Below are 54,321 nucleotides of genomic sequence, written 5' to 3'. Positions count from 1 at the left end.
CCGAAACCGAAGAGCTGACGGGAGTTTCGCGCGCTACGCGCCCATCGCCGCGCGGTACTTGTCCGCCAGTTCGCGCAGGAACTCCCGCGTTTCGTGCCGTTCCAGCGCGGCACCGCGGAGCCGGTCCCAGGCGTCCACAAAGATCTGGAAGTCCTTCTGGTCGTCCAGGTAGATGCCGCCCGCGGAGTGTTCGATGTAGACGAAGTCCCGGGTGCGGTCGGGAAACCGCATGATGGTGAAGTCGTTGGGCACGGCGGCCAGCCGTGCGTTGAGTCTGAGCACGTGGACGTACACCCGCTGTCTGCGGTCGAGTTCCAGCAGATGCTCGAGTTGGTCCAGCATCACCGCCGGCGCCTCGCCACCGGGTGCGCGCAGCAACGCGGCTTCGCTGAGGATGAACCGGTAGTACGGCGGCTGCGGCTGGTCGAAGACCGTCTTGCGGTCCAATCTGTTGCGCACCAACGAGGTCACGTCGGTGGCGCCGAACTCGGTGAACTGCTTGAGCATGTAGTGCTCGGACTGCAACGGACCAGGAATGCGCTCGCCGTGCCAGGTCATGATCTCGGCCGCGGCCGGTTCGAGGTCGGTGAAGGTACGGAACCAGTGCGGCACCACCGAGCGGTAACCGGACCAGTGTCCGCGCTGGCCGGCCGCGGCACGGGCCAGGTTCATCAGCGTTTCGGACTCGTCTCCGTTGACGCCGAAGGCTTCCAGCATCGCGCGGACGTCACCCAGCTTGACGCCGACCGCGCCGGATTCGATCTTGTTGACCTTGCCCTGGGTACAACCGAGCACCTCGGCGACCTGTTGCTGTGTCATCTTCGCCGCGATACGCGCGTGTCTGAGCTCGTTCCCCAGTTGCTTGCGGCGGGAGGTAACGGTGCTAGCCATTCCTGCCTCCCCGGGCCGCTCCCGGTCTCTCGTCCATGCTCACAAGTCGCCGACCACATTCGTGTTCACACACCGGATGGACATGGTAACCGGGGGAAGGATGTCAGGAAACCGGGTCCTTCGCCAGTCGGCATCGCACATCCAACCGGAGTTCGATGGGAGAGATAGGCTGACCGATGCGTCTCGCACCTATGGGCGGGGCTCTTGGTCGGACCGCGGCAGTCAGGGTGACCACCACGCGCGCGTCCCGAAGGCCCCGCTATCGGGGCGGCGGGGCGCCCCCGTCGAGGACGTGACGTGTTCTCGGATGGAGCGCCCTGTCGACACGATCGCGGTCGCGCGCAAACTCGCGAAGGAGCGAATACCTATGAGCAAGAAGGCGAGCATCGGCGTCACCGGGCTGGCGGTCATGGGCCGGAATCTGGCCCGGAACCTGGCCCGTCACGGGCACACCGTGGCGCTGCACAACCGCTCCCCGCAGCGGACCCGCGACCTCGTGGAGCAGTTCGGCGACGAGGGCGACTTCATCCCGGCGTACTCGGCCAAGGAGTTCGTGAACTCGCTGGAGCGTCCGCGCCAGGTGGTGATCATGGTCAAGGCGGGTGCGCCGACCGACGCGGTCATCGACGAATTCGCGCCGCTGCTGGAGAAAGGCGACGTGATCGTCGACGCGGGCAACGCGCACTTCGCGGACACCCGCCGGCGCGAAGCCGCGTTGCGGGAACAGGGTTTGCACTTCGTCGGCACCGGGGTGTCCGGCGGTGAGGAGGGCGCGCTGCACGGGCCGAGCATCATGCCCGGCGGCTCGACGGAGTCCTATGAGTCACTCGGGCCGCTGTTCGAGGACATCTCGGCCAAAGTGAACGGTGCGCCGTGCTGCACGCATGTCGGCCCGGACGGCGCCGGTCACTTCGTGAAGATGGTCCACAACGGCATCGAGTACTCGGACATGCAGTTGATCGCCGAGTCTTTCGACCTGTTGCGCGGTGCGCTCGGCTACGAGCCGGCGCAGATCGCGGAGATCTTCCGCACCTGGAACACCGGGCGGCTCGATTCCTACCTGATCGAGATCACCGCGGAGGTGCTCGCGCACACCGATCCCGCGACCGGCAAGCCGTTCGTGGACATCGTGACCGATCAGGCGGAGCAGAAGGGCACCGGCCGCTGGACCGTCCAGATCGGCCTGGATCTCGGCGTGCCGATCAGCGGCATTGCCGAGGCGGTGTTCGCACGCTCACTGTCCGGCCACGCGGATCTGCGCGCCGCGAGCCGCGGGCTGCCGGGTCCCGCGCGGACGCCGCTTTCCGGGGCGGCGGCGGAGACCTTCGCCGACGACGTGGAACGGGCGCTGTACGCGTCGAAGATCGTCGCCTACGCACAGGGGTTCAACCTGATCCAGGCAGGCGACACCGAGTACGACTGGGGTATCGACCTCGGCGCGCTCGCCTCGATCTGGCGCGGCGGCTGCATCATCCGCGCGAAGTTCCTCGATGACATCCGCGCGGCCTACGCCGCCGAGCCGGGGCTGCCGACGCTGCTCAACGCAGGCGAGTTCCGCAAGGCCGTCGAGGACGCGCAGGACTCCTGGCGGGCGGTGGTCGCCACCGCGACCCGCCTTGGCATTCCGACGCCGGGCTTTTCGACCGCGCTCGCCTACTACGACGGCCTGCGCGCCGACCGCCTGCCCGCCGCGTTGGTGCAGGGCCAGCGCGACTTCTTCGGCGCCCACACCTATCGCCGGGTCGACCGGGAGGGCTCGTTCCACACCGCCTGGGCCGCCGAGGGCCGTCCCGAGTCGATCGCGTGACTACTTGATGGTCGACAGGACGGCGAGGATCTCGGCCTCGACCGCGGCCTTGGTGACGCCAAGGTCGGTCAGCAGATCGAAGGCGGGTCCTTCGTGCTGCTCCAGCAGGCCGAGCAGGATGTGCTCGGTGCCGATGTAGTTGTGGCCCAGCCGCAAGGCTTCTCGAACCGTCAGTTCGAGAGCCTTGCGGCCGGCGGGGCTGAACGGAATGCGTTCGGGCATCGTCTCGACGCCCGGCGGCAGAATGGCCGCGACCCGCTTGCCCACCTCCGCCAACGGCCCCGCGAACTTCTCGATCGCCTTGGCGGCCAGCCCCAGCGGCTCGCTCAGCAGCCCGAGCAGCAAGTGCACCGGGTCGATCTGATCGTTCGCCACACCGCGCGCGGACCGCTCCGCGTGTTCGAGCACGTTCTTCGCGCGCAGGGTGAAGCGACTGAAGTCAGTGCCCTGCGATGAGACGAAGAATTCCTTGGGTACGAAGCGTTTCTGGGCGGCCTGCTTGGAGACCCCCATGCTCGTACCGATCTCGGTCCACGAGGCGCCCGAGCGCCGCGCCTGATCCACGAAATGACCGATCAGGTGGTCGGCCACCTCGCCGACCTGGTCGGCGACGAGCACGGCGTCGGACAGTTGCTGGAGGGGCCCGGACCCCGGGTTCTGGTTCTTCACGGACTCGATCAGGTCGTCGAGTCGAACTGGATTCGTCATACGTCAACCATAGGTTGACGATCTCCTTCCGTCAACTTGAGGTTGACGATCAAGCCACATGCCCACTCGGATGTTTCGCGCCCGCCTCGCGAGCAAGTGGAATCAGAATGTTGCTGACACCTGTGTCGGAAACATGGGTTAGGATGCTGACACCCGTGTCGGCATCTTTCGTGTCGACTCCGGCTCCCCCTCCTGTCGGAGGAGATTGGTGTGCAAGCGATGTATACGGTGATGAACCGCATTTCGGTTCCCCTGGCTGATGGGCCTGCGTTCGAGGAGCGTTTCGCGGCGAGCATGCGCGAGACACTGCCCGGGGTGGCCGGCCTGGTCGGCGCGCGGCTGCTGCGTCCCGCGCAGGAGGGGGCGCGTATGTGGCGCTGATGGACTTCACCACCCGTGACGCGTTCACGGAGTGGACCCGGTCACAGTCCTTCCACGCCGCCCACAGCTCCTCCACCCAGGGCATGGCCGGCGGCGTCGAGATGTTCGAGACCGTCGCCGCCGTCGGCGCCTGAGAACCGGACGGATCCATCCCATGTTTCTTGCTGTACGCGACCTGCGGTTCGCCCGCGGGCGCTTCGCACTCATCGGCGCGGTGGTCGCGATGATCGCCGTGCTCGGTGTCATCCTGTCCGGGCTGGCCAGCGGGCTGGCCGACTCCGGCATCTCCGGCCTGCGCGCTCTCCCGGTGACGCATTTGGCCTTCGACAAGTCCGCCGCCGGCGAACTGTTCTCCCGCTCCACCGTCACGAAGACCACCTGGCAGGCCTGGGCGTCCCAGCCCGGTGTGCGTAAGGCTGAGCCGTTCGGCCAGCAGCTCGTCCACGCGCAGCTGGCCGGTTCGGACGGCAAGCAGCTGAACCTGGCCGTGTTCGGGGTCGAACCCAGCGGATTTCTGGCCCCCGTACCGGTGTCGGGCAAGCCCCTGTCGGCCGACCCGAACGGCGTCCTGGTCAGCGAGGACATCGCCAAGGAGGGCGTGAAGATCGGCGACCGGCTCACCGCCGGGCAGGCGGGCACCGCGCTGACCGTGGTCGGCACGATCGGCCACGCCTCGTTCGGCCACGTCGGCGTGGTCTACGTGCCGCTTCCGCTGTGGCAGCAACTGCACTACGGCCTTCCCGGGCCTGTGCCCGCCGCAGCCGCCGACCAGGCGACCGCCGTCGCCGTGCAGCTCGCACCCGGCGCCGACCCGGCCGCGATCGACCACCGGCTCGGCACGCAGAGCGTCGACAAGACCGGCACCTACGCGGCATCCCCGGGCTATACCGCCGAGTCCAGCACCATGACCTTGATTCGCGGCTTCCTCTATGCCATTTCCGCCCTGGTCGTGGGCTCGTTCTTCACGGTGTGGACCATCCAGCGCCGTCAGGAGATCGCCCTGCTCAAGGCCATTGGCGCCGGCACCGGCTACATCCTGCGCGACGCGCTGACCCAGGTCGCCGCCGTCCTGCTCGCGGCTACCGCCGCCGGCACCGCCGTCGGACTCGCGCTCGGCGGAGCCATGAACGGATCCGCACCCTTCTCCCTCGAAACCGGCCAGGTGACCATGGCCGCGGCCCTGCTGATCGTCCTCGGCCTGGCCGGCGCCACCGTCGCGGTCCGCCGCATCACCAAGGTGCAGGCCCTCACCGCCCTCGGAGCCAACCGATGATCCCCACCACTCCCGCCACGTCCCCCAACGCCGGCAGCACGACACTTCCCGCCGCCCTGCGCCTGACCGGGGTCACCCTGCGCCTGGGAGACGAGACCCAGCAGGTCACCGCGGTCGACCGGGTCGACCTGGCCGTCGCACCCGGCGAGTTCCTCGCCGTCACCGGCCCGTCCGGCTCGGGCAAGTCCAGCCTTCTCGCCGTCGCCGGCGGACTACAGAGCCCCACCGAAGGAAGCGTCCACGTCGCCGGCGTCGACCTGACCACCCTCAAGGAACACCAGCGCACCGCCCACCGACGCAATCACATCGGCTACGTCTTCCAGCACGCCAACCTGCTCGCCTCCCTCACCGCCCGCGAACAGCTCCTCCTGCCTGCCCACATCGCAGGCCGACTGGACAACTCCGCCCGCCGACGCGCCGACGACCTGCTGGAGGCGGTCGGCATGAGCGCCCGCGCCGACCGGCGCCCCCACCAGCTGTCGGGAGGCGAGCGTCAGCGCGTCGGACTGGCCCGGGCCCTCCTCCTCGCCCCCGAGATCCTCCTCGTGGACGAACCGACCTCCGCGCTCGACCGCGCCCGGGCCCGCGACATCGTCGACCTGCTCGCCGAGCAGACCCGCGCCCAGAAGACGGCCACTGTCATGGTCACCCACGACACCGAGATACTGGACGCGGCCGACCACGTCCTGTTCCTGAGGGATGGCCGACTGACCTGACCCGAACCTCGAAGGGCGCACCCACGCCATGCCCAAGATCAACGCCGCCACCGTGGCCGAGCACCGCGCCCAGCAACGCGCCGCGTTGATCCAGGCAGCCGTTGACGTCCTGGTCGAGCAGGGCGCCGCCGCCGTCACCCCGGCGGCGGTCGGCGCCCGAGCAGGCCTGGCCCGTTCCAGCTTCTACCAGTACTTCCCCTCCGGCGCTGCCATCCTGGCGGCCATCGTCGAGGACACCTTCACCGCCGCCAACACCGCCCTCGACCAGGCCCTGCGCGGCATCGAAGGCCCGGCGGAACGCATCGACGCCTTTGTCAGAGCGGAACTGCGGCTGGCGGCCCAGGGCCTCCACCGCCCCGCTGCCGCCCTCATGCGCGCCGAACTGCCCCAGGAATGCCGCGACCGGGTCCACGAACTCCACCACCTGCACTACGCGCCCCTGCAGGCAGCGATCGCCGAACGCAACCCGACTGCCCCGCTGCTGACGGCCCAACTCGTCGGCGGCCTTCTCCAAGCAGCCATGACCGCCGTCGAACACGGCGCGGACCCGAACGAAGTCGCCGACCGGGCCCTGCACCTCATCCACCACGGGCTGCGTTGACCAGTGCGCGCGGGCGCGCCTCGCTTTTGCTGATGCGCTGAGAGATCACTCCCCACCCGAAGGCCGTTCGGCTGATGCGTCAGGAGTGGCACCGGTGTACATGGCGTGGATCCGGGCGGCAGCGGCCCGTGCTTCGGCCTCGTCGGTCCCGGCTTCGATGCTCGCCTGGCACCATTGTTCGCTGCTGAGCGCCATGAACCGCTTGCCATCCCCGGATTGGCTCCACGCCGCGCTTTCCGCCGGGTCAATGCCGCGTCCGGACTCCAGGTGCGTGGCCAGCCCGAGCAGCATCATGTCCCAGCCGATGCCGACGGCGCCGGGCCCGAACTCCGCCCACCGCTGGTCGTCGACGTGTGCGACGTGTTCCAACTCCAACCGGGTACGGTCGTCCGGCGTGGCGCTCAGCCGCACCTCGATCCAGCTGACCTCCCCGCCGAACTCCCAGGTAGCGGAGAACCTCTTCGGCGGGTCACAGCTTTCGATCGTCCCACCGGCATTTCCCTCCAGTTGGTAGCGGCCGCCGAGGCGCAGGTCGCCCGAAATCGGCATGAGCCACCGGGGAATGCGCTCGAGATTGGTGCAGGCGTCCCACACGTCGTCCACAGTGGAGTCGTAGGTCTGGCCGATGGTCAGGACCCTGGCTTCGCCGGCTTCGAGCACACGCTTGCCGATCCGCCGCTGGACGGCGCTGACCTGGTGAGTGACGTTGAACATGATGATCTCCTCGGATCGGATCAATCTTCGGGGTTACGGCGACGCCGCTCGCGCTTGCCGCGGGCCAGTTCCGTCTCCAGCGCCAGCAGATGCGGGGTCCAGAATCGACGGAACCGGTCAAGCCACGCGTCCACGTCCCGCAGCGGCTCGGGGTTCACCGCGTAGAGGCGGCGCGCCCCGTCCGGCCGTACCGTCGCGAAATTCGCGTCGCGAAGGACCTTGAGGTGCTGGGACACCGCCGGCTGAGAGATCCCGAACTCCTCGCGGATGACGGCGGTTACCGCGCCGGAGGTCAACTCGCTGTCCGCGAGCAGTTCCAGGATCCGGCGCCGGACCGGATCGCCGAGTACGTCGAACGCGTGCACGGCGGCCATAATGCCGGGCTTGACTTATATAAGTCAAGTCTAAAATTGTGCTGCTTGAGCCAAAGCGGATGATGGCTCGGGCGAAGGGGAGGCCAACGTGGTTCTCGGCGAGGCTCGTGGCGGCGACATGGGACGATCCGGTCGATTCGCTTGTGTCGCAAGAGTTCCACGAGGGCACGCGGAAGTGCCCGGTGTCCAGGCAAGGCGGCCGAACCCCGGAGACCTCAGACTCGACCGGCAAGCCCTTCGCCGCCATCAGGTCGGCCGCGGACATGCGCGAAGTGGGAGGCCCGGACCTACACGGCGATCAGGTCTCTTCGTCCAACATGAGTTTGGCCGTTCGCCGGTAGCGGACGTTGCGGCTGCGAGCGGCATCGCCGAGAAGCTCGACCGAGCCCTCAGCTCGGAGGGCCTTGAGCCATCTGGCGACCGTCTTGTCGGGCACACCGACAATGTCCGTCAACTCTTCGTCAAGCAAACCATCTCACCCCACATGCTCACTCACATGCTCACCTAGCGCAGTGAGCATGTGAGTGAGCATGTGGCGGTCAGGCGAAGGGGAGGCCCACGTAGTTCTCGGCGAGGCTCGTGGCGGCCGCGCGGGAAGACGCGGTGTACCGGAGTTGGGAAAGCTGGAGCCGGCGCCCGAACTCGTCGGCGCCCGGGTCGACGTGCAGCATCGACGTCATGTACCAGGAGAAGTGCTCGGCCCGCCACACCCGCCGCAGACAGATGTCCGAATAGGACTCGGCAAGCTCGCTTCGCTTGTGCCGCAACAGTTCCACCAGCGCCCGGGAGAGCATCCGGACATCGGCGACGGCCAGGTTCATGCCCTTGGCGCCGGTCGGCGGGACGATGTGCGCGGCGTCGCCGGCCAGGAAGAGCCGCCCGTACGACATCGGCTCGGCGACGAAGCTGCGCATCGGGGTGATGCCCTTGTCCAGGATCGGGCCCTCCCGCAGCGAGAAGTCCTGGTTGCTGGTCTCCAGGCGCAGCGACAGCTCCGACCAGATCCGGTCGTCGGACCAGCCCTCGATCTTTTCGTCGTGCGGAACCTGCAGGTACAGCCGGGTGATCTCCGGCGAGCGCATGCTGTGCAGCGCGAATCCGCGCTCGTGATGGGTGTAGATCAGCTCCTCGTGCGAGGGCGGGGTTCGCGCGAGTACCCCGAGCCAGGCGAACGGGTATTCCCGGTCGAAGAACCTGACTTCGCCGGCCGGGATGGCGGGGCGGCTGACGCCGTGGAAGCCGTCGCATCCGGCGATCACGTCACAGTCGAGCCGGCGCGTGGCACCGTCCTCGTCGCGGTAGGCGATCCACGGGTGCTCGGTGTCCAGGCCGTGGGGCCGGACCCCGGAGACCTCGAACTCGACCGGCCAGCCCTTCGCCTCGTGCGCGGCGATCAGGTCCTTGACGATCTCCTGCTGGCCGTAGACGGTGATCGCCTTCCCGGTCAGTTCGGTCAGTGCGATGCGGTGGTCCTCGCCGTCGAACCGGAGGGAGAGCCCGTGGTGCGGCAGTCCTTCGGCGTCCATCCGGGCGCCGACACCGATCTCCCGCAGCAACTGGGTGGTCGGGTGCTCGCACACGCCCGCGCGCACCCGCCGCTCCACATATTCGCGACTGCGTGTTTCGAGCACGACGGCCTCGATGCCTTCGGAGTGGAGCAGGTACGACAACAACAGACCCGCCGGTCCAGCACCGATGATCCCGACCTGCGTGCGCGCCACCGTCAAAGCCTCCAAACGAATCGTCTGTCCGGCCCTCAGCATGCGGCCCTGGCCTCCGATGCGACACGGACCCTTCCACTCACCGGAAGTTCAGCCCGACTGGTACGCGCCGAGCGAGCGTGAAATTCCCCTGGCCGCCGCGCGGACCGCGGGCACCAGCGTGCGCGGGTCGGTGCCATCGGCGGGCACCACGATGGAGATCGCAGCGACCACGTCGTCACCGGGGCCGTACACGGGCGCCGCCACCGACAGCGACACCATTTCGATCTGCCGGTCGCTGATCACGAACCCGTCCCGCCGCACGTCGGCCAGCACCCGCCGAAGCTGCTGAGGCGAAGTGACGGTCTTCGGCGTGTACGCCTTCAGCGGCTGGGACAGGACGTGTTCCTGCACGTCCACGGGTGCGTTGGCGAGCAGCACGAGGCCGACGCCGGTCGCATGCGCGGCCAAGCGCCCACCGACCCGGGATATCACGTTCACCGCGTTCCGGCCGGAAATCAGTTCCACGTAGACGACATCGGGCGCATCGAGCACGGCGAGCTGGACGTTCTCGTGGGTCGCCTCGTAGAGGTCTTCCAGGAACGGCATCGCGTTCTCGCGCAGGCCCACCCCGCGCGGCGAAAGCGAGGCGATCTCCCACAGCCACAGACCGACCCGGTACCGCCCGTCCTCCTGGCGTTCGAGCGCACCGCGCCGGGCAAGTTCGCCGACGATCCGGTGCGTGGTGGACAGCGGCAGCCGGGTGCGCCGGCTCAGCTCGGACAGGCTCAACGCCGACCGCTCCGGAGTGAACGCTCCCAGCACGTCCAGCACCCGGTCCACCACCGATGGCGCCTGCGCCGAAGTGTGCCGCATACGCCCAGGTTACGGGGTATCCGGTGATCTGTCGGCAAGTTCGTGCCGGTGCCGGACGCGGCAAATGTCGCACCGGCAGCCGGGGACGATCAGCCCCAGACCAGCGCGGCGGTCTCGACGATGCGCTCCAGCTTGGCCTTCTGCTCGGCTTCGGTGAGGTCGTTTCCTTCCTCCGTCGAGGAAAACCCGCACTGCGGCGACAGGCAGAGCTGTTCGATGTCCACGAACTTCGACGCCGCGTCGATCCGCTGCCGCAGCGAGTCGACACTCTCCAACTCCCCGCGCTTGGTGGTGACCAGGCCGAGCACGACGTACTTTCCCTTGGGCACGAACCGAAGCGGCTCGAACCCGCCGGACCGCTCGTCGTCGAACTCCAGGAAGTAACCGTCCACGTCGAGCTCGTTGAACAGCGCGTCCGCGACGAAGTCGTACCCGCCCTCGGCCACCCAGGAGGACCGGAAGTTCCCGCGGCACAGGTGCGTGGTGACGGTCAGCCCGGCGGGCTTGCCCGCGAGCGCCGCGTTCATCGTCTTGATGTTGCGCAGGTGCTGCTTGTCCGGGTCCCCGCCCATGCGCGCCACGAGTGCCCGCTGTTCCGGGTCGTTCAGGTACGCCAGGCTGGTGTCGTCGAGCTGGAGGTAGGTGCAGCCGGCCTCGGCCAGTCCGGCGACCTGCCGGGCGTAGGCCTTGGCGAGGTCGTCGTAGAACTCCTCCAGATCCGGGTACACCGTCTCGTCCACCGCCGCCCGGCCGCCACGGTAATAGACCATGCTGGGCGAGGGGATGGTCTGTTTCGGCGTGACCGAAGGTTCCACAATGGACTTCAGGAAGCCGAAGTGCTCGCCGAAGATGACGCGGTCGAGCCCGACCTTGTCGACGACCTTCAGCCCGGACGGGCTGAACTCGATATCACCGGCGGCGTTGTGGAATTTGACGTGCAGCCTCTCGTCGCTCTTTTCGATGCCGTGCAACTGGTAGATGAAGTCCATGTGCCAGGCCGAGCGGCGGAATTCGCCGTCGGTGGCCGACTTCAGCCCGGCCGAGCGCTGCATCTCGACGGCGCCGCGGATCGCGTCGTCCTCGACCGCGCGCAGTTCTTCGGCGCTGATCGCGCCCTTGGTGAACGACTCTCGAGCCTCGTGCAACGCGGGCGGACGGAGCAGGCTGCCCACGTGGTCGGCGCGGAATGGTGGTGCCGTACGCGGAGTCATGTTTCGATCCTGGACGAGGCCGCCGGGGGAAAGCAAGACCGTTCCCATTGCGCGGTATGGCGGGAACCGACTGGCCCGGGGTGTCACTCCTGATCGGCCGGGCGCGTCCGGAGCCAGTACGAGCGAGTGGCGACGGCCAGCGTGACTCCGTACACGCCAAACGCAATCATGCCGATCCAGCTGACCAGCAGCACGGTGGGGTCCAGGCCCGAGGACTCCAGGGTGAGCCAGCTCCCCGATGTCCCGTTGCGTTTGGAGACCGCGAGCACCTCCTCACCACGCACGCCGCTACCGGGCTCACCCAACGCGCCCATCCCTGCCGCGACGGGCTCCCAAGAGAACTGAACTCCCGTCCGCCTTCAGTGATCATGCTCCGATCTCACCCGGACCGCGGGAGCACAGCATGAATCGCGCGAACGAACTTCCTTCCTCCGCAGAGGAAAAAGGGGCTCCTCGCGTTTGTCAGGGAGAGGAGTCGTAGGTATGTGGGCTGTACCAGGCCAGGGCCGCACGAAGTTCACGCGCTTCTCTGCGGCGGCGCCGGAACGAGCCGCGGATCGGGTAGATGCGAAGCCCGCCGTGGTAGGGCCGGTACCTGCTCGGGTGCGGCTGGGCGGTTCCCGGGGTCAGCCAGACGACGACACTTGCCCGTGCGCCGCCGTTTACGCGGGTTCGCGCGATCGTCGACCAGGATGAAAACCCGCTGTGTCGGCCACGGGAGAATCTGAGGCCATCGGCGGCGACATCGAGGGTGTGTCGCGGACGCGCGGCCGCGCCGAACAGCAGTGCCGCGATGATCATGAGTGGTGTGAAGGTGTAGATGCCTCCGGTGGGGAATCCGAAGGGAAACAGGAGATAGCCCCCGCCACTGATCGTGAACGCGACGAGAGTGGTCACACATGCCCACAGCAGCGTGTGGGTCCGCGAAGTTCGGAACCGCGCCGCCTCCTGGGAAGCCGGTTTGGTTGCGGGTGCAGTTTGCTCGTCGTGAGTCCGGCCGAGTTGGCCGTCGGCTACCGTCGGCACGTCCAGTGCGGTGCGCAAGGCCGTCTGGTGTTGGTCGATGAGCGTGTGCACCGGCTGGGGCAGCCACCGGGCGGATGTCGAGGAGCCGTGACCGGTGAGATGGTCGAGCAGTTCCTGGGGGCTGGGTCGACGCCGGGGATCACGCTGCAGGCACATCGCGGCGATCTTGCGTGCAGCGTCGGGAACACCGCTGAGGTCGGGCTCGCTATGCACTGTGCGATATAGCAGGGTCGCCACGTCCCCTTCCCCGAAGGGACCGGTGGCGATGGTGGCGAAAACCAGTACGGCACCGAGAGCGAATATGTCGCTGGCCGGCCCCACCTGGGCGCCGCTGATCTGCTCGGGAGAGAGAAACCCGGGTGTGCCGAAGAAATCGCCCGGGGAGGTCAGTGCCGTGGCCTGAACCGCGTGCGCGATCCCGAAGTCGATCACGCGGGGGCCGTCGCGGTCGAGCAGCACGTTGGACGGCTTGAGGTCGCGGTGCACCAGTCCGGTCTTGTGGAGGGCGGCCAATGCCTCGGCAAGTCCGGCCGCCAGCCGCAATGCGGCGGGCTCGGCCAAGGCGCCGGCTTCGACCACCGCCTGTTGCAGGCTGGGACCGGAAATGTATTCCGTGGCCAGCCAGGGCCGCTCGGCCTCCGGGTCGGCGTCGACCACCGCGCCGGTCCAGAACCCACCGACCTGGCGGGCCATGCCGATCTCGCGACGAAACCGTTCCCGGAAATCGGGTTCGGCCACCAACTCGGCGCGGGCGACCTTCACCGCGACCGGGCGCCCGGCTCGAGTGCGGCCCAGATACACCGACCCCATGCCGCCCTGGCCCAGGCGGTGCAGCAACGTGTAGTCCCCGACCCGCCTGGGGTCGTCCGCCCGAAGTTCCTGCACCATCCATCCCCGTACTCGGCTGAACGAGCCCGGAGTCTAGATCAACAAGTCGGCGTCCACGACAAAAACGGCAAACCCTGCTCGCTGGGGTCAGCCCCAGGCCGCTCTGCCGGGTTCCAGTCAAGTAGCGCTGCGCGGTATGTACCAAAAGTCAGGATAGTGCGGCCGATTTGGGTGCATTTGCTCTACAAGGATGCCTCCACATGGTCTAATCACGGTAGCGAAGCCTTCGGCGGATCGGACTAAACCATGGAGGCAAGGGCCAACCCCCCGTCGCCGGTCGACCATGAGCAGGTGATCGACCTGGCGCTGTCCGCTGACCACGCCGTCGTCTGGTCGCTTGACCTCGCGGCCGGCCGGCTCAGCTGGCACAACGGGATGGCGGAACTGCTGGGTGTGCCGGCGGAGGAACCCGAAACCATCCGGGCCGTGCTGGCGAGGTTGACCGAACCACTCGCGGTCGCCGCGCACACCACCGGACTGTGGCAGGACCTCGATCTGGAACAGTCGTACGAGACGCCATCGGGCCCGCCCCGGTGGATCCGGTTCCGGGCCAGGACCACCGAGAGTGGCTTGCTGGGGATAGCCACCGACGTGACCGATCGACACGACGAGCGACGCGAGCTCGCCGATCTCGCCGATCGGTATCGGCTCCTCGTCGAGCTCAGTCCCGACCTGATCGCCGTGCACTCCGGCGGCGTGCTGGTCTATGCCAATCCGACGCTGGTGCGCTTCGCCGGTGGCACCACCAGCGCCGACCTGCTGGGCCGGCCGATCACCGACTTCGTGGCCGACGAGTCGATCCCGGAGATGCCCAAGCGCATGGCCTCGCTGACCGAGCCGGGGGCCAGCAAACGCACCGAGGCGGTGCTGTCCTTCGCCGGCGGCAGGAAGGCGCCGATGGAGATCGTCTCGGTGCGCACGACCTGGGAAGGCCGGCGCGCCTACCAGGTGATCCTGCGGGATCTCAGCGCGCAGAAGGCGGCCGAGTCCACGCTGCGTTTCCAGGCGGCACTGGTCGAGCACGTCAGCGACGCGATCATCGCCACCGACGCCGAGGGCCGGGTGACCAGCTGGAATCCCGCGGCCGAGGCGATCTACGGGTGGCCGGCCGCCGCCGCGCAGGGGCAGAAGGTCGGCGAACTGGTCGGTGCCCCGCTCGACCCGGCCGAAGTGTTCCACGCCGGCGGCGTGCTCGAGACCACGCACCGGGCGGCCAGCGGCTCGGTCCTGGAGGTCCGGGTGTCGGTGGCGGAGATGAACGACGGGCACGTGCTCGTCTGCGCCGACGAAACCGCACGCCGGCGGGCCGAACGCCAGTACAGCACGGTCGTCGCCGCCCTGGACGAGGGCGTGCTGGTGATCGGCCCGGGCGAGACGGTGCTGTCGGCCAACCCGGCGGCCGAGCGGATCCTCGGGGTTTCCGAGTCCGCGATGAAGAGTTCCTCCCCCGAACAGTGGCTGGTCTACGACGAGCAGGGCAACCGGCTCCGGCGGGAGCAGTTCCCGTCGGCGCAGGTCCGCCGCACCGGCGTGGCGCAGCTGGGCCGCGTGCTGCGGGTCGCGCGGCGCGACGGGCGAACGGCGTGGATTTCGCTCTCCTGCCGGGCGATGCGGCCGGAGGACTTCGCGACCACCTCGTTCGTGGTGTCCTTCAGCGACATCACCGAGCGCCGGGCGATCGGGGAACGCCTCAAGCACGACGCCACCCACGACCCGCTCACCGAACTGGCCAACCGCACCCTCGTGCTCGACCGCCTCACCGCCTCGCTCGGCCAGGCCAAAGTCGCGGTGCTGTTCATCGACCTCGACAAGTTCAAGCTGATCAACGACTCCCTCGGCCACACCGTCGGGGACCGGGTGCTGCGCATCGCGGGCGAACGGCTGCGGCGGGCCGTCCGCTCGTCGGATCTCGTGGGCCGCCTCGGTGGCGACGAGTTCGTCGTGCTCGCCTTCGACGTGCCCGACCGCGCGTGGATCCGGAGCCTCACCGAGCACCTGCGCGAGTCCCTGACCAGGCCGATCTCGATCGACGGCCGGCGGCTGCACGTGGACGCCAGCATCGGCATCGTGCTCGCCGGCCCCGGCGACCCGCGCACCGCGGACGACCTGGTCCGGGACGCCGATGTCGCCATGTACCAGGCGAAGACGCTCGGCCGGGGCCGCTTCGAATTCTTCGACGTGGAACTGCGGGAGCGGGTGCAGCGGCGGCTGGGCCTGGAACAGGACCTGCGCGACGCGGTGCGCCGGGGCAAGCTGTGGGCCGCCTACCAGCCGGTGGTCGACCTGCGTTCGGGCCGGATGGTGGCCGTCGAGGGCCTGCTGCGCTGGACGCATCCGGTGAACGGGCCGGTCTCGCCGACCGAGTTCATCCCGCTGGCCGAGGAAAGCGACCTGATCAACCTGCTGGGCAGCTACGTGCTGGAGGAGACCACCCGCGAACTGGCCGCCCGCCGGGCCGCCGGGATCGACGTGGAACTCAAGATCAATCTGTCGACCCGCCAGCTGGACGATCCGGAGTTCGTGCCGGCGGTGAAGGACGCGCTGGCCAGGACCGGGCTCCCGGCGAAGGCGCTGTGTCTGGAGATCACCGAGAGCGCGTTGATGCGGGATTCGAACGCGGCCGGCGAGGTGCTGGACGCGCTGCGCGGGCTCGGCGTGCGGCTGGCGATCGACGACTTCGGCACGGGCTACTCGTCGCTGGCCCAGTTGCAGCGCCTCACCCTGGACACGCTCAAGATCGACCGGTCGTTCGTCACCGGGCTGGGCACGTCCGCCGATGCCGCCGCGATCGTCAACAGCATCATCGCGATGGCGCATGCGGTGGACCTGACCGTGGTCGCCGAAGGCGTGGAGAACGAAACGCAACTGAAGCTGCTCCGGGATCTGGGCTGCGACCAGGCCCAGGGCTACTACTTCGGCAAGCCGATGCCGGCCGACGAACTCTGGCGGGCCGACGACCGGAGCGCCACCGGCCGTTGACGGCGCCCGGCTACCCACAGTTCGATCGGCGAAGCAACACCTGGTTGTCGCTGACGCGGTCGAGTCCCGGGAACGGGGCCGCGTGCTACGGGCCGTGAGTATTCCGCGTCGGCTGGACAAGTTCCTGTAGCAGGGTACGGAAGTGGCGATACCGCCCTGTGCCGATCCTGGCTTCGTGGCGGGCCTCGATGTCGGCGAGGATGCGGTCGGCCTGCACCTGCTCGTCGCGTCCACGTTCGGTCAGGACAACGAGCTTGCTGCGGCGATCGGTGGGGTCGGGTTCGCGTCTGGCGTACCCGAGGTCCTCCAACTCGTCCAGGACACGACCGACGACCTGTTTGTGCTGGCCGGTTATCCGGGCCAGTTCGGTCGGCCTGGTTCCGATTTCGTCCAGGTACGCCAGTAGCGCCCCGTGGCGGGGTCGTACCTGCTCGTGGCCGCACTCCGCCAGCCGGGCGAAGAGTTCTTCCTCGATCGGCCACAGCAGCCTGGCCGCGAGCATGCCCAGATCGGGCTCGCGCTCCGCTCGATCGATGCGACGGTTCTTGGCCATGTCGAAAGTGTACAGTTGGTGATAGTCACCAATTGTTTACTAACTCTCTCCGGAGCCCTGCTGATGCCGCAGTCATCCTGGCGAGCCAGGATCGGGATGGGTCTGCTCGGCCTGTCCTCACTGATCACCGGTCTCGACTTCACGATCGTTTACGTGGCCCTGCCCGATGTCCAACGTGAGCTGGCCTTCACCGGCGGGCAGGTGCAATGGGTGGTTACCGCGTACGCCCTGGCTTTCGGGGGGTTCCTCCTGCTGTTCGGGCGGCTCAGCGATCTGATCGGCAGGCGCCGGGTCTTCCTGTTCGGCATGCTTCTGTTCCTCGCTGGGTCACTCACCGGTGCCTTCGCCCCCGGGCCTGCGATCCTCCTCGGCTCCCGAGCACTGCAAGGACTCGGCGCCGCTGCCTTGTTCCCCGCCACGCTCGCCCTCGTCGCCTCGACATTCCCGGAGGGACGGCCGCGAAGCCGGGCCATGACGATCTGGGCGGCATCCGGCGCCAGCGGCTTGAGCGTGGGCGCACTTGCCGGTGGGATTTTGACCGAGATGAGCTGGCGCGCTGTGTTCGCCGTCAACGTGCCGCTGGCCGTAATCGCCTTCGCGGGTGGGCTTGCGGTGTTCTCCCGGGACCCATCCCGGACTCGTAGCAGTGGGTTCGATCTTATGGGGGCATGCACCGGTACGGCTGCGGCCACACTGCTGGTGCTGACGATCACCAGCGCTTCCGAGCCCGCCACCTCCCGGACGTGGCTGCTGGCCGGCGCGGCGGGCGCGCTCCTGCTGGCGCTGCTGTTCGTCCGCACCGAGACCAAGACCCGGGACCCCTTGTTGCCCCCGTCCCTGCTGGCGCATCGGCCGTTGCGCGCTGCCCTGGTGCTGATCGCCATCTTCGGAATCAGCCTGCAGTCCATCCCGTACGTCCTCACGATTCACCTACGCACCGGTCTCGGGCTGACCGCGTTGGAGACCGGACTGGCCTTCCTGCTACCGACCGGCGCGATCACTCTCGGCAACATCGCGGGCGAGCAACTCCTGCTGCGCTTCGGACTCCGTACGGTCCTGATCAGCGGATTGATCGGTGGGGCAGTCGGAACTGGTCTCATGACCGCTTCCGGGACCGCCAGCGTCGTAGCGATCGCTCCTGGCGTGCTGCTGGCCGGACTCGGTATGGGCCTGGTGTTCCCTGCGATGTTCACCGCGGCCACCACCGGCGTCCCCGCCGAGCACAGTGGCGTCGCATCAGCGACCGCGTCCAGCGCACTCCAAATCGGAACGGCCATCGGACTCGCCATCGTCACCTGGCTTCTCCACACCGGACCCGATGGCCTTGTCGCCACCCTCGCCATCATCAGCGGCGTTGCTCTGCTCGGGACCGCGCCGGCCTTCTTCATTCCGAGCCGGACACCACGTCCGCGCGATCCGGCCCGGGGTCTGCCGAAGTGACCATTGTGGACTCGCCTGCCATGACACCAGTTGGGCACGCTGGCATGCTTTAGCCATGCGACAAGTCACCGTGCTCGGCAGTTGCGGCGCCTTTCCGGAACCGGGTCGCGCCTGTAGTGGTTTCCTCCTGGACTGGGACGGTTACCGGCTCGTTCTCGACCTGGGCTACGCCACCCTCCCGCAGCTGCTCGCGCACGTGCCCGATGGAGCCGTCGACGCGGTTGTGATCACGCATGACCACCCCGATCACTGCATCGACCTGCATGGGCTGTTCCGCATACGCCACTATGGCTCGGCTGCGGGGAAACTGCCGCTTTACTGCACGCACGGGGTTCTCGACCGCCTCGGTGGTCTGGAACCCGACGTGGATCTGCACGACGTGTTCGACGTCCATCTCCTGCCCGGCCACCATCGGATCGGGCCGTTCGAGCTGACCGGCCTGTCCCTGCCGCACTACGTGCCGAACGCCGGTGTCCGCCTGAGCGCCGACGGCGTCGCCCTGGCCTACACCGGCGACACCGGACCTGACCCGCTGCTGGCCGAACTCGGTCGCGACGCCGACCTGTTCATCGTGGAAGCGACCGACCGGGACGGCGAAACGCGGCGGCCCACGCGCAATCTGATGACCGCGACCGAGGCCGGCGCCTGGGCCCGCCGGGCGGGCGCCCGCAGGTTGCTGCTCACCCACTTCTGGCCGGGCAACGACCGCGCCGCCGCGGTCGCCGCCGCCCGTGCCGAGTTCGACGGTGAGATACTCGCGGCGGATGAAGATCTCGTGGTCACACTCGATCGCTGAACGCGTTCCACGTCCTCCGCTTCGATCGCCTCAGTGCAGGGCCCGATCAGGCGCGGCTCATCCCGTTGCGCCTGACCGGGCCGTCTGCACGGCTGTCAGCGATCGTTTCGATCAAGGGTGTAGGAAACTTCGTACAGGCCTGGGTTGGCCTGGCCGAATGCCTTGTTGCCCTCCAGCATCCCTTGGGACTTCAAAAGCTGGATTACCCGCTGCGCGGCGTCGAGGTCTTCGCTTTGCGCGTAGTTGACCACGCGGGTGCCGTCCAGGCTGCGGTGCAGGCTGGCCGACATCCAGCCGGGCACCTCGCTGGCGACCTGGGCCGCACGGGCAAGGTAGTCGATCAAGGGTCGCTGGCGGCCCGCTTCGACGGTGAAAACGTTGATCTGAGTCACCGCCGAGCCAACACGAATGATGGGCATCATCTCTCCTCTACTTGCGTTGCGCGAGGCGAGGAGCCAAGGCTCAACAGGCATGCGGCGTCAAGCCTCGGCTGCTCGCCGAGTGCTTGTCGCGGGTTCGCCGCCGCAGCAACGAACGGAGCCTCATGTTGAGGGGGCCGGGCTTACCCAATGCCGACCCAGGTCCTTTTCGACCCGAGCAAAGTACCGGGCTTGACGCCGACGCGTCTACCCGGCCTCGATCTCGATGGCTTCGATCACTCGGTGGCCACCTGGCCGATTTACCGGCGTCGTCACGCTCGGCTGACGGCGCGTCCCACGACCGAGAGGTACACACCCATGCCCATGATCAGCAGGGCGATCGGCACGTGCACGATCACCAGTGCGTGTTGCCCGCCCTTGCTGATCGCCTCCCCGAGCCCGGTCTGGATGATCAGCAATACGAGCACCACAGCGGACGGCCCGGCAAGATCGCGGCGCCGCCTGACCATCGCGAAGATGGTGGCCGCCAGCGAACAGAGCACCGCGACAACGGCGAAGATCTCATGCAACTGGCGCCAGTCGACCCCGCCGACACGGCCGAGGAACCCACCTGCCGACAGGCCTTGGAACAACACGCTCAGCAGCATGAGTCCATTTAGGATAGAGAACGCGCGAGTGTTCACCGCTGACCTCCCGGAAGGTGCGAAACTGCGCAGAAATCATCGCGTTTACCCAGGCGTGCATCGCGGGACAGGGTACTCTCCTCCCGGACAACAGACGTCGATTCTGTGAGGTCGTTGCTATGCCGTACCCGCCGATCAGGCAGAAGTTCTCCGACTACGCCCAATGACGGGAGGCCTTCGACTCCCTGAGTGAGCTGCGCGGCTCGCTCAGCCTGAGGCCGCCGCCCACTCGGGCGTAGCCGATCATCGCGGGCTTTGCCGCTGGGGTTCGGCCCGGCCGATGGCCGGAGGTGAACTGCCATGACTTCCTCCCACTGGTGCTGGCCGTTACCTTTCCCTGCTTCGATCCGTCATGTCTTTGACGAACGTGCGCGCGGGAAGGTAACCAGGACGGAGGAGGATGCGGAGATGGCGCGAGAGATCCGGCGCCGCATCATCGGCACGACCGCGGTCGCGGCCACCGCAGCCTTCGCCTGCGGTGCCCTGCTGACCCAAACCGTGATCGTTGTCAACGGCAGCCGAATTTTGACGATCGGCTGGCGCCTCATCCCGCCCGAGCGCCCCGGGTCGCACGCCATTCCAGTACCGCGAACACCGCACACCCCACCGCGAGGGCCACCAGCAAGAACTGTAGCGCCGCCGCCAATCCCGGGAACGCCACCAGCAACACCACCGCCACCACGACCGCTACCGCGTTGGCCACCGCGGTGACCGCCCCTATCTCGGTCATGTTCCGGCCACCGGCAGCCCAGGCGAGCACCCCGGCGAACACCAGACACGCCGCTCCCACCGGCACGAGCACCGGCCACCAGGCCACGCTCACCCCCGCGCCGGCAAACGGCATCGCCACCAGCGCCACTCCGCCCAGTGCATCCCATACCGCATCCGCTGCCAGCACCCGGGCCAGCAGGGGCGAGGCCGTATCGTTCCGGGCCGACATGCCACCTCCAAAATTCTTGAAACAGTCGTGTCAAGAATAGGGTGGTGGAAACCGCCGCATCTGTCCAGTCCCAAAGGATCACCATGGCCCGAACCCCCGACCCGGACCGCCGCGCCCGAGTCCTGGCCGACGCCACCGACTACGTCCTGGCCCACGGCCTCGCCGGGCTGAGCCTGCGTCCGCTCGCCGCCGCCCTGGGCACCAGCACCCGCATGCTGCTGTACGACTTCGGCGACAAGCAGCAACTCGTCGCGGCCACGCTCGCCGAAGCCCGCCGGCGGCTGGCGGAGCTGTTCACCCAGCACATCGAGGGAGCCAGTCGCACCGAGACCCTGAGCGCCATGTGGACCTGGCTCACCGCCCCCGAACAACAGCCCTATCTCCAGTTGTTCTTCGAAATCCACATCGACGCCATGGCCCACCCCGAGCGCTATCCCGATGGTGGACGCGGGCTCATCACCGACTGGCTCGGCTTCTTCACCTCCACCAATCGGGACCAGCCCGTCGACCAGACCACCGCCACCCTGATGATCGCCACCGTCCGCGGCCTGCTACTCGATCGGTTCCTCACCCACGACCACGAGCGCACCCACCAGGCACTCGAACACCTCGCCGCACTCCTGGCCGACTGACCCGCCGCCGCGCGACGACCGGTCACGGATTGGTGCTGTCGATGGCCACGACGCCGGAGAGGATTTCCGTGCGTCCACACGGAAATCCTCCCCGGAAATCGCCTCAGCCGGCCGCGGCGCCGAAGATGTCCTGATCCAGGCCACCCTCGTTCGGGCAGGTGTCCGGACCGGTCGCCGGCGTGCGGCACTGGCGCACGTCGAAGCCCTGGCCACCCTCGGAGCGTGGGTCGACGCCCGGCACGACCTGCCGGTTGTCCGTCCACACGCGATACGCGAACGAGCCCACATTGGACACGTAGTTGTAGTCGCCCTGGAACGGGACGCCGCGGTCGCCGAACATCTCGTAGTTCGGCTGGTGCGACTGGGTGCTCAGCCGGCTCACGGTCCAACTCGCTCCGCCGTTGGTCGACACCGCACCGTAGGCGTCCAGGCCGCCGCCCGGGCTCGCCGTGTGGAAACCGAACTGATCGACCGCGGCACAGTTACCGGGCGGGCTCTGCACGCTGTAACAAGGGTCGTTGCGCGAGTCCGACCACACCGCGTAGAGGTAGCCACCATCGGCGTTGATGTCCGGGAAGAACTGGTGCCCGGAGTTGACGTCGCTGATCGGCACCGGTGAGGACCAGGTGGAACCGCCGTCGACCGACTTGCTGAAGTACGTCGCGCCCTGCCCGACCATCAGCGTGCCGTCAGACGCTACCGGTGCGGAGTTGTACGACGACGTCGAAGGAACTTCGGTGCTGGGTTTCACCGCGTCGTACACCAGGTACAGCGTCTTCGGGTCGCCCTTCGGGTCGGCGGTCACGCGTGGCTGCGTGTCGTGCCGGAAGAAGGTGTACCCGCTGACGCACGCCAACGGCCCCGAACCACAGTCGCGCGCGCCACCCTCGGACGCTTCCGACTCCGGCCCGTCGGCGTTCTCGAACGCCTGATCATGCGCTTCCTCGGCGGCCGCGGCATCACGCGGGTTGTCGGCCGCATCGAAGGTGTCGAACCCGGCAACGGCCTGCCTGGCCGGGCTGAACGTCGCACCGCCGTCGGTCGACCGCACGAACATGACCGCGTCCTGCTGGTGGCCGCGGTTGGAATCGAACTGCCGCCACACCACGTTCACCGTGCCGTCGGAGTTGACCGCGATGTCGGCATACTGGTTGTCCTTGCTGCCGGTCGAAATCTTCACCGGATGCGAGAAGGTCGCGCCGTGATCGGTCGAGCGCGCGAACATGATCTCGTTGTTACCCGAGCCCTGGAACACGCTCCACGCCACGTAAACGTTGCCCGCGAAGCGACTCGACGCGCCACGGTCGACCTCGATCGAGGTCTTGTCGTTGAACTTGCCCGACAACGCGGGTGTTCCGCTGCTGACCAGCACGGTTCCCACGTAGTGCGCGCCGTCCTGGTCGTAGGTCGCGACCCAGACCGACGCGTTTTGTGGCTTCGCCCGGTTGAACGCGTTGCCCATGTAGAACAGCCGGCCGTCGTTGTCCCATGCCTGCACGGGATCGCCGGCGTTGGTGATTCCCTTCGCGTGCAATGGGCTCGCCTGGCCCTCGGGCGAGTTGTCCGTGGGATATCCGGGCAGCAGCGAGTTCGTCCAGGTCCGGCCGGAATCGGTGGAACGGTAATATCCCGCCCAGGTCCCGCCCGCCCTCTCGACGCTGCAATAGTCATTGGAGCCCGCGACGACGACCGCGGGGTTCTTCGGATCGATCGCGACGGACGGTTCGTTCTGCTGTCGCAGGTTCGTGCCACACACTGAGATCGCGTCGTCAGCGGTGATCAGCCGCCCGTTGGCCTTGACGTAGGGGGCATCGACGGTTACCGGCCCGTCGGACGTAGCTGCCGCAGCGAGCCCGGGAACAGCGAGCAGGCTCGAAGCGAATACGGCTAGGACTGTTCTTCGGCGCATGGAAGGGTCCCTCCCGACACACGGTGCTCGCCCCGACTGCCGCGCCCCGTTGCGCGGCTCGAGCAGGGGGACTTTAGGTCAAAAAAGCGCTTTCTCAAAGGTCCGAACGTGATATTCCCCTACAGGGACGCGTCCGTTGGTATGGGCGAGTTCCGCCAGTCAGCCCTGCGCCCGGCTCCGGTGCGCGAGCCCTGAATCAGCCGAGGTCGGCGAGTTTGCGCTCGAGCACCGCCCGCTCACGCGCGTTGCCACACCGCCGCAGCGCGAGTTCCAGTTCGGTACGCGCCTCGTCGCCACGCCCCAGGCGGGCGAGCAACTCCCCGCGAACACTCGGCAGCAGATGCGAATTCGACAGCGTCCCGGCGGCCACCAGCTCGTCCACGATCGTCAGCGCCGCGGCCGGTCCCTGCGCCATGGAGACGGCCACGGCCCGGTTGAGATCGACCACCGGTGACGGCGCCAGCCTGCCGAGCGCCTCGTAGATGAGCACGACGCGCTCCCAGTTCGTTTCCTCGACCGACGAGGCGACGGCGTGGCATTCGGCGATCGCCGCCTGCAAACCGTAGGCGCCCAGGCCCCGGCCGACCTGCTGCGCGCGGGCCAGGGCGGCTCGTCCCCGGCGGATCGCGGCGTGATCCCAGCGGCGCCGGTCCTGGTGCTCCAGCAGCACCGGCTCGCCGTCCGGCCCGGTGCGGGCAGGGAAGCGTGCCGCGGTCAACTCGAGCAGCGCCAGCAGGCCGTGGACCTCGGGCTCGTTCGGCACCAGCCGGGCCAGCACCCGGGCCAGGCGCTGTGCCTCGCTCGCTAGCTCGAGCCGGATCAGATCGTCACCGGAACTGGCCGAGGACCCTTCGGTGAAAATCAGGTAGACCACGGCCAGCACCGAGCCGAGCCGCCCGGCCCGCTCCTCGGGCGGCGGCACCTCGAACGGAACCCGGGCCGCCCCGAGGGTCTTCTTCGCCCGGGTGATCCGGGCCTGCACGGTGGCGGTCGGGACAAGGAACGCCTTGGCGATCTCGTCGCTGGTCAGGCCGCCGACCACCCGCAGGGTGAGCGCCACCCTCGCCTCCCGCGCCAGTACCGGGTGGCACGAGATGAACATCAACGCGAGCACGTCGTCGTCGATCTGATCCGGATCCCACAGCACGTCCTCGGCGTCCCGGGCCGGGTCGGCGGGTGCGTTCCCCGAGACGACGCCGCCCTCGCCCAGGTTCCGGGCAAGGGCGGCGTACCTGTCGTCAAGAGCCGAGCGCCGGCGAAACGCGTCGATGGCGCGGCGCCGGCCGACGGTGAGCAGCCACCCCGCCGGGTTGCGGGGCACGCCATCACGTGGCCAGGTCACGAGCGCCTCGGCCAGTGCCTCCTGGGCGAGGTCCTCCGCGAGCGCGAAGTCGCCGGTGTATCGCGCGAGCGCACCGACGATCCGTGCGGACTCGATCCGCCAGACGGCGGCAACGGCCTCACGGCCGGTCGATCCGCTCAGAGCTGACCGGTGGCTTCCCGCCACGCCCGCTCCTTCTTGACCCACTCGTTGTCCTGCGGGAACTCGTCGATCGTGGTGACCCGGCGAATCTCCGTCTTGAAGCCCGGGCCCATGGTCGGTGCCCGCTTGGCCCACTCGATGGCCTCCTCCTTCGACGCCACGTTGAGGATGTAGAACCCGCCGAACAGCTCCTTGGTCTCACCGTACGGGCCGTCGGTGACCACGGGCGGCTCGGCGGAGTAGTCGACGACCACGCCCTCGGCGGCGTCGTCGAGTCCTTCCGCCGCGACGAGCACACCGGCCCGGATCAGCTCGTCGTTGTACTTGCCGATGGTCTCGAGCATCTCGTTGAAGTCGACGTTCGCCATCTTCGCGAAGGCCTCGTCGGTGGCGCGCATGATCAGCATGAACTTCATGGTCGGCATCCCTGGGTTGTCGGGCCCTCTTTCGGACCCTCTCACCCCTAGGTCGAACGGGGAACCTCGCGGATCGACACAACCGCAGATCTTCTTCTCGCCAGGCTCCCGCAGCATACGACCCGAGCCCCGCACCCGGGCGTGTCCCCGCCTCAGGACGGCAAGTTCCCGCCCCAGGACGGCAAGTTCCCGCCCCAGGCCCGCGAGTTCCCGGTTCAGGCCCGCGTGTCCCCGCCCCAGGACGGCGAGTTCCCACCCCAAGCCCGCGAGCTCCCGCCCCAGGACGGCGAGTTCCCGGTCCAGGCAAGCGAGTTCCCGATCCGGGCGGGCGTGCTCCCGGTCCAGCTCCGGTCAGCCCATGGTTTTGGCGCGGTCGTCATCGGCGCGTAACGGGAGCGACTGGCCCAAGCGAGGCTGGAAACCAGCATCGGGGCTCAGGGGCTCACCAAGTGGTTACGTCGCATGTGTTGTTCGTACCTAGCAAGAATGGCTGCGAATGGTGGCTCGCCAATGCGCGACTCCCGTCGCTGAGCCGGTGACTCGGCTGCCAGAACCAGGAACTCACCCACCCCAACCCGGAACTCGGCTGCCAGAACCAGGAACTCACCCACCCCAACCCGGGACACGGCTGCCCGAACCAGGAACTCACCCACCCCAACCCGGGACACGGCTGCCCGAACCAGGAACTCACCCACCCCAACCCGGGACACGGCTTCTGAAGCGACGCCGCCAGGCTCGCCACCTCCCCGAAGATCGACTCCCGCCTCCGCCGGATCCTCACCTGCGGCGACATCGCTCTCATCACGAGCGACTGGAGCTTCACCTCGGGCTCCGCCACCAGCAAGGGCGTCTCGGTCGAAGTGATCAGACGGCGACCCGACGGCACCTGGAAGTACGCCATCGACGAACCCAGCATCCTGCGCTGACCATGCCGGCAATCGTGACCTGCCCGTCACGCTGAACTTGCCCGCCGGCGCCGCGCTCCGGCCTGTCCCCGCTCCAGCCGCATGAGTTCCCGATCCAGCTCGACCTGTCCCCGATCCAGGCCGGTGATTTCCCGGTTCAGGCGGGCAAGTCCCCGCCCCAGGCCGACGAGTTCCCGACCCAGGCGAGCGTGTCCCCGATCCAGGCGAGCGTGTCCCCGATCCAGGCCGGTGATTTCCCGGTTCAGGCGGGCGTGTCCCCGGTCCAGGCGGGCGAGTTCCTGGTTCGCGCGCCGGTCAGCCCATGGTTTTGGCGCCGTCCAGGGACTCCCGGATGATGTCGGCGTGGCCGGCGTGCTGGGCGGTCTCGGCGATGATGTGTATCAGCACCTGGCGGACCGACCACCGCTCGGGCTGGGGCCACGGGGCCTTCGGCAGCGGGTGGGTGACGTCCAGGTCAGGCAGGACGGCGACCAGCTCATCGGTCCGGCGCGCCGCCTCTTCGTAGTTGGCCAGCACACCGGCCAGCGTGTCACCGGGCAGCATCCGGAACTCGTCGGCCCACCGGGCCTGGTCTTCCTCGGTCATGGCGGTGAAATCGGGCATCGCCGACGGGCCCTCCACGATGAAGTTCGCCCAGCTCCGTTCGACCGCGGTGACATGCTTGATCAGGCCGCCCAAGCACAGCTCGCTGACCGTGGTCCGCCGGCCGGCTTGTTCGTCGGTGAGGTCGCGGGTGGTGAAGCGCAGGAAGTGCCGTTGCTTCGCCAGAGCCGCCAGCAGGTCGGCGCGCTCGCCGGTGACGGCGGGAGTGGTGGTCAACTCGTTGACGGTCATGATCGTTGCCTTCCGTTGTTCTGTCCGTTGAGCACAACGCTAAGCTCGATAGCGGTCACTTCCTGACCTGAATTCGCGGAAGAATCGAGAACGTGGCGAACACGAGTACCCGGACGTTGCGGCTGCTGTCCCTGCTCCAGACTCACCGGTACTGGCCGGGCACCGAACTGGCCGAGCGGCTGGAGGTGTCGGTCCGCACCCTGCGCCGGGACATCGACCGGCTACGCGAGTTGGGCTATCCGGTCGAGGCGCAGCGCGGCGTCGACGGCGGCTACCAACTCGCCGCGGGCGCGGCGCTGCCGCCGCTGGTGGTCGATGACGACGAGGCGGTCGCCTTGGTCGTGGGACTGCAGGCCGCCGCGCAGGGCCCGGTGGAGGGCATCGCGGAGGCCGGCGTACGGGTGCTGGCCAAGGTGGTCCAGGTGATGCCGGCCCGCCTGCGGCACCGGGTCGAGGCGCTGCGCGCCATGACCGTGCCGGCCGTATGGGGTGGCTCGGCCGGAGCGGTCGTCGACCCGAGCGTGCTCACCACGGTCGCGTTGGCCTGCCGGGACAACGAACGTCTTCGCTTCGCCTACCTCGCCGCCGGCGGCCGGCGAACCGACCGGCACGTCGAACCGCATCGGCTGGTCTCGCTCGGCCGCCGCTGGTACCTGGTCGCGTACGACCTCACGCGGCACGCCTGGCGCAACTTCCGGGTCGATCGGCTCACCGCGCCCAATCGCACCGGCTCCCGCTTCCGGACCCGCGACCTGCCCGCCGCCGACGCCGCCGAGTTCGTCCGCTCCGGTCTGGACAACATGCCCCGCCCGTACCAGGTGGAGGCCCAGGTCGACGCCCCGGCCGAAGCCGTGCGGGCGAAGATCGGCAAGTGGAGCACGGTCGAGGAGATCGACGCCGGGCGCTGCCGGGTGCGCATGACAGCCGACTCTCTCGAGTGGCCGATCATGGCGCTCGGCGCGGTCGGCGCGGACTTCCGCGTCCTGGAGCCGCCCGAGTTGCTCGATCAGATCCACGAGTGGGGAGCCCGATTCAACCGGGCATAGCGCCGATCTGCGGGTAAGCAGCCCTGGTTCGCCCAGCTGTCCTGAGTCACCCGCACCGTGCCCGACGACCGCGCCACCGCCTGCATCGTCGACTTCGAGAACCCGGAACTCATCCGCCTGAACCCAGAACTCATTGGCCTGAACCGAGAATTCAGCAGACTGAACCCGGAACTCAGCGGCCGCAGCCATCTTCGCGCTGCTGCTTGGCCGCGAAGGGTTGGTCGATCCCGGCTACGCCAGGTCAGCGAGAAGCGCTTGAACTCGACGGTCGATTTCGTCCCGGATGGGACGGACCTCGTCGACGCTTTTGCCCGCGGGGTCGTCGAGTTCCCAGTCGAGGTAGCGCTTGCCGGGGAACACGGGGCAAGCGTCGCCGCAGCCCATGGTGATGACGACGTCCGCGACTTGGACGGCTTCCGCGGTCAGAAGCTTGGGGATTTCCTTGGACAGATCCAATCCGATCTCGGTCATGGCCTGGGCCACCGCGGGGTTGACGGCGTCGGCGGGCGCGGACCCGGCGGAGCGGACCACGACCCGGCCCTGAGCGTGATGGTCGAGCAGGGCGGCGGCCATTTGTGAACGTCCGGCATTGTGCACGCACACAAAGAGGACTTCCGGCTTGTCGGACACGAGATCTCCTTGGCTCGTGAGCGATGGGAATGGAGGCGTTATCCCCGCACGTGAAGCATGGTTACTCCTCGGTGACGGTGGCGGTGGCGGTGGCGAAGCGGCGGCGCAGCGCGAGGGAGACGTAGACCAGGGCGACGAGCACGGGGACCTCGATCAGCGGGCCGACGACACCGGCGAGGGCCTGCCCGCTGGTGGCGCCGAAGGTCGCGATCGCGACGGCGATGGCGAGTTCGAAGTTGTTGCCCGCGGCGGTGAACGCCAGGGTCGTGGTGCGTTCGTAGCTGAGGCCGACGGCCTTGCCGAAGGCGTAGGACCCGGCCCACATGATCGCGAAGTAGGCCAGCAAGGGCAGGGCGATACGGGCGACGTCCAGGGGCTGGCTGGTGATCTGGTGTCCTTGCAGGGCGAACAGGATGACGATGGTGAACAACAGCCCGTATAGCGCGATGGGGCCGACCTTGGGCAGATACCGCGTTTCGTACCAGGTGCGGCCCTTGCCGCGTTCGCCGAGACGGCGGGAGAGATAGCCGGCCACGAGTGGGATACCGAGGAAGATCAGCACGTTCTTGACGATCTGCCACCCGGACACGGCCAGGTCGCTGGCGGGCAGTCCGAGCCAGCCGGGCAGCACCGAGAGATAGAACCAGCCGAGTGTCCCGAAGGCGATCACCTGGAACACTGAGTTGAGCGCGACGAGGACGGCGGCGGCTTCGGAGTCGCCGCAGGCGAGGTCGTTCCAGATGATGACCATGGCGATGCAGCGGGCGAGCCCGACGATGATCAGCCCGGTGCGGTATTCGGGCAGGTCGGGCAGCAGGAGCCAGGCCAGGCCGAACATCAACGCCGGGCCGATGAGCCAGTTGAGGATCACCGACGGCAGCAGGAGCCGCCGGTCGCGGGTGACCGTGTCGAGGCGGTCGTAGCGAACCTTGGCCAGCACCGGGTACATCATCACCAGCAGCCCCAGTGCGATCGGCAGCGAGACACCGTCGACCGCCACGGCGTCGAGTCCGGCTCCCAGACCGGGAACCCATCGCCCGGCCAGCACGCCGGCCACCATGGCGGCACCGATCCAGACCGGCAGGAGACGGTCCAGAGTGGACAGTTTCCCGACGACGGCCGTGTCGGTGCTGGTCACGCCGTCACCACCGTGGTCTGGCCGGGCTGCAGGACGGCGGACAGTCGGGCAAGCGCCTCGGGCTGGACCCGGTAGTAGATCCAGGTTCCCCGCCGCTCCCCGGTGATCAGCCCCGATTCGCGCAGCACCTTGAGGTGGTGCGAGATCGTCGGCCCGGTCAGATCGAAGGTGTCGGTCAGCTCGCAGACGCACGTCTCGCCCCCTTCGTGGGAGGCGATCAGCGACAGCAGTCGCAACCGCACCGGATCGCCGACCGCCTTGAACACCCGCGCCAGCTCGGCCGCCTGCGACTCGGACAACGGTTCTCGAACCAAGGGTGGGCAGCACTCCCCGGCACCGCCGTCCACCACGATCGGCAACTGTTTCGACATGGCTCTATTTAAGCAGACTTCTATCTTGACGAGAATCGAGACAAGAGGCAAGCTAACTTCATCGACAGACATCGATTAAACCGGAGGGCAGAATGATGTCGGATTCGTCGGCCGAACTGCGGGAGCGAGTGCGCGATCGCTATGCCGCGGCCGCGATCGCGGTGACCACCGGACGTGCGGCCTCGTGCTGCGGCGGGGAATCCTGTTCGACGGAAGACCTGACCGGCGGCCACTACGGGGAGGCCGAGCGGGCCGAACTGCCGGAGGAGGCGGTGTTGGCCAGCCTGGGCTGCGGCAACCCGCTCGCGGTCGCCGAACTACGCGCGGGCGAGACCGTGCTCGACCTCGGCTCCGGGGGCGGCATCGACGTGCTGTTGTCCGCCGTCCGCGTCGGCCCGGAAGGCAAGGTCTACGGGCTGGACATGACCGAGGAGATGCTCGCCCTCGCACTCGCCAACAAGGCAAAGGCCCGGGCCGAAAACGTGGAGTTCCTCAAGGGACACATCGAGGCCGTCCCGCTACCCGCGAACACCGTCGACGTGATCATCTCCAACTGCGTGATCAACCTGTCCACCGACAAGCCGGCCGTGTTCGCCGAGGCGTTCCGGGTGCTCAAGCCCGGTGGACGGCTCGGCATCAGCGATGTGGTGGCGGAGGACCACCTCACCGCCGCGGACCGAGCCGAGCGTGGCGACTACGTCGGCTGCATCGCCGGAGCGCTGTCGTTCGCCGAGTACCGCGAGGGCCTGGTGGCGGCCGGGTTCACCGACGTGGAAATCACCCCGACCCACGAAGCGGTGGAAGGCATGCACTCCGCCATCGTCCGCGCCACCAAACCGGCCGACGCACCCACGCTGCGGGAGCTGCCGCTCACGGCCACGGGCGAGGGCTGCTGCAGTTGAGCCGTCAGCTTGATCGGAGGCCGCGCGCGACGTAGATCGCGTCGCGGCCGACTCCGCGGAGGGTGGAGGCGGTGCCGTCATGGGTGGCCGAAGCGACGCGGTGGCCGGTATGAACGGCGACATCGAGACCACATCGCCCATCGCGGACTGTCCTTTTTAGATGGTGTGCTGCCGGGGCCGGACAAAGCGGTGTCCGGCCCGGCTCACACCACGACTACCCGCACCCCAGCCATACCACCGCACATCTCTTTGTCGATGAGGATCGACAGATGCGATCGCCGATACTGGAGGCATGACCGCCGCGCCCGACGCCCCGCTTCTCGCCGACGCTGACGCCGCCACCTACGCCAGTTGGTTTGCCTGCCTGGCCGAACCCACCCGGGTCCGCCTGCTGCACGCCGTCGCCACGTCCCGCCGCGGCCGCACCGTCGGACAGCTCACCGAGATCCTCGGCATCAGCCAGTCGACCTGCTCCCACCACGTGCGCAAGCTCGCCGAGGTCGGCTTCCTGCGGCTGCACAAGGAAGGCACCGCGACCTGGGTGACCGTCAACGCCGCCTGCTGCACCGGGCTGCCGCACGCCGCCGATGCCGTGATGGGCCTGCTCGCGCCCCGGCCCTGCTGTCCGGACGACGTTCCGACCGACGTGACCGTGCGCGCCTTGGGCGACGATGACTGGCCGGCGGTGCGGAGGATCTATGGCGAGGGCATCGCCACCGGCATCGCGACCTTCGAAACGACCGTGCCCAGCCGGTCCAGCCTCGACGCGAAATGGCTGCCCGGCCACCGGTGGATCGCCGAACTCGATGGCGCGGTGGTCGGCTGGGCCGCCGCGACGCCTACCTCTGCGCGCGAGTGCTACTCCGGTGTCGCCGAAACATCGATCTATGTCGCCAACGGTCACCACGGCCGCGGGATCGGCAAAGCCTTGATCCGCAAGCAGGTCATGGCCGCCGACGAGGCCGGGCTGTGGACCCTGCAAACCTCGATCTTCACGGAAAACCGCGCCAGCCTTGGTCTGCACCATGCTGCCGGATTCCGCACCGTCGGCATCCGTGAACGCATCGCCCAACGCGACGGCGTCTGGCACGACACCGTCCTCCTCGAACGGCGCTCGGCTGCCTGCTAAGCCCGCCAAGCCGGCATCCCCGTTGGGGTAGGCCAAGATGTGCCCATGGATTTCGAGCCTTACCGGGGTGAGCTGGTGGCGTACTGCTACCGGATGGTCGGCTCGTTCCATGAAGCCGAGGATCTGGTGCAGGAGACGGTGCTGCGCGCGTGGAAGGCCCGCGACCGATACGACCCCGGTCGCGCGTCGGTACGGACCTGGCTGTACCGGATCGCGACCAACGCGTGCCTGACCGCACTCGAGGGGCGCGCGCGGAGGCCGTTGCCGTCCGGGCTGGGCGCGCCGAGCGACGATCCCGAAGCGCCGTTGAAGCCGGCGTTCGACATTCCCTGGCTGCAGCCGTTTCCCGACGCGCGGTTCGACCTTGGGGCGCGGACCGACCTGCGGCTCGCGCTGGTGGCTGCGATGCAGGTGCTGCCGCCACGGCAACGGGCCGTGCTCGTGCTCCGTGAGGTACTCGAGTTCAGTGCCGCCGAGGTCGCCACGCAACTGGGGACGACGGTCGCGGCCGTCAACAGCGCTTTGCAACGGGCCCGGGCCGCCCTCATGGACATGGGCGAGGTGGACGAAGTCACCGAGCCGGACGACCCGAAGGTACGGGCGGCGATTCAACGGTACGTGCGGGCGTTCGAGGCTGGCGACGTCGGCGCGCTCGTGCGGCTGCTTGCCGATGATGCGGTCCTGGAGATGCCGCCAGTGCCACTGTGGTACCGAGGCCGCCACGATTACGGCCTGTTCATGCGCCGCGTGTTCGCTATGCGCGGGACGGGCTGGAAGATGCGGCAGTTGACCGCCAGCGGGCAACCCGCGCTCGCCGCGTACGCGCCGGAGCCCGGCGGCGGGCACCGGCTGCACACGCTACAGGTCTTCACCGTCACCGGCGGCCAGGTAGCCCGCAACGTGGCGTTCGCCGATCCACGTGTGGTCGAGGCCTTTGACGACCTGCCCCAACGGATTTCTTTCCACGAGTTCGACGCGGCGCGATGAGTCCGGCCGATGCCGCCGGTAGCTACCGGTGAGCATCGACCGAAAGGACAGTCATCGTGAGCGTCATCGTCATTGAGTTCATCACCCTGGACGGAATCGTGTCCGACCCGGACGGGTCCGCGGGCACGCCGACCGGCGGCTGGGCGTTCCGGCACGGCCCCGAGACGGTCGCCGGGGACAAGTTCCGGCTCGGGAGCACGCTGGACGACGGGGTCCTGCTGTTGGGGCGGAGCACCTGGCAGTTGTTCTCACGGATCTGGCCGAGACGCGAGGACCCGTTCTCCGCACGGATGAACGCCGCGCCGAAGCTGGTCGCCACCCGCACGCTCTCCGACACCACGGCATGGGCGAACTCGAAGGTCGTCGACGGCGACCTGATCGACGTCGTCAAACGCGAGCAGCGCGACGTCGTCATTACGGGCAGCCTGAGCGTCGTGCATGCACTGATGGGCGAGGACTTGATCGACGAATACCGGCTGTTGACCTTCCCCACGGTCCTCGGGACCGGCCGCCGCCTTTTTCCCACGGACACCTCACCCGCATACCTGGAATGCCTGTCGGCCGAACAGGTCGGCGCCACCGTCCTCTCCCGGTACGGGAAGGCAGCACGATGAGGTGTCGTTTTCGAGCGCCCTCGCCGTCGTGAGACGGTCAGGGTCGCGTGGCGGACCACACGCTGAGTGCCAGTTCGGCGGTTTCGGTCAGCTCGGCGGCCGTGGCCCCGTCGCGGGCGCGCTGCGACATGCCCTGGATGACTGCGGCGAAGTACGCGGCCAGCGAGCTGGGGTCGGCTGTAGGAGGTAGCTCGCCCGCCTGTTGCGCCTGCCGGAGGCGGGTTTCGAAGGCCGACAGGTTCTCGTTTCGCAGGTCGCGCAGGAACACCTCGATCTCGGCGTCTTGCGGGGTGATGTTGGTGGCCGCGCTGATCGTCAGGCAGCCGGCCGGGTGGCCCGGGTCGGGATAGATCACCGCTGCCTCTCGCAGGATGCGGGCGAACGCGCCGTAGGCCGTGGCCTCCTCCTCCAGGGCGACACCCATGAAGGCGCCGACGGGTGAGCGGCCGTAGCTGTGCACGACTTCCTGGAACAGGGACTTCTTGTCGCCGAAGGCCGCGTACAAGCTGCCAGGCCTGATGCCCATCGCCTCCGTCAGCTCACCGATGGAAGTGGCTTCGTACCCGCGCTCCCAGAACAGCAGGGTGGCCGCGGCCAAGGCCGCGTCGCGGTCGAAGGTCCGCGGCCGCCCGCGCTTGGCGTCGGTGTCACTCACACCACGATTCTAGATCGATCGCTCAACAAACATGATAGCGTCTTTCTTGAGTGATCCACCAACAAATAGAAAGCGGTCGAGCTTCATGGGTACGCAGCAGCTTGAGGGCAAGGTCGCGCTGGTCACCGGCGGCAGCCGGGGCATCGGGCGGGCCATCGCGGAACGACTCGGCCGGGACGGCGCCACGGTCGCGATTACTTACGCTCGCAACGAGGCCGCGGCGAACGATGTCGTCGAGCGCATCCGCAAGGACGGCGGCCGAGCCGTTGCCCTGCATGCACCGTTGGGCCAACCTGGCGACGCGGCGGCCCTGTGGGCGGCCTTCGATGCTCAAGCAGACGAGTACGCACCGGACAGGGCCGTCGACATCATCGTCAACAACGCAGGCATCGGACGCAGTTCGGATCTGGCTTCGCTGACCGAAGAGGAGTTCGACGAAGTCTTCGCGGTGAACGTCCGGGCGCCCTTCTTCATCGTGCAGGAAGGGCTGAAACGACTACGCGATGGGGGACGCATCATCAACATTTCCAGTGGCGTGGCCCGTATCGCCATGCCGGAGATCATCGCCTACGGCTCCACCAAGGGCGCCCTGGACACGTTCACCCTCAACCTCGCCAAGGAACTGGGCGCCCGCGGCATCACGGCGAACTCGGTGGCTCCCGGTGTCATCGACACGGACGTCAACGCGAGTTGGCTGCGCGGCAATCCGGAAGTCGAAGCTCACGTGGCCTCCATGGCCGCGCTGGGCCGGGTCGGGCAGCCGGAAGACGTGGCTGACATCGTGGCCTTCCTCGCCTCGGACGACGCGCGGTGGGTGACCGGACAGGTGATCGACGCGACCGGTGGCTACGGGCTTTGATCCTTCCGACCGCGACCTGACGAGGGGCTGCCTGAACGCGCGCCGGTGTGAGAACCCGCGACGATAGCGTGGCCATCGACGACCTGAGCGAGTTGGAGACGGTCGCCTGGGATCCCGACACCGGTTGAACAGCGCTTTTCGCAGTGGTGCGGTCGTGGGGGCCTGCCGCATCGCCTCCCACCGGGGAAGCCGGAAGCCGACCTTGCTGGATCAGGGTTTTCCGGCACCCGGTGCGGGCGCCGGGAACGCGAAAACCCGCCCGCTGGGTTGCCGCGACTCGGGCCCGCCCCAGGTCTGGCCGACGACGAACAGGCGAGGATCGTCGCCACGGCTGAGCGCGCAGGCGAAGGCGCCGCGATCAAGGTTGACGGCAGCGAGCACTTCGCCGCCCTCGCGCACCCGGACGCAGTGCTGGTTGCCCACGTCGGCGTACCAGACGGCCCCTTCGGCATCCATGCAGATTCCATCCGGGTGGTCGTCCGGGGTCTGCGCCCACACGCGTCGGTTGCCGAGGCGGCCGTCGCTGCCGATGTCGAAGGCGGTGAGCCGATTCGCATACGACTCAGCGACGACCAGCGTCGTGCCGTCCGGACTGATCGCCATGCCGTTGGGGAACGCGAGATCATCGGCCCCCCATTCGACGTTGCCGTCCGGGGTGACGAGCACGACCATGCCCGGCGCGAACTCACCGCCAGGAAAGTCGAAACCGATCGTGTTGACATAGGCGTTGCCTCGGTCGTCGACCACGATGTCGTTCCACGGCTTCTCCGAGACCTGGGAGAGGTCTGCATGCGGGACGAGTGATCCGTCGGGGTCACGACGCAGCAACCGGCGCTGTGCCGAATCCACGACGAGCAGTCGTCCGTCGGGCAGGAAGTCGATGCACATCGGGAACGAACGGACGGTGGTCACCACCTCGTGGCGGCCGTCGGCGTCCAGCACGATCACCTGGTTCGCACCCCAGTCCGAGAACCAGAGCCGCCCGTCGTGCCAGCGTGGTGACTCGCCGAACAGGACGCCTTCCAGCAGAACTTCTGGTGCGGTCATGACACTTCTCCCGGTCGCCTTTGCGTACGTCGGATAGACCTGCCATGGCACCGATACTCATCGCGGCCCGCAAAGATCGCGCCGCATGGACATGCACCAAGAAACAATCGCCTACTGCCGCGGCCGTGCCTTCCAGCATCCGGTGCACCGCAACCAGTCAGAGACAGTCTTCTTCGCGCAGCCACGACAGGATGGCGTCAGCATGGGCGCGCTGGAAGGCGCGCAGAGTCGGTAGGCCCGGTGGCGGTGGCCGGCGGGCGGAGTCGGTGAAGAAACCGGCCAGCGCCACCAGCACGGCGAGAAGATCGTCCAGGGGCGCGTCGTGGGCGGCGGCTTGCTCGGTGAGCAGCTGGTGAGTGTCGTGCCCGCCGTGGAGCCGGACGTTGAGCAACAGCAGAAGGCTGTCCAGCCACCGCGGCCCCCGGCAGGCCGCCGGCCAGTCGACCACGGTCACCGCGCCGTCCTCGCTCAGCAGGAGGTTGTCCGCCCGCAGATCCGCGTGGACGAGGGTGTCGCCGGCCAGTGCCGCCAGTCCGCGGTCGGCCAGCGCGCAGAGTTCGTCGAGGTGCCGCGCAGCCCAGGGCCGCAGGTTGTCCGGAGGGTCATTCGCGATCCGTCGCCAGCCGCCGAACTCTTCGGCGAGCGTGTCAGCCGCCGTGGCCAGGCCGGGCAGTGGCGACGGTGTGGCTCGGGTCGCGAACTCATCGAGCACGTCCAGGACCAGCCGCAGTTCGTCGGCCAGCCATGGCGTACTGGGTTGGCGGCCGTCGATATCCTGCAGCACCAGGGCTACCCAGGTGCCGTCGTCATGGCAGCCGAGCAGTTCGGGGACAGGCGCCCAGGACGGCATGGCCGCGGTGATTCGCGCTTCCCTGCGGTGCATGTTGGGCGAGTGGGCGTTCTGAGCGGTGCTCACCGCCTTCACGAACGCGCGGCGTCCATCGGCAATGCGGACCCGGTCGGCCGTGCCGGGCGAGAACCCACCGGCCTGGGACACGGCTTCGACAACCGTGCCGCCAAGAATCGACTCAACGGCGTACTGAACGTCGCGCGGGAGACCCGCCCACCCGATCCGCACACCCGACGCCATGATCACGCCGGACATGGTGACACCGGAGCCGTGATCAGCGCACCGGCATTTCCGAGCCGCTTGCGGCTGTCAGACGTGACGAACGCGCATAACTTCCGTCCTGGCTACGCAGGCATCGCGTCGCGCGCTCATGGCGAGCCGGTCCGGATCGTCCAGGTACGCCGTGAGCGCGGCCTCGCTCGGAAGGTCGATGATCTGTACCTCGGTGGGCTGGCCAACCGGCCCCGTGGTGGTGTGCACCCGTGCCACCAGCCGCGCACCATGTCGATCGAGCAGCGCCAGGACATCGTCTTCGTAGGCCGTCAGGTCAGGCATCAGTGCACTACAGAAGCGTGGCCAACGGGCTGCCGCCCGGTGTCCGGTCCGTCATCGCCGCACGTGACCTCGTTGCTCGATCTCGGCCAGGAACTCCAGCACCCGGGCGTTGACCTCGGTGGCCGACTCGCCCGCGATCGCGTGGGTCGCCGCCGGCCACAGCTCAACCCGGCCGTCGGGGAGCAGCTCGCGGGCGCGAGTGGCCGCGCGCCGGCTGTCATGTATGGCGCTGCGGCCCGCGATGAGTGCGAGCACCGGGACCGTCACGCCGTGCAGTTGCGCGTCGGTGAACAGGGTCGGGGTCGGCAGTGCGATCTGATAGGTCCGCATGCCTTCGTTGATCACGGTTGCCACCGGGTCGTCCTCGGCCACTTCGGCCGCACCGGAGATCCAGGCCAGGAAGGACGATCGTGCCCGGCGACGGATGCCTGGAACGAGGGTGAGCGCGGTGCGCACGAGCAACGAGGCCGGGAACCGGGCGAAGGTCTGCACGGGGTCGATCAAGGTCAGCGAGGCGAGCCGGTCCGGCGCTCGCACGGCCTGGTTGGCGGCGACCCAGCCACCGAAGGAATAGCCGACGAGATGCATCTTGCGCAGGGCCAGCGTGGTGAACACGGTGTCGAGCCAAGCGGCCTGGTCTTCGGCGTTCCGGATGGGAGCGGTCTGTTCGCTGCGTCCTGGCTCGCCGATCAAGTCGACCGCGTACACCGGGCCGCGCGCGGCGAGCGCGGGGAGATTGGGCTTCCACATGATCGTCGTGCCGGCCCGGCCGTGGAGCAGCACCACCGGGACAGGCCCGGGCTCGCCGAAGCGGTATACCCGCGCGGTACCGAACGCCGTCGGGACATCGTGCTGTTCGACGGGGGCGGGCAGCGTGGCGAACCCCCGGTCGTATGCCGTGTCGTACTCGACGCGAGCCTGCGGCGAGATGAATCCGCCGAGTGTCATCCGGAGGCCTCCCTGTTTGGCGATACGCTCGTATCGTAAACGGCTTCGCGACGGTTTGCAATCCGATCGTATTGTGAAAGGTGGTGTGATGCCCAAGCGCGTCGATCACGAGCAGCGGCGACGGCTCATCGCCGACGCGGTCTGCCGCATCGCGGCCGATCGGGGCCTGGAAGCGGTGAGCCTCGGCGAGGTCGCGGCCGAGGCCGGCATCTCGAAGGGCCTGGTACAGCACTACTTCCCGGGCAAAGACGCCATGCTGCGCTACGCCACGGGAACACTGCGCGACTGGGTGGAAAACCGATTGCGGACCGAGTTCGCCGACGGGCCGACCGACCTGCGCGCCGCACTGATCGCTCTCCTCCCCTTCAAGGACGAAAGCCGGACCGAGGCGCTGGTCGCGAACGCGTTCGTCGTACGCGCTCTGAAGGACCCGGAGATCGCCAACCGATTCCGCGTCGGTCACACACAACTCCGCGACGCCGTCGCCGCCATGATCACCGCTGCCCAGGCAGACGGCCGGCTGCACCCGAAGCTGGACCCGCTCCAGGAAACAGACCTCCTGCTGGCCCTCGTCGCCGGCCTCGGCGAGGCGGTCCTGCTCGGCCACCGAACGCCGGCGGAAGTGATCTCGCTCGTGGACCATCACCTGTCCCGCCTGCTGCCGTAACCCCCACGAGCCGGGTGGCGAACCTGAATCTTGATCTCCACCGTGCCCGTGACCTGCCGTTGTGTCCGGTGGCGGCGCCGTGTCAGGGGCCGCGTCAGCACGGTGGCGTTCCGGTGTCAGGACAGCGGGCGATCGTGGTTTCCGTGATCAGCTCATCGATCGCACCCGCAGCCACCACAGGCATCCCCACCAGCTGGGACGCAACGAACCGTCAGGAGACCACGATGCAGAAGTTCGACACCCCCGCCCCGATCTCCGCCATCCTGGACATCCCCGCGGGGCAGGTCCAGCTCATCGCCGGCGACCGGGCCGACACCGTGGTCGAGGTCCTGCCCGCCGACGCCTCGAAGGGCCGCGACGTGAAGGCGGCGGAGCGCACCACCGTCGCCTACGCCGACGGCGTCCTGCGGATCCACACCTCCGAGCCCAAGAACCAGTACTTCGGTCCCTCCGGAGCCCTGCAGGTCACCGTCCAACTGCCCGCCGACTCCCGCATCGAGGCCAAAACCGCCAGCGCCGAACTCCGCAGCGTCGGCCGCCTTGGCGACGTCGCCTTCGAAGGCGCCTACCGCCAGATCAAGATCGACGACGCCGCGAGCGTCCGCCTCACCGCAGTCGACGGCGACGTCGAAGTCGGCCGGCTGGACGGCCCCGCCGAGATCAGCACCACCCGGGGAGACATCCGGATCCTCGAGGCCGCACGCGGCACGGTCGTGCTGCGCACCCAGTCCGGCGGCATCTCGGTCGGCGCCGCCGCCGGCGTCTCAGCCTCCCTGGACGCCAGCACCGGCCACGGCCGCATCAGCAACGCCCTCAAGAACGACGGCACCACCGAACTCGACATCCACGCCACCACCTCCCACGGCGACATCGTCGCCCGCAGCCGCTGAAGAACACCAGCCGACCAGCTCGGCTGCCCGCAATCCCAGCCGAGCCGGGCCGTCCGAGGGCGAAATCCCCTCGGACGGCCCGGCTCGGCAGGATGGTGCGGATCGACGACCCGGGCCTTGCGAGGTAGGGCTTTCCCCCGCAAGGATTGGGGGTGTACAGGCTTATCGCGGGCCTGGCCGGTGACCAGACTCAGCGGAGTGACCAGCACCGAAGAAACCATGCGTGGCAGCGACTTTTCCCGGTTGTCACGGCGCATTTCCGAGGCCGGCCTGTTCCGGCGACGACCCGGCTACTACATCCTGCGTTTCGGGCTGGTCGGCGGATCACTCGCCGCAGGGTGGGCCGCGTTCTTCGCGATCGGCGACTCGTGGCTGCAACTTCTCGTCGCCGCGTTCTTGGCGGTCGTGTTCGGCCAGATCGCCTTGCTGGCGCACGATCTCGCGCACCGCCAGGTCCTGCGCACTCGCCGGGCCACGGCAACCCTCGGGCGAATCGTTGGCAACCTCGGCATCGGCATGAGTTACGGCTGGTGGATGGACAAGCACACGCGCCACCACGCCAACCCGAACCACGAAGACCTCGACCCCGACGTGATCCCGGACATCCTGGTGTGGTCGAAGAAACAGGCACGCCAGAGCCGGGGCGTGCCACGTTTCATCGGACGCAGGCAGGCCTTTCTGTTCTTCCCGTTGCTCACCCTGGAAGGACTGAATCTGCACTACTCGGGGTTCCGCGCCTTGTTCGCACCGACGCTGAAACAGCGTGCGGTTGAAGCGACACTGCTGATCGCCCACGTCGTCGGTTACCTGGGCATGGTCTTCCTGGTGCTCTCGCCAGGCAAGGCACTCGCGTTCGTGGCCGTGCACCAGGGACTTTGGGGCATCTACATGGGTTCGATCTTCGCCCCGAACCACAAGGGGATGCCGATGTTCAGCGGCACCGACCGTCCTGATTTCCTGCGCCGCCAGGTGCTGACCTCGCGGAACGTGCGCGGTGGCCGGCTCGTGGATCTCGCACTGGGCGGCCTCAACTATCAGATCGAGCACCACCTGTTCCCGAGCATGCCCTCGCCACATCTTCGTCGTGCGCAGCCGATCGTGCGGGACTACTGCGCGGAGATCGGGGTGCCCTACCACGAGACCGGCCTGATCGCTTCCTACGGCGAGGCCCTGCGCCACCTACATCAGGCCGGCGCCCCGCTTCGCGAGAACAGGTAGCGGCGTTGGCCTCCGCCGGCATGCACGCTCATTCCGGAGATCATGCGGATGCGCTGGCAATCGGTCAGGCGCGCCCGGTGCGAAACTTGTCGAGAACCCGGCGTTCTCGTTTCGTTGGTCGTCCGGCGCCTCGGTCGCGGCGGGCGACGGGCAAGGACGTCTCCGGGGGCGGCGCGGGTGTCCGGTCGATGAAACAGGCGGAGGCATCGGCCGCGCCGACGCGTTTCTGGATCACCCGCACCACCTCGACGATTCGGGTCGTGCCGCCCACGCGTGCGCGTACCTCGTCGCCGGGGGACACCGTCGTCGCGGGCTTGGCGGGCCGGTCGTTGATGCGCACGTGCCCGCCGCGGCAGGCCGCGGCGGCGTCCGGTCGGGTCTTGGTCAGCCGGACCGCCCACAGCCAGCGATCCACACGGGTGGACTCCACAACCACACATGATGGTCCATGGACGGCCGTTCTTGAAGCCGTAGTTGCCGTGCAGCAGGACCTCGCCGCGGTCGACACGCCCCAAGACGCCGACCGGGCCCACCGGGTTTCAATCCTCGGACAGGTCGATGGTGAACGCCACGCGATCGAGTCCGGGGCCGTCGTAATCCGGCTTGACCGCTGAGGTTGTGAAGCCGAGCCGCGCATGAAATGCCTGCGACCCAGTGTTACCCGGGCTCGTGATGCAGTGCACGTAACGGCGTCCATGCGACCGAGCGAGCGCGAAAAAGGACCGATACAGAGCACGTCCGATGCCCTGCCCGTGCAGCGCAGGGTCGACGCCGACGAAGTGCACATACGCGGTTTCGGGGTCCGTCTGCGAAAGGAAGCCGACCAGGAAGGCAACCATCTGCCCACCGTCACGTTCCACCAGGAAGCTGGTGGTGGTGAAGTGCTGGAAGTACAGCCGAGGCAGCAGGAGCGCACGTTCTTTCGCTCCCGCCTCGCCCTTCAGACCGCCCCACCACGTGTCCAGTACGGCCAGCACTCGGAGATGGTCTTCTTCGGTCAGGTGCCGAGCCCTGAGGCCGGCAGGGAGATCATCGATCACCTGCTCAGTCTGTCATCCGCTGAGGCGCGGCAGCCCGCCTGTGGCAGGACGCGACGACGCCACCCGCACCGTCATGCAAGCCACTTCAAAACAGTCTCTAGCGCCGTCCGACGCGGATCAGGTACGTGCGGCTGGCCCATTCCGGGCCGGCGATGGCGTAGTCGTCGGTGGCGAGCAGCTCGGAACCCATGTGTTCGAACACCGAACGCACCAGGGGAGCGGGCACCGGGTGCATCTCGATGCCCTCGGTCTCGTCGGGCTCGCCGGCGATGGCCGGGTCCACCTGCGCGGCGGGCTCGGGCGCGCTGAACGCGAGCTGGCTGGGCCGGGCGTCCTCGCCGACGGTCACGCCGAGCCGTGCGACCGCGCTGCCGTGGTCGGACCACCAGGCGACGAACTCCTCGACCATGTCCAGCACCAGTTCGTACTGCCCGGGCTCGTCCGGCGCGCACACGGCCAGCTCCAACTCCACCGACTCGCCCGGCGAAACCTTGCGCGGCAGCTCAGTGCGGCCATCGTCTCGCACCACCATTTCACCGTCGCGGAACCAGTGGTTGGCGAACTTGATGTCGTGGTCGGGCGTCCAGGCCGCCGGGCCGGTGTTGGTCACGGTGGCCAGCACGGTGCCGATCCCGTTGGGTGGCAAGGAATCCGGGCCCTCGAGGAGGGTGATCTCCGCGCGGCAGTTCTCCGCCACCAGCGGATGCTCGGACCGCGGCGCACGCGGCGCCTGGAAGACCAGCAGGCCGCCGGGGCGCACGACGCGGTTGAGTTCCAGCATCGTCGACAGCTGTACGGCGGGCGGCATGTGCTGCACCACGATCAGGCTCATCGCGGAGTCGAAACTGCCATCCTCGAAAGGAAGCAGCCTGCCGTCGTAGTGCTCGTAGGAAACCTTGTCACCGAAGGAGTTCAGCTCCCGGGCCTTGTCGATCATCGAGGAGGCGATGTCCACACCCGTCACGTGCGGCACGTGCGCGGCCAGCGCCTGCGACAGCCGCCCGACGCCGCAGCCGAAGTCCAGTACACGCTCGCCGAACGTGAGTTCGTGCCGCTCCAGCAGGCCCCGCACGTAGTCGACGTGCTCCTGCCCAGTGGCCATGAACTCCTCGATGTCCCACCGGCCGCCCTTGCGCCCGGGGTCGGAAAGCACCGCCCACAACGGATCGTCATTGCCGAGCTTTTCCCAGACCGCCTGCAGTTCGCTCACTCTCACCCGCACATTGTGCCGGTCGCCCGATTCCGGGCAGTGCCGGGCCAGGCGCCGAGACGGTCGGCGAGTTCGCTCAGCGCAGGGCCGAGTGCGCGCTTTCCGGTGGTTTCGCCGAGCATTAACTGCCCCGAGCCGATGGAAATCTTGATCTTTGCGGACGGCAGCCGGTTGAGGTGCGGCAGCGGGCGGTCCGGCTGGTGGCTTGGCACCGGGGTAAGTACGACTCGGAGTGGGCGGCGATCTATTCGCTTCGCCACGTAGTCCAGAGAATAAGCGAACGACCCGTGAAATTGCCTGGGGGCACCGACGGCCGCTATGAGCAGAACTGCGGTAAGGCGCATGCCCATCACTACGGTGACGCGCATGATCGACAACAGTTACTGGACCTGCCCGCCTGACCGTGAAGTCCACGGATGGGGCGAGTACACCATCACCATCCTCCACCCTCCCTTCCCCACGACCACCGACCGCAGCACGATTGCGGAACTCGCTCCCCACGACCCCGCACGGGCCCGCCAGGTCGCCGAGACCTTCGGCCCCGTCGAGGCCGTCCTCGAAGAACTGCCCCTCGTCACGACCGTCTCCGACTTTCCGGCGACACGTGCCGACCTGGACATCATCAAGGTCGGCTGCTGGGGCAACATCATCGGCATCTCCGATCCCGCGCTCGCCGACAACGGGAACGAGTGCCCACTGCTGGCTGAAACCGAAGCTTTCCACCAGCGCTACCCGGACGCCCGGATCATCGGATCGGTAAGCAGCGACATGGGAGAGTCCCACTCCGAAAACACCATCCACCTACCCGACGGACCGATGCTGCACTACACGGGCTGGGACAGCGAACTGTGGGAGCTGACCGGCGACCCCCGCGCCATCCTGCACGCACTCGGCATCCCGCCCGAGTCCCTGGCCGGGCAGGACGCCGAACTGGACGAGGAGGACCCCTCCCGCACCAACTGGCACGCCTTCGGCGACCTCGCACTCGGCCCCTGCGCCCCCTGGCATTTCGAAGCCGTCCAGATGTCCGCCTTCCGCGTCCGCCGCACCAAGGACTACACGACCCTGATGGAAGAGATCTGGCGCTTCGAAGACTGACGCGGCAACCTGCCCTGAGGCCGACGTGGCCTGGTCGGCGGCCGGGTCGGTCTAGACTGCCTCGCATGTCGACGCGTCCGGCGCGCTGGTTCACGAGGCTGGCGGCCGATCCCGTGCTCGCCCTCGTGTTCACCGTTTTCAGTTTCCTGCCGTTCACGGCGCTTCTCGGTACGACCTTGGGTGACCTGCCGAAACGACCTGTCGATGTGTTCGCGGTGGTCCTCACACTGGGCATGACGCTGCCGCTGGCCGTCCGCCGGCGCTGGCCCGCCGGGTCGTTCGCGGTGGTCGCAGTGTGCTTCGCCGTCCACGAGTCGGTCGCATACCCGGCCACGGCCGGCACGCTCGGGCTGCTGATCGCGCTCTACTCGGTCGGCGCGCTCCAAGACGGCTACCGCAGGACCGTGGCGATCGCGAGCACCGTCGGCTACGCGGTGTTCTGCGTCGTCCTGTACCTGCGGCACTCGCCGAACGGGCTCGCGGACTTCGTGCTGTTCTACGCGGCGGCCCTGGCGGGCGTCACGATCGGAATGCTGGTGCGGACCCGACGGGCCGAGGAGGTCGCTCGCCGGCGGCTGGAGGCCGAGACGGCGAAGGCGGCAGAGCGCTCGCGCATCGCCCGCGAGCTGCACGACGTGGTGACCCACCACGTGACCGCGATGGTGGTGCAGTCCAGCGCCACCAAGTACCTGACCGGTTCGCCACAGCAGGTCGCCGAATCGCTCGACACCATCGGCGACACCGGTCGCCGGGCGCTCAAGGAGCTGCGGTCGCTGCTCAGCGTGCTGGAGGCCACCGGCGACCAGCCGTCGGCGGGCAAGTCCCCGGCGCTCGACGACGTCGCGGATCTCGTGGCCGTCATCAGAAACGGCGGGCAGCCGGTCGAGTTGGTCGAGGAGGGCGAACGGACGGCGCTGCCGAAAGCCGCCGGACTCGCGGGCTACCGGGTGGTGCAGGAGGCACTCACCAACGCGGTCAAGTACGCCGGTGGTCATCGCACGGTCGTCCGCATCGGGTACCGCGCGGACGAGGTGGACATCGAGGTCGCCAGCGAGGGCGCCGCGGCGACGCCGGACTGGAGCCTCTCCGGCGGCCGCGGGCTGAGCGGGCTGAGGGAGCGCGTGCAGGAGGTCGGCGGGAAGCTGAGCGCCGGCGCCGCGGCCGACGGGGTGTTCCGGGTGCGCGCATCGATTCCGACCGGGAGCAGGGCATGACCGCGCCGATCCGGGTACTGATCTGCGAGGACCAGGCGCTCATCCGCGCCGGCTACGTCGCGATCTTCAACGCGCAGCCCGACATGGAAGTCGTCGGCGAGGCGGCGGACGGTCCCGCCGGCTTGGAGGCCGCCCAGCTGCTTGAGCCGGACGTCATCGTGATGGACATCCGGATGCCCTTGATGGACGGCATCGAGGTCACGAAGCGGCTGGCCGGCGCCGGTGCGGCGAACCCGGCGAAGATCCTCGTCATCACGACCTTCAACGTCGACGAGTACGTCTACGCGGCGTTGCGGGCCGGGGCCAGCGGTTTCCTGCTGAAGGACTCGCCCCCGGACGAGCTGATCAACGGCGTCCGCACCATCGCCCGCGGTGAGTCGCTGCTGGCCCCGGCCGTCACTCGCACCCTGATCGGTCAGTTTGCCGAGCGCATCCGCCCGACCGCCGGCGCCCCCAGCCGGCAGGTCCTCGAGGTCCTTGCGCCCCGCGAGCGGGAGGTGCTGGGCCTCATCGCGAAGGGCCTGTCGAACGTGGAGATAGCGGCCGAGCTGGTCATCAGTGCCGAGACCGTGAAGACCTACGTGTCGCGGATCCTGACGAAGCTCGATCTGCGCGACCGGGTCCAGGCTGTCGTCCTGGCCTACCGGACGGGACTCGTCGAGGTTCACGACTGAACCTCAAGCCCCGCGGTGGCCTCGGTCTTCTTCGAGCGGAACGGCACGACCAGGCCCTGGCGCGAGGCCTTGCGGAAGAGGAAAACGGCGGGCACCACGCAGGTGAGCACGGCGATCAGGCTGGCCTCCGGGCCGAACGACCCGCCGGTCAGCACGGCGGGACCGGACAGCGCGGTGTTGAGCAGGCCGTCCGGGGTGTTCGAGGCGCCGGAGACGGTGGTGCCGAAGACGCCGGACTCGAACAGGTTCCAGGCGAAGTGGAAGCCGATCGGCAGCCACAGCGAGCGGGTGAAGACGTAGCAGACGCCCAGCATGATCCCGGCCTCGATGGCGATGGAGATCGCGCCCCACAGCGTCGCACCGGAGTTGAGCAGGTGCGATCCGCCGAACAGCACGGCCGACAGCGCGAGCGCGTTCCACGTGCCGAACCGGTCCTGGGCGAACCGGAAGATGACCCCGCGAAAGAGCAGCTCCTCGTTGACCGCGGCGCTCGCCATCATCCCGATGCTCGCCACGAAGCCCCAGAACGAGCCGCCGGAGAAGTGGTCCCAGCCGCCGAACATCCCGATCAGCAGCATCGTCGCGACGAAGGCGCCGGCGCCGATGGCAGTTCCGCGCAGGAGGCCTGGTCTGGCCTTCTCACGGGCCAGCTCGCCGACGCTGTCGCGCTGCTCGAGCCACCGAGACAGCCGGGTGTAGGCGAACAACCCGGCCGCCGCGGTGCCGAGGCCGACGACGAGCGAGAGGAGACCGAGGCCGCCGACCGCGGCGTTGACGAGGCTCGCCACCACCATCACGGCGATCATGGCGACCAGCAGGATCGGAAACCGGAACTTGCGGAAGGAGTCGTTTTTCGTTGTCATGCCGGGAAAACTAGGCTCCCGTGGGCTGCCGGGAATCCCCTTGGGAAGGACACTCGCGTGTAGCTCCCACGGGGGACAAGCCCTCAGACGCTGACCCCCTCAACAGTCCGCAGCACCGTCCTCAGCAGCTCGGCCAACTCCTTGCGCTCGGGCTCGGCGAGGTTGTCGCGATGAACACGTCGGCAGCCAACGGCCACCGGAACGTGCCCATCGGCAACACCGGATGGTCCTCCGACCTCACGGGACCAGCGTCCAGCCACGACGGTGAAGCTCGCTTAGCAACTCGTCCGTTTCCAGCACGTACCCGCATCGAGGGCTGCTATGCACTCGCGGGACCATCGCCGGCCGCTTCTCGTTCGGCCAGGAATTCGTCCAGCAACTCGAACAGCACGCTGATCGCGTGCGCGTTTTCGTCGGCCGTGAGGTCGAAGGCACTCGCGCGGAATGCGCCATCAGGAAAGGCAAGCCACAGCACCTCGCCACTCCACACCAGAGGGCTACTCTTGAGGCCGCGTTTCCGCAGGACCCAATCGTGAAATTCGGTCAGCCATCCGCCACCGTCGCGCATGGCGTGCCGGTCGTATCCGTCGATGAAGGAACTGATCGCGTGGTAGGTCGCGCGCCCGACGAACATGCCGGGCCGCCGACCGACATCGGCGAAGAACTCCCGTTCGCTCATCGTCTCGAGTGGCGTCATGCCGATCTCCCTCGGTCGAGTCGAACAGAGCATATGAACGAGCGCCCTGCAGTGGCGCCGCAGGTCGACACGGACCCGGACAAGGTCGAGGGGTCGCACGGCCTGCCGCTCCGCTTCGGTCGGCGGTCCCGTTGCGTTATGCCGCGCCCTTGTTCGCAGGAAGCTGCGGCTCATCGACCCGGCTGAAATTGGATCGTGCGCCCGCCTTCGGCCCACTAACCTGGCCCCATGAACGAGGAGCTCGTCGACCGGATCCGGGGCGCGCGGCGGATAGCCGTGCTGACCGGGGCGGGCATCTCGACGGGCTCCGGGATTCCCGACTACCGCGGACCGGAGGGCGTGTGGACCCGGGACCCGGCCGCGGCGAACGCGTTCACGCTCGAGAACTTCATGTCGGATCCGGCGGTCCGGCGACAATTCTGGCGCACTTACGCCAGGCACGCCGCCTGGCGCGCCGAGCCGAACGCGGCGCATCGCGCGGTCGCAGGGCTGGACCGTGAGGGCGTCGCCGTTCGGGTGCTCACGCAGAACATCGACGGCCTGCACCAGCGCGCCGGGCTCGCCGCCCGCAAGGTGCTGGAGTTGCACGGCAGCATGCGCACCGCGGTGTGCACCCGATGTCCGGCGCGGTTCGAGACGGCGGAGGTGCTCGCGCGGGTCGAAGGCGGCGACGAGGATCCGTCATGCCCCGACTGTGGTGGCATCGTCAAGCTCGACATCGTCCTTTTCGGACAGAACCTCGATGCCGACGTGCTCGGCCACGCACGGAACATCGCTGCGGCGAGCCGGCTTTTCCTGGCTGTCGGCAGTTCGCTGATGGTCGAGCCCGCGGCCTCGCTGTGCACGCTGGCCGTCCGCGCCGGGGCGACGCTAGTGATCGTCAACCGCGATCCGACGCCGTACGACGCCGAAGCCGCCTTCGTGCTGCGGGAGAACATCGAGGATGTCGTTCCGGAGCTCTGCGCGGCCGTGTGACGCGAGTGGCGTCGTCCGCTGCATCCACAGCGAGAGCCTTCCAAGGGTCTCCTCAGATCTGCCACCCGCCGTTGCGCATGAGGGTGCGGCCGGCGATCTCGTTGGCCTCGCGCCACGCCTGCACTCGGACGGGACGGAGGACGAAGTAGATGTAGGTGGGGTCGCGGCGCGGATCCCAGTCGGCGTGTGCGGCGAACGTTTCGGCCAGGGCGGCGTCTTCGGCTGCGCTGGCGGCCTTGTCAACGACGGCGTCGATCATCACCACGTCGCCCGTCGGGCCTACCGCGAGCCGGGCGGCGCCGGTTTCGCCCAGGTTATGGGCAGTGACCGATGACTTCGGGATCGCAATGATCACTCGCTCATCAGCCCACGCCAATGACAACGGGATGAGATGCGGCGCGCCTGTGCTCGAGGCGGTCGCGACCCAGACATCGACCTCGGCAGCCAGCATTGCCAACGCGTCTGCCTTCCTGGTCGCGCGGTCACGCGGTTCGGCCATGCGATCAGCCGGCCTGGCTGATGCGGACCACGGTGCCGGCTGGATCGCGGAAGGCGCAGTCGCGGACCCCCCAACCCTGGTCTGTCGGCTCCTGGACGACCTCGGCACCGCTCGCCTGGATCTTGTCGAACGTGCCGTCAACGTCCTCGGTGGACAGGAGCAGCATGGCGTAGCGGCCCCCGGCCATCATCTCGGTGATGGTGCGCCGCTCGTCGTCGGTGACGTCGGGGCCGACTGCGGGCGGCGCGAGGACGATGTTGGTGTCGGGCTGACCTGCTGGGCCCATCGTGAGCCAGCGCATGACCCCGGAGCCGACGTCCTTGCGCAACTCGAAGCCAAGAATGTCGCGGTAGAAGGCGAGGGACGCCTCGGGGTCGGTGTGGGGGAAGAAGCTTGCGTTGATGGTGATGTCCATGGCGATCACGCTAATTGTGTTGTGACCGCTAAGGCTTCTCGATTCCTGACCGGTTGCCTGGTCGGTTCCTCACCGGCCTGGTGACCTTCTTCGCCACGCAGGCCGGTGGTCCCCGCATGCCGGCTCTCGGTTCTTTCGCCGGCCGGCGGTCGGCACCGGTGGCATGCCACCCGACCGCACAGACCATGCGCGTTGGGCCCGAAGCGCCACGGGGGTCTCGCCGAAGTGGACGTGAAGTCCCGAGGTGGCCGGCGCGGCATCGTCCTGCCCGACCGCCTGTACGACCTACTGATCATGCACGAGGAGCAACAGTGAACTTGACGGTTCCGAGTGGCACAGGGCGGCTCGATGTTCGCGCAGCCGACCGGAAAGCCCTCGACCCACGCCGCGACCTCGACGACCGACCTCTGGAACCCAAACCGAACCAGCGTGGACGCAAAACGGCTCGGCAACACGCAGGGCCGCTTTCCCTTTCTCTTCTCACTGCAACGTCCGCTTATGCCGAGTCGCGGTTGCGCGGACCGTGCAGGCTCTTCCACCGGCGTATGGGAGCCTTGGCACATGACCGACCGCCGCACCAGGCCGGACGTGCGCATCGTGCACCTGAACGGTCCTACGTTCCACGCTCTCGCCGAAGGCGACCTGGCCGCGGCAAACGCCGTCAGCCCTGTCCCCCTATCCGCTTACTTCGCGGGCCCGGACAGCCGTGGAGTGTGGCAGAGGCGCCACAGGCAAGTCGAGGAAGATCCCACCAGCGCAGCATGGGTAACCGGCGTCATCTGGGACGAACAACAGCAACTGGCGGTGGGCAAGGCCGGCTACCACGGAGCTCCCGACCCGACGGGAATGGTGGAGATCGGCTACGCCGTCGACCCGGCCTACCAGCGACGCGGCTACGCTCGCGCCGCTCTGGAAGCCCTGCTGGGCCGTGCCGCCGACGAGCCGCAGGTACACACCGTTCGGGTCACCATCAGCCCCGACAACCTTGCCTCCTACCAACTTGCATCGCAATACGGCTTCGTCGAGGTCGGCGAGCAATGGGACGACGAGGACGGCTTGGAGATCATTTACGAGGTCGCCGCAGGGCTCTACAGCGATCCCCGCAACCCCAACTAAGACGGAAACTGAGACGGCCCAGTACGCGAAACGGCCCTCGCCGTAGTCGGTGAGGGCCATTTATGCTGGTCAAATGGGATGGCCAGGGCCGGGGTCGAACCGGCGACCTTCCGCTTTTCAGATCTCCGATCCTCCGTACACCACCGTTCGCAAACGAAGTATTACCTGGTCGTATGGGCAGGATACGTCGCGCTGAACCATCGCGACCAGCAATGAACGAGACGGAAACTGAGACGGGCAAACAACGGTCGCGAGTAAAGCCGAGGACGCGAACAACCGAAAGCCGACGAGGTGCTTGCGTCAGCAACCGTTCGTATCCGGCGTGAGACGCGACGAACAGTTCACTCAGACGGACGGGAGCGAGTCGCGTAAGTAAGGGTCCTGGCCTCGACCAGCAGATGTCAGTCGACACGGCCCTGCCGGTAAAGCCTGCGCGCGAGGACGTCCGGCTTGGTCAGCACGTCGAGTAAATACAGATAGGCCAGCAGGACCAGGTCATGTGGGAGGACACCGTTGTGGTGGGCAAGCAGACTGTTGGCATAGGCCACCTGACCTGCCTTCCGGGTCCCGAACCCGTGGGTCGCATTGCGCAGCATTTTGACGTAAGCGGCAGCAGCCTTGTCCAGCGACATCTGGGCAACGACGGTTCCGTGATCGAGCACCTCGATCTCCGACTTCCCCAGTTGCCGGGCAAGATAGAAGCCGTCCTGGAGTTCCCGCAGCGCTGTGACAGCGCGTTCGGCGGGTGGGAGCAAGAGCTGAGCCGCCGCCGACGGTATCTCCGTTCTCAAGTGTTGCAGCGTCGCCTCGGCTACCCGAAGGGTGCAGTAACTCTCGATGTCCCGGCCGACCAAGCGTTCAAGCATGTCCAGTGAGGAGAAGAACAGCACCCGCTGCGCGACCTCGTCCCGATGAGCACCCTGCAGCGACGTAATTCGTCTGAACAACTGCTCCGCGCTGCTGACGGCCTGAATGTGCTTGATCGGGACGTAATGGTCCTCCTGATCGGTGAAAACGGCGGGGTTTGTCAACACGCCGAACAGGCGGTCAAGTCGGGTCGCCCACCACTCGATCGCCTCCGAACAGGATCGTGGCTCGACATGAGGATTCCGGACTGACTCGCACGGACCAGTTGTAGGGAGGAGCTGGAGCAGTTCGGCGGCCTCACCCTTGGTGCCAGCAATCGGTCGCCCAAGGCTGTACACGACCAGCCCAATCTCCCGCGCCGTGTGGAAGCCCCATATCGCCGGCGACAGCGCACCGAGCAGCGGCCCGAAGTAGGCGTCGAGGAACATCGCCCCGCGTAGAAGAGACTCGGACGACGAAAACACCAGGTCGTCGGCAGCATGGGCGTCCTGGACACCCTTCAGGTCTCCTGCGGCCAGTTGCGCGTCGTGCTCGACCCGCACGAGCACGCCAGCCATCTTGATCCGGCGCACGAGTTCTTCGCGACGCCACACGACATGGACCGACGCATGCGGGAAAGCCTGTTCCGCTGGGTCCCCCGGCAGCCGGAACGACCTCAGCTCGTCGTAGACATGCTCCGCCATCTCCGGAAGCTGCGCCTGGTCGGCAAGCATAGTCTGCAGGGTGTAGACGTTGAACGCGTCGACGAGTTCGTTACTAGCGACGGCGCGCTCGGTTCGTTCGTCGAGCGCGTCCTTCTCCCGTTGGGTCACGGGGCCGCGAAGGCGTGGCCCCGCGAACTTGTCCATTCGATCGAATAACGGTTGTGCCTGCCCGGGCCCCGCGATGGGATGAACTTCCACGAGTCCTGGCAGCACTCGCCGCAGGTGCTGTTCCTCAGTTTTGACGGCCCAGGTGCCGCTCGTACGGTCGCGTTCGCGGGCGTGCAACCGGGCACTGAGGTGATCTCACCAAGATTGCGGTGTTGAAGGCCGAAGAAGCGCGCACGAGTCATGTGGACAGGCGCCGGGACACAGGTCGGGGCTCGGGGGAAGTCGGGCGGGGAGCCCCTGGTAGGACTGGATTTGCGAAGATCAAGTCCGAAACCAGGAAGCTCCCCGTGATCAGCTATCGTGCCACACTCGACGTGCCCCGCGAACTGGCCCAGTACCTGGGTAGACTGCTACACGCCGAACGCCGCCGACGCGGCACCCGCAAAACCACCCGGGCGTTGACCTGCTTCCGGCAGGCCGTGCTGGGCCTGCGTTGGTTCCGCCAGGACGTCGATGTCACCTCGCTGGCCCGCGATCACGGGATCTCTCGCGCGACCGGTTATCGCTATCTGGACGAGGTCATCACCGTCCTCGCCGATCAGGCACCGGACCTCCACGAAGCCTTACGGAAAGCCAAAGACGATGGCATGACCCACCTGATCTTGGATGGAAAACTCTTCTCCACCGACCGCTGCGGCGAGCAAACCACCAGTGTGAAAGGGGAACAGATTGACGCGTGGTACTCGGGAAAGGCCCACGAGCACGGCGGCAACATCCAAGCGCTCTCGGCGCCGACCGGGTTTCCGCTGTGGGTCAGTGACGTCGAGCCCGGCTCGGCCCACGACCTGACCACCGCCCAGGACCACGTGCTGGGCGCCTTGTACTGGGCAGCCTCCCAACTGGATCTGCCCACACTGGCCGACGGCGGCTACACCGGGGCCGGCATCGGTATCCTCACCCCGATCAGACAACCCGCCGGCGGCCAGGTCCTCGATGTCGACAACCGGTCCTACAACGCCCTGCTGCGGGGCCTGCGATGCTTGGGCGAACGCGGCTTTGCCCTGCTCACCGGACGCTGGCGAACACTACGCCATATCACCACCAGCCCACGCAAAATCGGCAATATCGTCAAAGCCGCACTCGTACTCACCCATTTCGAGCACGACAAAATCACGTGAAAGTCACTGAGATCACCTCA

At 67.9% G+C, this 54,321-nt stretch carries 63 protein-coding genes (1 of these 63 only partly in view); 28 read left to right on the top strand and 35 right to left on the bottom strand.

Features of this window, described 5'->3' with window-relative positions:
• Window positions 1-18: the 3' end of a hypothetical protein gene (locus A3CU_RS52400; RefSeq protein WP_156960365.1), read on the top strand. 156 nt of this gene lie to the left of the window's left edge; 18 of the gene's 174 nt are visible here — the last part of the coding sequence; the start codon falls outside the window, past its left edge; its stop codon occupies window positions 16-18.
• Window positions 19-33: 15 nt separating this feature from the next.
• Here the strand turns inward: A3CU_RS52400 and A3CU_RS0113675 are convergent, their stop codons facing one another.
• Window positions 34-891 carry a helix-turn-helix domain-containing protein gene (locus tag A3CU_RS0113675; RefSeq protein WP_027942765.1) on the bottom strand — a complete coding sequence of 286 codons (858 nt, stop codon included), beginning with the start codon at window positions 889-891 and terminating at the stop codon, window positions 34-36.
• 367 nt (window positions 892-1,258) lie between these two features.
• On the opposite strand from A3CU_RS0113675, the gene gndA reads away from it, so the two are divergent.
• Window positions 1,259-2,698: an NADP-dependent phosphogluconate dehydrogenase gene (gndA, locus tag A3CU_RS0113670; protein ID WP_027942764.1), complete on the top strand. Its 1,440-nt coding sequence runs from the start codon at window positions 1,259-1,261 to the stop codon at window positions 2,696-2,698.
• On the opposite strand, the gene A3CU_RS0113665 is transcribed toward gndA, so the two are convergent.
• Complete coding sequence (locus A3CU_RS0113665) at window positions 2,699-3,406, bottom strand: Clp protease N-terminal domain-containing protein (protein ID WP_027942763.1); 708 nt, start codon at window positions 3,404-3,406, stop codon at window positions 2,699-2,701. It lies immediately after the preceding gene.
• Window positions 3,407-3,616: 210 nt separating this feature from the next.
• Between A3CU_RS0113665 and A3CU_RS52395 the strand changes: the two genes are divergently transcribed.
• From A3CU_RS52395 to A3CU_RS0113645, 5 genes are read left to right on the top strand one after another with little or no spacing between them, the layout of a single operon-like run.
• On the top strand, window positions 3,617-3,787 hold the full coding sequence (locus A3CU_RS52395; protein ID WP_156960364.1) for an antibiotic biosynthesis monooxygenase family protein: 171 nt from the start codon (window positions 3,617-3,619) through the stop codon (window positions 3,785-3,787).
• Window positions 3,778-3,921 (top strand): hypothetical protein, encoded by a 144-nt coding sequence (locus tag A3CU_RS52390; RefSeq protein WP_156960363.1) that lies wholly within the window; start codon window positions 3,778-3,780, stop codon window positions 3,919-3,921. The genes A3CU_RS52395 and A3CU_RS52390 overlap by 10 nt, the downstream gene beginning before the upstream one ends.
• Before the next feature lie 20 nt (window positions 3,922-3,941).
• Window positions 3,942-5,060, top strand: a complete 1,119-nt coding sequence (locus A3CU_RS0113655; protein ID WP_027942762.1) for an ABC transporter permease — start codon at window positions 3,942-3,944, stop codon at window positions 5,058-5,060.
• On the top strand, window positions 5,057-5,776 hold the full coding sequence (locus tag A3CU_RS0113650) for an ABC transporter ATP-binding protein (RefSeq protein ID WP_027942761.1): 720 nt from the start codon (window positions 5,057-5,059) through the stop codon (window positions 5,774-5,776). Before A3CU_RS0113655 ends, A3CU_RS0113650 begins: the two co-directional genes overlap by 4 nt.
• A 28-nt stretch (window positions 5,777-5,804) precedes the next feature.
• Window positions 5,805-6,377 (top strand): TetR/AcrR family transcriptional regulator, encoded by a 573-nt coding sequence (locus A3CU_RS0113645; RefSeq protein ID WP_027942760.1) that lies wholly within the window; start codon window positions 5,805-5,807, stop codon window positions 6,375-6,377.
• A gap of 45 nt (window positions 6,378-6,422) precedes the next feature.
• Here A3CU_RS0113645 and A3CU_RS0113640 read toward each other — a convergent pair whose 3' ends face one another.
• The 8 genes from A3CU_RS0113640 to A3CU_RS0113605 form a co-directional block, all read right to left on the bottom strand.
• Entirely contained in the window at window positions 6,423-7,091 is a 669-nt protein-coding gene (locus A3CU_RS0113640) for an SRPBCC family protein (protein WP_027942759.1), read from the bottom strand.
• 20 nt (window positions 7,092-7,111) lie between these two features.
• On the bottom strand, window positions 7,112-7,456 hold the full coding sequence (locus A3CU_RS0113635; RefSeq protein ID WP_027942758.1) for an ArsR/SmtB family transcription factor: 345 nt from the start codon (window positions 7,454-7,456) through the stop codon (window positions 7,112-7,114).
• A gap of 307 nt (window positions 7,457-7,763) precedes the next feature.
• A complete protein-coding gene (locus tag A3CU_RS52385; protein WP_156960362.1) occupies window positions 7,764-7,901 on the bottom strand; it encodes a hypothetical protein in 138 nt (45 codons plus the stop codon).
• Window positions 7,902-8,004: 103 nt separating this feature from the next.
• Window positions 8,005-9,186 carry a 4-hydroxybenzoate 3-monooxygenase gene (locus tag A3CU_RS0113625; protein WP_027942757.1) on the bottom strand — a complete coding sequence of 394 codons (1,182 nt, stop codon included), beginning with the start codon at window positions 9,184-9,186 and terminating at the stop codon, window positions 8,005-8,007.
• Window positions 9,187-9,276: 90 nt separating this feature from the next.
• Entirely contained in the window at window positions 9,277-10,041 is a 765-nt protein-coding gene (locus A3CU_RS0113620) for an IclR family transcriptional regulator (RefSeq protein WP_027942756.1), read from the bottom strand.
• A gap of 89 nt (window positions 10,042-10,130) precedes the next feature.
• Window positions 10,131-11,252: a 5-methyltetrahydropteroyltriglutamate--homocysteine S-methyltransferase gene (locus tag A3CU_RS0113615; RefSeq protein WP_027942755.1), complete on the bottom strand. Its 1,122-nt coding sequence runs from the start codon at window positions 11,250-11,252 to the stop codon at window positions 10,131-10,133.
• A gap of 83 nt (window positions 11,253-11,335) precedes the next feature.
• Entirely contained in the window at window positions 11,336-11,557 is a 222-nt protein-coding gene (locus A3CU_RS0113610; RefSeq protein WP_211246418.1) for a hypothetical protein, read from the bottom strand.
• A gap of 157 nt (window positions 11,558-11,714) precedes the next feature.
• On the bottom strand, window positions 11,715-13,166 hold the full coding sequence (locus A3CU_RS0113605) for a serine/threonine-protein kinase (protein ID WP_052371707.1): 1,452 nt from the start codon (window positions 13,164-13,166) through the stop codon (window positions 11,715-11,717).
• 246 nt (window positions 13,167-13,412) lie between these two features.
• Here A3CU_RS0113605 and A3CU_RS0113600 point away from each other — a divergent pair, with 246 nt between their 5' ends.
• Window positions 13,413-16,145, top strand: a complete 2,733-nt coding sequence (locus A3CU_RS0113600; RefSeq protein ID WP_027942752.1) for a sensor domain-containing protein — start codon at window positions 13,413-13,415, stop codon at window positions 16,143-16,145.
• 85 nt (window positions 16,146-16,230) lie between these two features.
• Here the strand turns inward: A3CU_RS0113600 and A3CU_RS0113595 are convergent, their stop codons facing one another.
• Entirely contained in the window at window positions 16,231-16,698 is a 468-nt protein-coding gene (locus A3CU_RS0113595; protein ID WP_027942751.1) for a MarR family winged helix-turn-helix transcriptional regulator, read from the bottom strand.
• A gap of 63 nt (window positions 16,699-16,761) precedes the next feature.
• Between A3CU_RS0113595 and A3CU_RS44720 the strand changes: the two genes are divergently transcribed.
• Window positions 16,762-18,138, top strand: coding sequence for an MFS transporter (locus A3CU_RS44720; protein ID WP_084143251.1), 1,377 nt, complete (start codon window positions 16,762-16,764; stop codon window positions 18,136-18,138).
• A gap of 55 nt (window positions 18,139-18,193) precedes the next feature.
• Window positions 18,194-18,934: an MBL fold metallo-hydrolase gene (locus A3CU_RS0113585; RefSeq protein ID WP_027942750.1), complete on the top strand. Its 741-nt coding sequence runs from the start codon at window positions 18,194-18,196 to the stop codon at window positions 18,932-18,934.
• Between the two features lie 95 nt (window positions 18,935-19,029).
• Here A3CU_RS0113585 and A3CU_RS0113580 read toward each other — a convergent pair whose 3' ends face one another.
• From A3CU_RS0113580 to A3CU_RS0113570, 3 genes are all read right to left on the bottom strand, one after another.
• Complete coding sequence (locus A3CU_RS0113580) at window positions 19,030-19,353, bottom strand: antibiotic biosynthesis monooxygenase family protein (protein ID WP_027942749.1); 324 nt, start codon at window positions 19,351-19,353, stop codon at window positions 19,030-19,032.
• A gap of 272 nt (window positions 19,354-19,625) precedes the next feature.
• Entirely contained in the window at window positions 19,626-19,961 is a 336-nt protein-coding gene (locus A3CU_RS0113575; protein WP_027942748.1) for a hypothetical protein, read from the bottom strand.
• 580 nt (window positions 19,962-20,541) lie between these two features.
• The gene (locus tag A3CU_RS0113570; RefSeq protein WP_027942747.1) at window positions 20,542-20,937 is read right to left on the bottom strand and encodes a hypothetical protein; all 396 of its coding nucleotides are present in this window, start codon (window positions 20,935-20,937) and stop codon (window positions 20,542-20,544) included.
• A gap of 83 nt (window positions 20,938-21,020) precedes the next feature.
• Here A3CU_RS0113570 and A3CU_RS0113565 point away from each other — a divergent pair, with 83 nt between their 5' ends.
• The gene (locus A3CU_RS0113565) at window positions 21,021-21,569 is read left to right on the top strand and encodes a TetR family transcriptional regulator (RefSeq protein WP_027942746.1); all 549 of its coding nucleotides are present in this window, start codon (window positions 21,021-21,023) and stop codon (window positions 21,567-21,569) included.
• A 103-nt stretch (window positions 21,570-21,672) separates the two neighbouring features.
• On the opposite strand, the gene A3CU_RS0113560 is transcribed toward A3CU_RS0113565, so the two are convergent.
• The 3 genes from A3CU_RS0113560 to A3CU_RS0113550 all read right to left on the bottom strand — a co-directional run bounded on the left by A3CU_RS0113560 (window position 21,673) and on the right by A3CU_RS0113550 (window position 25,377).
• A complete protein-coding gene (locus A3CU_RS0113560; protein ID WP_156960361.1) occupies window positions 21,673-23,478 on the bottom strand; it encodes a sialidase family protein in 1,806 nt (601 codons plus the stop codon).
• A 196-nt stretch (window positions 23,479-23,674) separates the two neighbouring features.
• Window positions 23,675-24,961: an RNA polymerase sigma factor gene (locus A3CU_RS0113555; protein ID WP_027942744.1), complete on the bottom strand. Its 1,287-nt coding sequence runs from the start codon at window positions 24,959-24,961 to the stop codon at window positions 23,675-23,677.
• Complete coding sequence (locus tag A3CU_RS0113550; protein ID WP_027942743.1) at window positions 24,958-25,377, bottom strand: YciI family protein; 420 nt, start codon at window positions 25,375-25,377, stop codon at window positions 24,958-24,960. The genes A3CU_RS0113555 and A3CU_RS0113550 overlap by 4 nt, the downstream gene beginning before the upstream one ends.
• 141 nt (window positions 25,378-25,518) lie before the next feature.
• Between A3CU_RS0113550 and A3CU_RS0113545 the strand changes: the two genes are divergently transcribed.
• On the top strand, window positions 25,519-25,767 hold the full coding sequence (locus A3CU_RS0113545) for a hypothetical protein (RefSeq protein ID WP_027942742.1): 249 nt from the start codon (window positions 25,519-25,521) through the stop codon (window positions 25,765-25,767).
• A gap of 830 nt (window positions 25,768-26,597) precedes the next feature.
• Here the strand turns inward: A3CU_RS0113545 and A3CU_RS0113535 are convergent.
• On the bottom strand, window positions 26,598-27,137 hold the full coding sequence (locus A3CU_RS0113535; RefSeq protein ID WP_027942740.1) for a DinB family protein: 540 nt from the start codon (window positions 27,135-27,137) through the stop codon (window positions 26,598-26,600).
• Between the two features lie 92 nt (window positions 27,138-27,229).
• On the opposite strand from A3CU_RS0113535, the gene A3CU_RS0113530 reads away from it, so the two are divergent.
• Window positions 27,230-28,183, top strand: a complete 954-nt coding sequence (locus A3CU_RS0113530) for a helix-turn-helix transcriptional regulator (protein WP_027942739.1) — start codon at window positions 27,230-27,232, stop codon at window positions 28,181-28,183.
• A gap of 231 nt (window positions 28,184-28,414) precedes the next feature.
• Here the strand turns inward: A3CU_RS0113530 and A3CU_RS0113525 are convergent, their stop codons facing one another.
• From A3CU_RS0113525 to A3CU_RS0113515, 3 genes are all read right to left on the bottom strand, one after another.
• Window positions 28,415-28,813 carry an arsenate reductase ArsC gene (locus A3CU_RS0113525; RefSeq protein ID WP_027942738.1) on the bottom strand — a complete coding sequence of 133 codons (399 nt, stop codon included), beginning with the start codon at window positions 28,811-28,813 and terminating at the stop codon, window positions 28,415-28,417.
• A gap of 61 nt (window positions 28,814-28,874) precedes the next feature.
• Window positions 28,875-29,951: an ACR3 family arsenite efflux transporter gene (arsB, locus tag A3CU_RS0113520; protein WP_027942737.1), complete on the bottom strand. Its 1,077-nt coding sequence runs from the start codon at window positions 29,949-29,951 to the stop codon at window positions 28,875-28,877.
• Complete coding sequence (locus tag A3CU_RS0113515; RefSeq protein WP_027942736.1) at window positions 29,948-30,322, bottom strand: ArsR/SmtB family transcription factor; 375 nt, start codon at window positions 30,320-30,322, stop codon at window positions 29,948-29,950. The genes arsB and A3CU_RS0113515 overlap by 4 nt, the downstream gene beginning before the upstream one ends.
• Before the next feature lie 95 nt (window positions 30,323-30,417).
• Here A3CU_RS0113515 and arsM point away from each other — a divergent pair, with 95 nt between their 5' ends.
• From arsM to A3CU_RS0113495, 4 genes are all read left to right on the top strand, one after another.
• Window positions 30,418-31,224: an arsenite methyltransferase gene (gene arsM, locus A3CU_RS44715; protein WP_043841136.1), complete on the top strand. Its 807-nt coding sequence runs from the start codon at window positions 30,418-30,420 to the stop codon at window positions 31,222-31,224.
• Between the two features lie 292 nt (window positions 31,225-31,516).
• The gene (locus A3CU_RS0113505) at window positions 31,517-32,353 is read left to right on the top strand and encodes a helix-turn-helix domain-containing GNAT family N-acetyltransferase (RefSeq protein ID WP_027942735.1); all 837 of its coding nucleotides are present in this window, start codon (window positions 31,517-31,519) and stop codon (window positions 32,351-32,353) included.
• 45 nt (window positions 32,354-32,398) lie between these two features.
• The gene (locus A3CU_RS0113500; protein ID WP_027942734.1) at window positions 32,399-33,340 is read left to right on the top strand and encodes a sigma-70 family RNA polymerase sigma factor; all 942 of its coding nucleotides are present in this window, start codon (window positions 32,399-32,401) and stop codon (window positions 33,338-33,340) included.
• A gap of 56 nt (window positions 33,341-33,396) precedes the next feature.
• Window positions 33,397-33,954, top strand: coding sequence for a dihydrofolate reductase family protein (locus A3CU_RS0113495; protein ID WP_027942733.1), 558 nt, complete (start codon window positions 33,397-33,399; stop codon window positions 33,952-33,954).
• Between the two features lie 37 nt (window positions 33,955-33,991).
• Here the strand turns inward: A3CU_RS0113495 and A3CU_RS0113490 are convergent, their stop codons facing one another.
• Window positions 33,992-34,609, bottom strand: coding sequence for a TetR/AcrR family transcriptional regulator (locus tag A3CU_RS0113490; protein ID WP_027942732.1), 618 nt, complete (start codon window positions 34,607-34,609; stop codon window positions 33,992-33,994).
• 46 nt (window positions 34,610-34,655) lie between these two features.
• Between A3CU_RS0113490 and A3CU_RS0113485 the strand changes: the two genes are divergently transcribed.
• Complete coding sequence (locus tag A3CU_RS0113485) at window positions 34,656-35,468, top strand: SDR family oxidoreductase (protein ID WP_281174117.1); 813 nt, start codon at window positions 34,656-34,658, stop codon at window positions 35,466-35,468.
• Window positions 35,469-35,678: 210 nt separating this feature from the next.
• Here A3CU_RS0113485 and A3CU_RS0113475 read toward each other — a convergent pair whose 3' ends face one another.
• From A3CU_RS0113475 to A3CU_RS0113460, 4 genes are all read right to left on the bottom strand, one after another.
• Window positions 35,679-36,515, bottom strand: coding sequence for an SMP-30/gluconolactonase/LRE family protein (locus tag A3CU_RS0113475; RefSeq protein ID WP_027942730.1), 837 nt, complete (start codon window positions 36,513-36,515; stop codon window positions 35,679-35,681).
• A 157-nt stretch (window positions 36,516-36,672) separates the two neighbouring features.
• Window positions 36,673-37,620, bottom strand: coding sequence for a phosphotransferase (locus tag A3CU_RS0113470; protein WP_084143250.1), 948 nt, complete (start codon window positions 37,618-37,620; stop codon window positions 36,673-36,675).
• 54 nt (window positions 37,621-37,674) lie between these two features.
• On the bottom strand, window positions 37,675-37,920 hold the full coding sequence (locus A3CU_RS44710; protein ID WP_052371704.1) for a DUF1330 domain-containing protein: 246 nt from the start codon (window positions 37,918-37,920) through the stop codon (window positions 37,675-37,677).
• A gap of 51 nt (window positions 37,921-37,971) precedes the next feature.
• The gene (locus A3CU_RS0113460; RefSeq protein WP_027942728.1) at window positions 37,972-38,868 is read right to left on the bottom strand and encodes an alpha/beta fold hydrolase; all 897 of its coding nucleotides are present in this window, start codon (window positions 38,866-38,868) and stop codon (window positions 37,972-37,974) included.
• 88 nt (window positions 38,869-38,956) lie between these two features.
• On the opposite strand from A3CU_RS0113460, the gene A3CU_RS0113455 reads away from it, so the two are divergent.
• From A3CU_RS0113455 to A3CU_RS0113445, 3 genes are all read left to right on the top strand, one after another.
• Window positions 38,957-39,535, top strand: coding sequence for a TetR/AcrR family transcriptional regulator (locus A3CU_RS0113455; protein ID WP_027942727.1), 579 nt, complete (start codon window positions 38,957-38,959; stop codon window positions 39,533-39,535).
• Window positions 39,536-39,759: 224 nt separating this feature from the next.
• Window positions 39,760-40,425 (top strand): DUF4097 family beta strand repeat-containing protein, encoded by a 666-nt coding sequence (locus A3CU_RS0113450; protein ID WP_027942726.1) that lies wholly within the window; start codon window positions 39,760-39,762, stop codon window positions 40,423-40,425.
• A 219-nt stretch (window positions 40,426-40,644) separates the two neighbouring features.
• Window positions 40,645-41,643, top strand: coding sequence for a fatty acid desaturase family protein (locus A3CU_RS0113445; RefSeq protein WP_043841129.1), 999 nt, complete (start codon window positions 40,645-40,647; stop codon window positions 41,641-41,643).
• 64 nt (window positions 41,644-41,707) lie between these two features.
• Here A3CU_RS0113445 and A3CU_RS0113440 read toward each other — a convergent pair whose 3' ends face one another.
• The 4 genes from A3CU_RS0113440 to A3CU_RS0113425 all read right to left on the bottom strand — a co-directional run bounded on the left by A3CU_RS0113440 (window position 41,708) and on the right by A3CU_RS0113425 (window position 44,105).
• On the bottom strand, window positions 41,708-42,073 hold the full coding sequence (locus tag A3CU_RS0113440) for an RNA-binding S4 domain-containing protein (RefSeq protein ID WP_027942724.1): 366 nt from the start codon (window positions 42,071-42,073) through the stop codon (window positions 41,708-41,710).
• Window positions 42,074-42,182: 109 nt separating this feature from the next.
• The gene (locus tag A3CU_RS0113435) at window positions 42,183-42,683 is read right to left on the bottom strand and encodes a GNAT family N-acetyltransferase (RefSeq protein WP_027942723.1); all 501 of its coding nucleotides are present in this window, start codon (window positions 42,681-42,683) and stop codon (window positions 42,183-42,185) included.
• A gap of 97 nt (window positions 42,684-42,780) precedes the next feature.
• Entirely contained in the window at window positions 42,781-43,899 is a 1,119-nt protein-coding gene (locus A3CU_RS49780) for a class I SAM-dependent methyltransferase (RefSeq protein WP_156960360.1), read from the bottom strand.
• A complete protein-coding gene (locus A3CU_RS0113425; protein ID WP_027942722.1) occupies window positions 43,896-44,105 on the bottom strand; it encodes a hypothetical protein in 210 nt (69 codons plus the stop codon). Before A3CU_RS0113425 ends, A3CU_RS49780 begins: the two co-directional genes overlap by 4 nt.
• Window positions 44,106-44,259: 154 nt before the next feature.
• Between A3CU_RS0113425 and A3CU_RS0113420 the strand changes: the two genes are divergently transcribed.
• From A3CU_RS0113420 to A3CU_RS0113410, 3 genes are all read left to right on the top strand, one after another.
• On the top strand, window positions 44,260-44,991 hold the full coding sequence (locus tag A3CU_RS0113420) for a DUF6333 family protein (protein ID WP_027942721.1): 732 nt from the start codon (window positions 44,260-44,262) through the stop codon (window positions 44,989-44,991).
• 65 nt (window positions 44,992-45,056) lie between these two features.
• Window positions 45,057-46,205 (top strand): sensor histidine kinase, encoded by a 1,149-nt coding sequence (locus A3CU_RS44700; protein WP_052371702.1) that lies wholly within the window; start codon window positions 45,057-45,059, stop codon window positions 46,203-46,205.
• The gene (locus A3CU_RS0113410; protein WP_027942720.1) at window positions 46,202-46,879 is read left to right on the top strand and encodes a response regulator; all 678 of its coding nucleotides are present in this window, start codon (window positions 46,202-46,204) and stop codon (window positions 46,877-46,879) included. The genes A3CU_RS44700 and A3CU_RS0113410 overlap by 4 nt, the downstream gene beginning before the upstream one ends.
• Here A3CU_RS0113410 and A3CU_RS44695 read toward each other — a convergent pair.
• Entirely contained in the window at window positions 46,870-47,742 is an 873-nt protein-coding gene (locus A3CU_RS44695) for a CPBP family intramembrane glutamic endopeptidase (RefSeq protein ID WP_156960359.1), read from the bottom strand. The genes A3CU_RS0113410 and A3CU_RS44695 overlap by 10 nt on opposite strands.
• A 319-nt stretch (window positions 47,743-48,061) precedes the next feature.
• Window positions 48,062-48,439 (bottom strand): hypothetical protein, encoded by a 378-nt coding sequence (locus A3CU_RS0113395; RefSeq protein WP_027942719.1) that lies wholly within the window; start codon window positions 48,437-48,439, stop codon window positions 48,062-48,064.
• A gap of 228 nt (window positions 48,440-48,667) precedes the next feature.
• Between A3CU_RS0113395 and A3CU_RS0113390 the strand changes: the two genes are divergently transcribed.
• Complete coding sequence (locus A3CU_RS0113390; protein WP_043841082.1) at window positions 48,668-49,414, top strand: SIR2 family NAD-dependent protein deacylase; 747 nt, start codon at window positions 48,668-48,670, stop codon at window positions 49,412-49,414.
• Window positions 49,415-49,466: 52 nt separating this feature from the next.
• Here A3CU_RS0113390 and A3CU_RS0113385 read toward each other — a convergent pair whose 3' ends face one another.
• Window positions 49,467-49,913, bottom strand: a complete 447-nt coding sequence (locus A3CU_RS0113385; RefSeq protein ID WP_027942717.1) for a pyridoxamine 5'-phosphate oxidase family protein — start codon at window positions 49,911-49,913, stop codon at window positions 49,467-49,469.
• Window positions 49,914-49,917: 4 nt separating this feature from the next.
• Window positions 49,918-50,328, bottom strand: coding sequence for a VOC family protein (locus A3CU_RS0113380; RefSeq protein WP_027942716.1), 411 nt, complete (start codon window positions 50,326-50,328; stop codon window positions 49,918-49,920).
• Between the two features lie 192 nt (window positions 50,329-50,520).
• On the opposite strand from A3CU_RS0113380, the gene A3CU_RS55120 reads away from it, so the two are divergent.
• Both A3CU_RS55120 and A3CU_RS0113370 read left to right on the top strand, forming a co-directional pair.
• Entirely contained in the window at window positions 50,521-50,643 is a 123-nt protein-coding gene (locus tag A3CU_RS55120) for a hypothetical protein (RefSeq protein ID WP_281174116.1), read from the top strand.
• 33 nt (window positions 50,644-50,676) lie between these two features.
• Window positions 50,677-51,444 (top strand): GNAT family N-acetyltransferase, encoded by a 768-nt coding sequence (locus tag A3CU_RS0113370; RefSeq protein WP_245617058.1) that lies wholly within the window; start codon window positions 50,677-50,679, stop codon window positions 51,442-51,444.
• Window positions 51,445-51,845: 401 nt separating this feature from the next.
• Here the strand turns inward: A3CU_RS0113370 and A3CU_RS0113365 are convergent, their stop codons facing one another.
• A complete protein-coding gene (locus A3CU_RS0113365) occupies window positions 51,846-53,300 on the bottom strand; it encodes a hypothetical protein (protein ID WP_156960358.1) in 1,455 nt (484 codons plus the stop codon).
• Window positions 53,301-53,470: 170 nt separating this feature from the next.
• On the opposite strand from A3CU_RS0113365, the gene A3CU_RS0113360 reads away from it, so the two are divergent.
• A complete protein-coding gene (locus A3CU_RS0113360; protein WP_027942519.1) occupies window positions 53,471-54,301 on the top strand; it encodes a transposase family protein in 831 nt (276 codons plus the stop codon).
• Window positions 54,302-54,321 lie beyond the last annotated feature (20 nt).

Source organism: Amycolatopsis taiwanensis DSM 45107, assembly GCF_000519205.1.
Classification (GTDB): Bacteria; Actinomycetota; Actinomycetes; order Mycobacteriales; family Pseudonocardiaceae; genus Amycolatopsis_E; species Amycolatopsis_E taiwanensis.
Note: the sequence above shows the minus strand (reverse complement) of the source record. Positions and strands in the feature narration are given on the sequence as shown.

Excerpts from the sequence above, each read along its gene's own strand:
- A3CU_RS0113385 (WP_027942717.1), bottom strand. The coding sequence starts at position 49,913 with ATGGCCGAACCGCGTGACCGCGCGACCAGGAAGGCAGACGCGTTGGCA.
- A3CU_RS0113390 (WP_043841082.1), top strand. The coding sequence starts at position 48,668 with ATGAACGAGGAGCTCGTCGACCGGATCCGGGGCGCGCGGCGGATAGCC.
- A3CU_RS0113460 (WP_027942728.1), bottom strand. The coding sequence starts at position 38,868 with ATGACACTCGGCGGATTCATCTCGCCGCAGGCTCGCGTCGAGTACGAC.
- A3CU_RS44700 (WP_052371702.1), top strand. The coding sequence starts at position 45,057 with ATGTCGACGCGTCCGGCGCGCTGGTTCACGAGGCTGGCGGCCGATCCC.
- A3CU_RS0113575 (WP_027942748.1), bottom strand. The coding sequence starts at position 19,961 with ATGCTGCTGAGCGTGTTGTTCCAAGGCCTGTCGGCAGGTGGGTTCCTC.
- A3CU_RS0113580 (WP_027942749.1), bottom strand. The coding sequence starts at position 19,353 with ATGCCCATCATTCGTGTTGGCTCGGCGGTGACTCAGATCAACGTTTTC.
- A3CU_RS0113645 (WP_027942760.1), top strand. The coding sequence starts at position 5,805 with ATGCCCAAGATCAACGCCGCCACCGTGGCCGAGCACCGCGCCCAGCAA.
- A3CU_RS0113605 (WP_052371707.1), bottom strand. The coding sequence starts at position 13,166 with ATGGTGCAGGAACTTCGGGCGGACGACCCCAGGCGGGTCGGGGACTAC.
- A3CU_RS0113675 (WP_027942765.1), bottom strand. The coding sequence starts at position 891 with ATGGCTAGCACCGTTACCTCCCGCCGCAAGCAACTGGGGAACGAGCTC.
- A3CU_RS0113420 (WP_027942721.1), top strand. The coding sequence starts at position 44,260 with ATGATCGACAACAGTTACTGGACCTGCCCGCCTGACCGTGAAGTCCAC.
- A3CU_RS0113470 (WP_084143250.1), bottom strand. The coding sequence starts at position 37,620 with ATGTCCGGCGTGATCATGGCGTCGGGTGTGCGGATCGGGTGGGCGGGT.
- A3CU_RS44710 (WP_052371704.1), bottom strand. The coding sequence starts at position 37,920 with ATGCCTGACCTGACGGCCTACGAAGACGATGTCCTGGCGCTGCTCGAT.
- A3CU_RS0113370 (WP_245617058.1), top strand. The coding sequence starts at position 50,677 with ATGTTCGCGCAGCCGACCGGAAAGCCCTCGACCCACGCCGCGACCTCG.
- A3CU_RS0113650 (WP_027942761.1), top strand. The coding sequence starts at position 5,057 with ATGATCCCCACCACTCCCGCCACGTCCCCCAACGCCGGCAGCACGACA.
- A3CU_RS0113475 (WP_027942730.1), bottom strand. The coding sequence starts at position 36,515 with ATGACCGCACCAGAAGTTCTGCTGGAAGGCGTCCTGTTCGGCGAGTCA.
- A3CU_RS0113500 (WP_027942734.1), top strand. The coding sequence starts at position 32,399 with ATGGATTTCGAGCCTTACCGGGGTGAGCTGGTGGCGTACTGCTACCGG.
- A3CU_RS0113665 (WP_027942763.1), bottom strand. The coding sequence starts at position 3,406 with ATGACGAATCCAGTTCGACTCGACGACCTGATCGAGTCCGTGAAGAAC.
- A3CU_RS0113640 (WP_027942759.1), bottom strand. The coding sequence starts at position 7,091 with ATGTTCAACGTCACTCACCAGGTCAGCGCCGTCCAGCGGCGGATCGGC.
- A3CU_RS0113445 (WP_043841129.1), top strand. The coding sequence starts at position 40,645 with ATGCGTGGCAGCGACTTTTCCCGGTTGTCACGGCGCATTTCCGAGGCC.
- A3CU_RS0113570 (WP_027942747.1), bottom strand. The coding sequence starts at position 20,937 with ATGTCGGCCCGGAACGATACGGCCTCGCCCCTGCTGGCCCGGGTGCTG.
- A3CU_RS0113615 (WP_027942755.1), bottom strand. The coding sequence starts at position 11,252 with ATGACTCCGCGTACGGCACCACCATTCCGCGCCGACCACGTGGGCAGC.
- A3CU_RS0113595 (WP_027942751.1), bottom strand. The coding sequence starts at position 16,698 with ATGGCCAAGAACCGTCGCATCGATCGAGCGGAGCGCGAGCCCGATCTG.
- A3CU_RS0113655 (WP_027942762.1), top strand. The coding sequence starts at position 3,942 with ATGTTTCTTGCTGTACGCGACCTGCGGTTCGCCCGCGGGCGCTTCGCA.
- A3CU_RS0113450 (WP_027942726.1), top strand. The coding sequence starts at position 39,760 with ATGCAGAAGTTCGACACCCCCGCCCCGATCTCCGCCATCCTGGACATC.
- A3CU_RS0113535 (WP_027942740.1), bottom strand. The coding sequence starts at position 27,137 with ATGACCGTCAACGAGTTGACCACCACTCCCGCCGTCACCGGCGAGCGC.
- A3CU_RS0113600 (WP_027942752.1), top strand. The coding sequence starts at position 13,413 with ATGGAGGCAAGGGCCAACCCCCCGTCGCCGGTCGACCATGAGCAGGTG.
- A3CU_RS0113410 (WP_027942720.1), top strand. The coding sequence starts at position 46,202 with ATGACCGCGCCGATCCGGGTACTGATCTGCGAGGACCAGGCGCTCATC.
- A3CU_RS44720 (WP_084143251.1), top strand. The coding sequence starts at position 16,762 with ATGCCGCAGTCATCCTGGCGAGCCAGGATCGGGATGGGTCTGCTCGGC.
- gndA (WP_027942764.1), top strand. The coding sequence starts at position 1,259 with ATGAGCAAGAAGGCGAGCATCGGCGTCACCGGGCTGGCGGTCATGGGC.
- arsM (WP_043841136.1), top strand. The coding sequence starts at position 30,418 with ATGTCGGATTCGTCGGCCGAACTGCGGGAGCGAGTGCGCGATCGCTAT.
- A3CU_RS0113455 (WP_027942727.1), top strand. The coding sequence starts at position 38,957 with ATGCCCAAGCGCGTCGATCACGAGCAGCGGCGACGGCTCATCGCCGAC.
- A3CU_RS0113565 (WP_027942746.1), top strand. The coding sequence starts at position 21,021 with ATGGCCCGAACCCCCGACCCGGACCGCCGCGCCCGAGTCCTGGCCGAC.
- A3CU_RS44695 (WP_156960359.1), bottom strand. The coding sequence starts at position 47,742 with ATGACAACGAAAAACGACTCCTTCCGCAAGTTCCGGTTTCCGATCCTG.
- A3CU_RS0113380 (WP_027942716.1), bottom strand. The coding sequence starts at position 50,328 with ATGGACATCACCATCAACGCAAGCTTCTTCCCCCACACCGACCCCGAG.
- A3CU_RS0113515 (WP_027942736.1), bottom strand. The coding sequence starts at position 30,322 with ATGTCGAAACAGTTGCCGATCGTGGTGGACGGCGGTGCCGGGGAGTGC.
- A3CU_RS0113395 (WP_027942719.1), bottom strand. The coding sequence starts at position 48,439 with ATGACGCCACTCGAGACGATGAGCGAACGGGAGTTCTTCGCCGATGTC.
- A3CU_RS0113560 (WP_156960361.1), bottom strand. The coding sequence starts at position 23,478 with ATGCGCCGAAGAACAGTCCTAGCCGTATTCGCTTCGAGCCTGCTCGCT.
- A3CU_RS0113620 (WP_027942756.1), bottom strand. The coding sequence starts at position 10,041 with ATGCGGCACACTTCGGCGCAGGCGCCATCGGTGGTGGACCGGGTGCTG.
- A3CU_RS0113505 (WP_027942735.1), top strand. The coding sequence starts at position 31,517 with ATGACCGCCGCGCCCGACGCCCCGCTTCTCGCCGACGCTGACGCCGCC.
- A3CU_RS0113585 (WP_027942750.1), top strand. The coding sequence starts at position 18,194 with ATGCGACAAGTCACCGTGCTCGGCAGTTGCGGCGCCTTTCCGGAACCG.
- A3CU_RS0113550 (WP_027942743.1), bottom strand. The coding sequence starts at position 25,377 with ATGAAGTTCATGCTGATCATGCGCGCCACCGACGAGGCCTTCGCGAAG.